The following is a 57671-nucleotide window of genomic DNA, read 5'->3' on the forward strand; positions in this document are numbered from 1 at the left end:
AGATTGTAATCGCGTTGTGTCCGCTTATTACCTGTAATCTTTGAATGTTTCATAAATAAGTCGATTTTGTGTCAACTTATTTTAGGACGGGACTGATATAATAAGCAAAAGGCCGTCTAAAAACAGACGGCCTTTTTAATTCAATAGCATTATCCACTAGTAGTGAAAATGCCTTTTTTTTCTAAGCTTTATAAAATAGCTACCAATTCCAACTCAAAAGTAAGGTCCTGTCCTGCCAAAACGTGATTGGCATCAATAACAATACTTTCTTCCTTCACATCTGTAATTCGCAATTGGTTTTCTGTACCGTCCGGATTTTTTGCAACCAACATCATTCCTATTTCAGGTTTAATGTCTTCAGGAAGCTCCGCCTTCTTAATTTCATGAAACAATTCTTCCATAATATCTCCGTAAGCTTCTTCCTTGGGCACGGTTATCGTTTTCTTTTCATTGACCTCCATATTCACCAATTCCTTTTCAAAACCTGGAATAAGCTGGCCTTGTCCCAAAGTAACTTCGATGGGCTCTCTTTCCAAAGAACTGTCGAATATTTGTCCGGTTTTTAATTTTCCAGTGTAATGTACTTTTACCTTGTCATTTTCCTTAACTCTACTCATAAAATTCAGTATCTCTAATTTTTAATCTGACTATTAAGGTGCAAACCTATGGGATATAGATTTTTTAGAAGAATAGATTGTCCTAAAACCGTCAAAATTTACAATATCTTAACACTTTTTCTTAAAAATCATGAGTTTTCAACAAAATACAATTGGTGTTTTACTCCAAAATAGCCTGATATACCAAACTTCTAAGCTTAGCATGATCGTCAATTCCGTTGGTAGGTATTAGTTGTTTAAAATATACTACAACCAGTTCCTCTACGGGGTCTGCCCAATAAGTGGATCCATAAGCTCCTCCCCACTCAAAAGTACCAACAGAACCAGGTTCTCCCCTTTCTCCCACGTTTTTGGTAATGGAGAAGCCAAGTCCAAAACCTGAACCCTTTCTGCTGCCATAGGGAATGCCCCGAACATCAACATGATCTGCAATCATTAATTCTACTGTTTTTGGGGATAATATCCTGTGCCCGTTAAACTCACCTCCATTCAACATCATTTGTAAGAATTTAGCATAGTCCATGGATGAAGAAAGTAGACCGGCGCCACCGGAAAAGCTCTTCCTGGGTCCATTTACGTAATGGCCCTGGCCAATTCCCAAACCAGGATCGGGAGATCTTTCCAAAGGCTTGCCCTCATAGGCCATATAGGAAGTAGCCAGTCTTTCAGTTTTATTTTTAGGCAAATAAAAATACGTATCCACCATTCCTACAGGATCTAAGATTCTTTCCTTAATAAACGCATCCAAAGTTTTACCTGAGGCTTTTTCAACAATTACCCCTAAGATATCCGTATTATAACCATATACAAACTTTTCTCCAGGCTGGGCATCCATTGGCAATTTAGCCATACGCGCAACGGTTTCGGCAATCGGTTCGTTTCGGTCTGCAAAATACCAGTTCTGTATCCCGGCTTCTTCCCATTCTTTTTTTGCCGGACCATGACCATACCCAATACCAGCAGTATGGGTCAATAAATCCCGAATAGTAATGGAACGGTTTGCCTTAACCACATCGTATCCCCCATCATCACGTACTCTGGCTACCGTTGTTTCTTTCCATTCCGGCAAATATTTTCCAATAGGATCTGCAATCAGTAGTTTTCCTTCTTCCTGCAAGATCATGGCCGCAACACTAACAATGGCCTTCGTTTGTGATGCAATTCTAAATATGGCGTCTGTGGTCATCTTTTTCCCTGCCTCCATATCGCTTTCCCCAAAAGCCTTATGATAGATTACCTTACCCTTTCTGGCAACCAGCGCAACATTTCCAGCCATTTTTCCGTCTTTAACAAATTGGTCCAACGTAGTCGATAGTCTTTCCAACCTCTCAGAAGACATCCCCACCTCCTCGGGCAAGGCTGTTGCTAAATTTTGAGCCTGGGAATAGGATATTAATAATAGACATCCCAACAATAGTATGTGACCTTTGAATAATTTTACCATGGTTTTTGAATATTTGATTAGTTACTGATTTAAAGAAGTCCAAAAGTTATTCTTTTTTTTGATTTTAAAAAACGGTAAACAGTTTTCGCTTATTTTTTATCTAGAAAAGTAAGATCTAAGTGCATAAAAGGAAATATAAGTATGAACTTATATTTATGCAATGACATAAACTTTAAAAAAAGAGTTGTTGTATTGACCACTATAGAATTTAATGGAATTTGTATCCATCAACAATAGAAGCGTTAAGAACTAAATAGGAAGTTTGAATCGGGGAACATATAAACGGGGCCTCATTTACCCAAATTATGGCAAAAAACAAGGGTAGTACATAAATCCATACAAAGTTGAATTTATCTGCACTACCCTAAATATTATATATGTGCGCAATTCCATTATTGGAATTGACTTAGAAACTAGATTTTCTTTACTCGTACTGCATTCATACCTTTCAGCCCCTTTTCAAGTTCAAAGGAAACCTTGTCATTTTCAGCAATCTCATCTATGAGCCCACTAACATGGGTAAAATACTTCTCTTGGTTTTCACTATCGATTATGAACCCAAATCCCTTGGAAGTATCAAAGAAGGAAACTTTTCCATTTCTAACAGGGTCGAATTCCTCAACATCACTATCATCCCTTTTAGGCACCCCTATTTCTATGGTAGAGGCATCTATTTTTACTTTTTTAGAGGGATCTGGCGGCGTATCCGTTAAATTTCCGTCGTGATCAACATAGGCAAATTGGATACCAGGTCCATTTTCCTTCGACTCCAATTTACGGGCCTCCTTTTTCTTTTGTTTCTCCTCGCGCTTTTTTAGACGCTTCTTTTCTTTTTCACTTTTACTATAAGTTTGTTGCGATTTTGCCATTGTTTTTTTTAAAGTTATAAATTGTAAATCTCGTCTGAGCAGCGGTTGAAATACTAAACGAGTGTTTGAAAAAGAAAAATGAATCTAATTTTATCTACCCAAGAATTTAGTAGCAGCAATGGTGATTACAGGTCAATGCGCAACTCTTTAAACTTCAACAAATATAAGGCTAGTATTTCAAATAATTTAATTTAGTCCCCCAATTTTTTATCCCTATTAAAAAAAACAGGACATGATTTTCAGGATTTTGGGATAAAAAACAAGAAATTACAACTTCTGTATTAATTGATCCTTATAAACACCTCGCCCATTACCAATATTAATGGTGCCCTAGTACTTCCAATCCCTAAGCAATACCCGTGCTTCTAATAATAATCCCATTCATATAGTCCTCTTTATTAGATGATTGCCTTATTATTTTAGAAGTTTTTCTTACAATTCACCCCAAAAATGCTTAACTTCTAGGCATATTAACTCAAAAAACTCATATATGAAAAAGTATTACTTTATTGCTATGATTTTCATTTTTGGGATGGTTGGTTTTTCCAACGCTCAAATAACGGGATCAGTTTTGGATGAAGAGGGAACACCATTGCCCGGTGCATCCATAGTTATTAAGGGAACCACCACAGGTACAACCACAGATTTCGATGGCAACTTTACCATTGAGGCTTCCATGGGCGATATTTTAGTGGTTTCCTATATTGGATTCGAGACCTTACAGGTCACGGTCAATAATACCATGATGGATATACGTCTTACTTCTGGTGTGGCATTGTCGGAAGTAATTATCGTTGGTTCGCGTAATCCAAACAGAACAGCCACCGAAAGTACCGTTCCCGTAGATGTCATAGACATGACGGAACTAAACAATGTGGCACCACAGGTAAATCTAAACCAGATATTGAATTATGTGGCTCCTTCCTTTACCTCCAATACCCAGACCATTTCGGATGGTACAGATCATATTGACCCAGCCTCGCTAAGAGGATTGGGACCCGATCAGGTTTTAGTATTGATTAATGGCAAAAGAAGGCACACCTCTTCCTTGATCAATGTAAACGGAACCTTTGGTAGAGGAAGTGTGGGAACGGATTTAAATGCCATCCCTGCCGCTGCCATACAGCGTATAGAAGTCTTACGGGACGGTGCGGCTGCTCAATATGGTTCAGATGCCATTGCCGGGGTTATCAATATTATCTTGAACAAAAATGTAAATGAACTTACCACAACGGTCACCACAGGGGCCAATTTCACCAAAAATGCCAATGATCAAACAGGTGGCGTAGACGGAGCAACCACTAACATATCCGCTAGTTATGGCATTCCATTGGGTGATAATGGTGGATTTATAAACCTCTCCGGAGATTTTGACGTTCGGGAAGAGTATAGTCGAATGAAGGAATGGGAAGGTTCCATATTTAATGCCTATAATTCTGTGGAAAGATTGGCCGTGGGCCAAGGCCTGGATTTGGCCAATCTAGGGGATTCCGATGTTGTTTCGTTGGCTCAGAATCTTCAATTTTTAACTCAGGATGATAAAGATTTGATAAGTGGCTTTACCCCAGAGGAATTACATAGTCCAACTAAAGTTTATAGTGATGGCACAGTCGTTTTTTACAACCCATTATCCAATAATACAACGACCGAGGAATTGGCGGCCCGAGGGCAACAAAGAAGTGACTACAATATGCGGGTAGGACAGTCTGCCTTGCGTGGGGGTAGATTATTTGCCAATTTCTCCTTGCCCTTGGATGATATCGGCACTACTCTATACTCTTTTGCAGGGATCAGCTCGAGAACTGGTAATTCAGCAGGATTTTATAGGTTACCAAACCAAAACAGGACCTATACCCCAGCTTATTTCAATGGTTTTCTACCCGAAATCAACTCTAGTATTAAAGACCAATCCATATCTCTTGGAATAAAGGGGATGGTTGGAGATTGGAGCATTGACTTAAGCAATACCTATGGAAAGAATTCTTTTTTATATACCATTGGAAACACGCATAATGCCTCTATGCAAAATGCCTCTCCTACCTTTTTCGATGCAGGGGGATTTTCTTTTCTTCAAAACACCTCCAATTTGGACATCACTCAATTCTTTGACGACGTAATGTCTGGGTTAAACATTGCCTTTGGTGCAGAATATAGAGTGGAGAACTATGATATTGTGGCTGGAGAGCCAGCTTCTTATGGTCAATATACCAGTGCGGGACAATTAATTACTGTGGCTAGCCAGTCACCCTCAAGGGATTTTTTCGGAAGTGCTAGACCTGGGGGTTCTCAAGTGTTTCCAGGTTTTGCGCCAGGTAATGAACTTTCTAGGGGAAGAAGTAGTGTAGCTGGATATTTTGATGTAGAAGCTGATTTCTCAGAAGCGTTTTTGGCAAGTTTCGCCACCCGTTATGAAAATTACAGCGATTTCGGAGGTACCATCAATTTTAAATTGGCAGGAAGATTCAAGGCTACGGATAATCTGAATATTCGTGGAGCTTTGAATACAGGCTTTAGGGCACCTTCTTTACATCAAATCAACTTTAATTCCACCTCGACCATATTTGACAATCAGGGCAATCCACAGGAGGTAGGGACTTTTGCTAATAATAGTAGGGCGGCCAACCTTTTGGGCATTCCACAGTTGAAGGAGGAAACTTCCCAAAGTGTTAGTTTGGGGCTTACCGCCAAAATACCGGATGCCAATTTAACTATAACTGTAGATGGTTATTTCGTTAAAATAAATGACCGAGTTGTCTATACAGGGCAGTTTAGCCCTTCAGCTGATGCAGGTACAGGAGTGGACGACATACCAGCTGTATATTCTGGATCACAATTGGAATTATTGAATATATTACGACAAGCAAATGCTACGGCAGCTTCCTTCTTTGCCAATGCGATTGATACCGAATCCAAAGGCTTGGATTTAGTGGTAACCCATAAAACCGACTTAGGTGCTAATTGGAGACTCAAGTCAGACCTAGCTGGTACCTTCTCCAAAACAAAAAAGGTCGGAGACATAAATGCATCGGATGTTCTTAGAAACGCTGGTAAGGTCGACACCTACTTTCCTGAGGATAGTAGGGTTTATTTGGAAGAGGCCGTACCCAGAACTAAAATAAACCTTTCCAACAGCCTTACCTCGGATAAATTTATCATTTTCTTAAGAAATGTATACTTTGGTGAGGTAACCGAAGCAACAACAACAGTGGCCAATCAGCAGGTATTCGGCACAAAATTGGTTACGGACCTATCCGTGGGCTATAAAGCAACGGATGCCCTAACGTTTACCCTTGGAGCAAATAATTTGTTCGATATTTATCCGGACAGGGCCAAGGATGAATTTGGCAATCGTAGTGACGGACGCTTTGATTGGTCCCGTAGAGCACAACAATTTGGCATAGGAGGTAGATTCCTTTTTGCCAGAGTAAATTTTACACTTAAATAGGAATTGCAAATAGCATTCAAATAAATGGGAAAAGCCACTTAACAGTGGCTTTTTTTTATTGCTATCAATATGGAAGTAAACAGCATTGGTTTCTATGCCTTTAAGCTTACCTCCAACACTATATCTGTCTTTAATAATTTGGAAATAGGGCAAATTTCCTTGGCTTTTTTGGCAATTTCCTTAAACTGCTCCAACTTGATTCCCGGCACCTGACCGTTAAGAATTAAGCTTATTTGTGTTATACTCCCATCCTCAAAGTTTACCTTAGCGCTAGTATCCAAGTTGGTTGGTGTAAACCCGGCCTCTCCCAACAAAAAACTGAGCTGCATGGTAAAACATCCTGCATGGGCCGCTCCAATCAATTCCTCAGGGTTGGTACCCTTACCATCTTCGAATCGTGACTTAAAGGAATATTGGGTATCCTTCAAAATGGTACTTTCCGTACTCAAGGTACCCTTGCCATCCTTTCCGCTACCTTTCCAGTTTGCACTTGCTTTTCTTGTGAATTTCATACCTATTAATTTTAAGTTATTACATTCTATTTTTTACCCACTTTGATCCATGTTGCGCTTCCTTGGCCAACATAATTCCTTTTCATCAGGGAATTGGGAAACCTTACTTAACATATGAATGGTGAATAATTAAGAACACTAACCTCTAAGATATTAAATAGGTAATAATAATCCTTTAAATTTTACACAATTCCTTCAACTCGTCTTTTATTGCACCCATCCTAAAGTATTTTTTTAAGATCGATAAAAATTTTTATCAATATAATCATTTGATTATCAGATAAATAATTCTTCACCCCCCCCCCCGTAAGTCCGGGCATTAATGTTAAATATTGCTTAAAACGGTACTATTTTATACATAGTACTGTAACAATTATATCCATCTATCGTCTTCTAGTAGTAAATCAATTAATCACAATAAAAATAAATATCATGGAAACTCTAAACAAACATTTGGTAAAGCAAACATTGGAATCTTCAAAAAGTAGAATTTGGAACAGTAAAAGAAGGTACAATTAACAGACTACAATCAAAAATTTAAAAAAAAACAATTTAAACATCAATTAAAAATCAAGATAATGGAAACAGTCAACAAACACTTCGTAAAGCAAACAATGGAAAACTCTAAAAGCAACATCTGGAACATTAAAAGGCGTTTCAGGTAATTAAAAAAATTAAAACAACTATCATGAAACTATTCATTCATAAATCACAATCAGAATCAACAAATTTTCAGTTGACCGGGGAAAGTATTCTAATGGTAAATTTTAGAAGTATAAAGAAGAACCGTTGGGCCGAGCGCAGAATCTATTTAAATTAATTCCCATTATTCAATGGTAATAAGGTTCTATATTTAAAGCAGTTGATGTGGTAGTCACCTGCTTTTTTTATATCAGTATGCACTAACCTTTCACCTATTCCTTCATGAAGGATTGTAATATTAAAACACCCCCTTAATCCTCTTTTGGCGAATACCGGCTTGAAAACCTAGAAAACAAAACCAATTTTTTTCGGGTATTGATGAAATAGACCCCCGTTAAAAGCACTATAGCCGCAATTGTGGACTGAGTGGTGATCTGTTCATCCAAGAAAAACCAGCCCAGTAAAAGTGCTATAATTGGATTTACATAGGTGGAAGTAGCTACCTTTTCTGGAGAAACCACTTTTAATAAATAATTAAATGCCGTAAAGGCAACAATACTACCCAGAAGAATCAGGAACAACATAGAATATTGTACCGGACTGCTCCAAGTGGTAGGAAGGGTCCAGGTCTCCCCGATAAGCAAACTTCCTACCATTAGTATGATTCCCGCGCTAAACATTTGGAATCCAGTATTAACAAAATAATTCTTGGGCAGATCCGCCTTGGCTACAAACAAACTACCATAGGCCCAACTAACCATACAGAAAAAGATCATGACCATCCCTAAGACCGAGTTCTCCTGACTTATAACCTGATTTTGACTTACCAATAAATAGATGCCCAATATGCCGATTATAACGCCTACAACGGACATGGTCTGAATCTTTTTCCCTTCAAGAATCCGCATTAACAATAGAATTACCAAAGGCTGTGCCGCTATTTCCAAAGCTGCAAAACCACTGTCTACGTACTTAAGTGCCCATACTACAAATCCGTTTCCAAAAGCAAGGAATAGAAATCCTGCAACAATAGAATTCAGTAGTTGTTTTTTTGTGATGGTCAGTGGAATTCCCATGATTTTACAGAGCACAAAAATTAAAATTCCAGCGACCGAAAAGCGTACAGAAGCCAACATAAATGGAGGTAGTTCATGCACAGCAATCTTGTTCATAAGATAAGTGGATCCCCAAATCACATATATGGCAAAAAAAGCAAGTACTATAAGAAGTGTATTCTGGGATTTGGACATAAAAATAACTTTTCCAGTGAACCACAAAAGTAAGTATAACTTTTATTAATTGTGCCCATCTAGGAAGCCATGTCATTTTTAACAATCAACTAATCACTACAAGTTAGGAACTCAAAATTTAATCCCCTATGTGGTTAGCTATAAATATAGGCAACGGCAAGGCCTTCCACTATAAATTCCATACAATCTCCAGAACAACCATCAGCTTACCAGCTACCGCCACCGCCACCGCCAAAACCACCGCCGGAGGAACCTCCGCCAGAACTTCCGCTACTGGATGGGGAACTCACCATATTCGATTTAGTGCTTGCCATGGCATTGGAAAAAGATTTGGAAAACTGATTCATTGTAAGGCTGCTACTTGAAGTGGACGTATACCAGTCCGGGGGCGGTATATTCAGATCTCGAAACTTTTTGGCCCATTGATCAAACAAACCAAAGGCCAGTGCATACCCTAGGGTATTTTCAAAATAATGCGGGTCATCCTTCAAAAGCATTTTTAATCTGTTTTCCTCAGCTACCTTAATAAATCTTTTAAATCCCTTTAATTCCGAAAGCAATTCATTGCCTTTGGCATTCTTTTTTACCATAAATCGATTAACAAAAATCAGAATCACACAAAAGACTACTATTGCCACTGCTGCCAAAGGTCCCCAAAAGAATAAACCCACCAAGGTAAGTCCAATCGCCAAAGCAATTAAGGCCACATACATAATACCCTGCATTTTTTTTGACTCTGCCTCGTAATAGGGTTGCGCACTTTCCTTTAATTGGCTGCGCGCCTTTATCATCTTGGTATAAAAGGTATCCTTTAAACTACTCACCAGCACTTCCGTACCAACCACATTGTTATTATCACCAAACAACCCCTTGAATATTTCCAATTCATAGGAGGGTGAATCCAATGGTAAAGATTGCAGCCGTATAATTTTAGTATCCTTTGACCCAAAAAGGCCTTTTTTGGGAATTTCTTCCAATCTTATCAATCCTTTTGAGCCCCAATAAGGTATTAAAGCTATTAGGTCGGAATTGTCATCCTTATCGTTGATCAAAAAACCTACCATGGCCGGATCCAAACTATCCGGTGGATAATAACTGGTAGCAGCAATGACACGTTGGTCCTTACCAAATTTCCACCATACCCTAAAGAAAGTAAAAAGCATTATCCCGATTAAGAATACCCAACCATAATTATCCCAAAATGGCCAGAAAGGCTTTTCTTCCTTAACCGATCCTAGGGGAAGATTGATCAATACGGTAACACTTTGTCCGGGATGGGATACAAATCCCGCCTTGCTCGTTCCCGAGAATTCATTATTTGTATAATATAATTGCATGTCCGTAGTGGTGGTGGAAGTACCCCTATCCCCTGCGTACACAAAGCTATTTTCTTTGCTGGGAAACACATTGTCCGGAAGCCTAATGGTAAAACTGACCTGATGAAATTCGGCCAGCCAATCTTCTGGTTTTATGTTCCAATAAAAACGGATTTGCGAATCCTCGAAAAGAAAGGCATTGTGGACCCTATATTTTATCTCGTAATGTTGGGGACCAACCAGGGTAATATCCTTATCCCCAATTTTGATCTCCATGTTTTCCTGCATCTTTTGCACAAAATCGAACGGAGCATCAAATTTGTAATTGGGAACCTTTATCTTACTGATCCTTATCTTTCGGGTAGTTTCGTTGCCTTTGGAATCTACAAGGTCATATTTTGTTTGGATGGTCCTATAAATACCGTGTTTGGGGATTTCGAAGTTAAGATTGTAGTTTTCAACTACATCAAAATAACCTTCTTTATGGACCGTAATGTCTACAGTGTAATTTTTAACCGTAAAATCCTGGGCCAATCCCGTATTTATGGCTAGAAGAAATAAAAGTAAGTAATAGCTATTTTTCATTAAGAGAAATCTACTTTTACATTCGCCCTACTAGCCTCCTCTGCTTCAAAATAATCGAAATGTTGATATTTAAATAAACTGGCTACAAGCACCCCTGGTACGCTTTCCCCATAAGTATTGTTTTCCCTTACAGAACCATTGTAGTACCTTCTGGCACGCTCCAGATTTTCTTCAATTTCATTTAACTTTTGCTGAAGATCCAAATAATTAGCGTTGGCCTTAAGATCTGGATAGGCTTCTCCCAAAGCAAAGATACTTCTCAAACTTTGTTGAAGTTGGTTTTCTGCCTTTATCTGGGCATTGATATCTCCAGATGGGACCGCCATAGCCGCATTACGGGCATTTATTACAGCCTCTAAGGTAGATTTTTCATGTTTGGCATATCCTTTTACGGTCTCCACCAAATTTGGTATAAGATCGTACCTTCTTTTTAAAGCTACATCTATATTGCTCCAAGCATCCTTTACAAGGTTTCTAAGTGTGGCAAAGCGATTGAAAACATTTACAAGGAACAAAGCCACCAAAGCAAGGATTCCCAAAAAAATAATTAACGTAATCATGGTTTTGTTTTTTAGTTGTTATAATTATGGCTTCACTAAGTTACTTTATTTTTTTGTTCATACAGCAGGCCATTTATCAAATTAAAGTACAGAATAAAAAACTTAATTAGAAACCTTATCCGTCTTTATAAAGCATTTTACGCCAAATAACATAAAGGCGCTTATGAATTACTTAACATAGGTCAATGTACATATGCCATATGAATCCTAATTTTGAAGAAACAAAAAAAGATATCATGAAAACTATACTACATACAGCAGAGAGCAGAGGACATGCCGATCACGGTTGGCTAAATTCATATCACAGCTTTAGTTTTGCCAACTATCACAACCCGGAGCGAATGAACTTTGGGGTTCTTAGGGTGCTAAACGACGATACCGTCTCTGGCGGGCAGGGCTTTGGGCAACATCCCCACAAGAACATGGAAATCATTTCCATTCCCTTAAAAGGAGATTTGGAACATAAGGACAGTATGGGCAATACCACTGTTATTAAAGAAGGTGATGTTCAGGTAATGAGCGCAGGAACCGGTGTTTTTCATAGTGAATATAACAAAAACAAAAATGAAGAGGTTAAATTTCTGCAGATTTGGGTATTTCCAAAAACCCAAAATGTAACTCCCAGATACGATCAAATTTCTACACGTGATCTAGCCACTAAAAATTCCTTTTACCAAATCCTATCTCCTCAAAAAACGGAGCAAGGAGTTTGGATACATCAGGATGCCTGGTTTTCCTTAGGTGATTTTGAAACCGAAAACACTTCAACTTATACTTTAAATAATTCTAATAATGGATTGTATGTGTTTGTACTGGAAGGCGAAGTTGTGATTGGGGAACAAACTCTAAAAAGACGTGACGGATTAGGCATATGGGATACGGAACAAATTACACTTACCGCAACAGCACCCAGCAAGGTACTATTAATGGAAGTTCCAATGGCATAACCCCAAAACCCCATTAACCCACCCATTGCATTCTGCCTTTAAGCGAAGTGGTGGGTGGTTTATCGAATTTAGTATGACCACAGGACTTTATATTCTAAATTATCCCTAAATTAAGGGTACTAGTTTTATCCATAAGACCTGAGTTTTGAAAAAAATTAAACTCCTTCTTTCAGCTATCATTCTATTTCTCCTTGCTTTATCATGCTCCAAAGAAGGCAAAGAGGAACTTATAGAAATCGTGGTCAATGAAAAACCTACCGATCAACCAGACGAAGAGCCCGAAACGGAAGAACCATTGGTAGAAAGCAGTCCCCTCCCTGACAACCCCCAACGAACGGGGGATGCATTAGCTGGGTATGAATATTTAATTTCAGGGAATTATATGAGCTCAGGAGTTCCCTATGATGCGTTTTTGTTGGGAACCAGCGTAAATCCTGACAACCGCCTAAACAGAACCGGGGACAACGCAAACCTGCCGTATGACTACACCTCCATAACTGCCGCCAATGGAGCAAGAGTGGTTGCCCCCAATTGCATGGCGTGCCATGCCGCCACTATAAACAATGAATTCATAATAGGCCTTGGGAGCCATGACGCCAATTTTACGGTTAACCGGGCAAGCAATATAGCTTTATTGAATTCTGGCATCAGAGCCCTGTACGGAGGCGAAGAGAGTGCGGAATGGCAGGCATACGACCAATTTAGAAAAAGTATAGTTGCCATTGGCCCCCGGACAATTACACAAACCAGAGGCTCCAATCCCGCAGATAAAATCACCCAAGTGTTAATAGCGCACCGGGATAAAAGTACTTTGGTATGGCAGGACACACCATTGGTAGACATACCGGAAGAGGTGATTCCGTCCGATGTGCCAGCATGGTGGCTATTAAAGAAAAAGAATGCCATGTTTTACCACGCTATTGGTCGACTTGATTTTTGCAAATCCTTTATCGGTTCCAGCCTTTTGACTCTAGGTGATGCAACAAAGGCTGCTGAAATAGATACTAAAATGGTAGATGTACTGGCCTACATACAGAGTTTGGAAGCCCCTGAATATCCTTTTCTGATAGATTCCGACTTATCGGAACAAGGCAAACAATTATTTGAAAATAACTGCGCAACCTGTCACGGCACCTATGGGGACAGCCCAACCTACCCAAATTTACTAGTGACATTAAAGTCCGTTGGCACGGACCCGGAATTATCCAACCATTACACAGAATCTTCCCCTATGAACGATTATTTTATGGATTGGTTCAATTCAGGATGGTTCGGCACATACCGGAATAATTTACAGATAAAAGCAGAAGGCGGCTATATTGCCCCGCCCTTGGATGGCATATGGGCCACGGCACCCTACTTCCACAATGGATCGGTTCCTACCTTGGAGGACGTTTTGAACAGCACAGAGAGACCTACAAGATGGAGCAGGTCTTTTGATAATACCGATTACGATCAATTAAAAGTGGGCTGGATCTATTCTGTTGAACAGACCAAAGCTGACATAAACACCTATGACACTACTTTAAAAGGATATGGAAATTCAGGCCACACCTTTGGCGACCAGTTGACAAATTTAGAAAGATCCGCTTTAATAGAATATTTAAAAACACTATAGATCAATAGGTTACATATGCTCACTTAACCTAAATAAATAACCTGTTGTATCTTTCGTCAGGAAAATTTACCGAGCACAAGTTGATGCTTTCAGGAATCAAATAAACTTAAGAAACTTTTATTCTTCTGGTGGCCTACCATGAATATCTTCGTAAATAGTATCGAAATTTTGACGTAAATGCGTGCTTAATTTTTTATGATAGTCATCGGTTAACCACTTCAGAAAGTTATAGGTGCTTTTACTAATGCACTTGGCATAACGCTGGATTCTATCGTCAATATCCGGACCCAACATTTTGGAGAGCGCAAGGGCATCATATACATCCTCACTGTTTTCCACACAGATTCTAGCATGTTGGGCTATGGAGCGCTCCAATACCACCTTTGATGTTTCCCCATTTTTAATGGAATCCACATAGGTTTCCTTGATATCGAAATACACTTCCTCTGATTTGGCAAATTCTGCCCGCAATTCTTCAGGCATCTCCCATTTAAAATTGCTTTCCAGCTCTTCATCACTCAAAAGTCTATCTGCATAAAAATTTGGTGATTTAAAAATGGTCTGCCAATCCAAATCTGCCCCCCATGGACCAAAGCGATGGAAATTGTTCCCCAGGTCAATTACCGAAAAAGTGGATTTATTGTTCAAAATCCTGGAACCACGACCTATCATCTGGTAATACAAGGTCAAGGATTTGGTGGCCCGGTTCAAAATAATGGTATCTATTGTAGGTTCGTCAAATCCTGTGGTCAAAATACTTACGGATGTTAAAATAGCGTTAGGCGTCATGTTAAACCACTTTAGAATGGTTTTACGCTGCTTTTTAGTGGCCGTATTATCCAAATGGGCTATAGGATAGCCTGCTGCCCTAAAAGTCTCGTAAACATGAAGGGAGGTATTAATACCGTTATTGAAAATCAAAGTCTTCTTACCCTTGGAATGTTTTTCATAAGCCTCCAAAAGCTTACTGAGCATCTGGCTGTTATTATAAAGATCCTCTGAAGATTTTACGGTGTAATCCCCGTTGGAACCTACCTCCAAAGAAGTTAAACCCATATTGTAGGAGTAAAAATCAGCTCTAGCCAAAAACTCGTTTTCAATTAGCGCTTCAATAGTTTCCCCAACGATCAATTCATCGTAATTGTCTTTCATGGGCAAATCCTTGTTGGAGCTCAAAGGTGTTGCTGTAACCCCCAATACAAAGGAATTCTCAAAAAACTTGAACAATTTTGTAAAGGAATTATAATGAGCCTCATCAATAATTACCAATCCAACGTCGGAAATATCCAGTTTATCGTCCTGAAGCCTGTTGTTCAATGTCTCCACCATGGCCACAAAACAGCTATACTCTTCCTGGTCATCCAGATTGGCCTTACTATCTACCACTTTATTGGTTACCCCAAAACTGGTCAGCATAGTAGAAGTTTGTTTACAAAGCTCTATACGGTGGGTCATAATGAGCACCTTCTTATTGTGGTGCTTGAGATATTGCCTTACGATTTCAGAAAAAATAACGGTTTTACCGCCACCAGTAGGCAATTGATACAAAAGATGATAATCATCTGGAGCAGTTTCAAATTTATCAAAAATCTGGTCTATAGCTCCTTTTTGATAGCTGTACAGCTCCTTATCCGTTTTTCTTTCTACAATAGCATTGGCAATCAAAGTCTCCGACATAATCTCATTTTTGGACTGCAAAACTAAGCCCTTTGTTGAGTGTTTAACGAATATTTTTAGAAAATTTAAGGATTATTTTTTTTTGAATATCATTGTCAGGACCAATTAGGACCTCTATTGAGATACATTATAGGATAATTTAAATCTAAAATCGGGCCATTCCATAACTTGAGGACCCGGGCATTTCTAGTTCTTGGCCAGGTTTCTTAGCGCCACCCATTGTTTGAGCATTTCCCTTGAATCCGTAGCCGGATAGCCCAATACGGTTTTCCCAGGAAGTACGTCGCTCATAACCCCGGAACCTGCCCCCACTACAGCACCCGAATTAATGGTGGTATGATCTTTAATGGAAGCACTCCCGCCTATTATTACACCATCGCCCAAGGTTACGGAACCAGCCAAACCACTGTGCCCGGCCATAATACAAGACCTTCCCAACACACAATTATGGGCTATTTGGACCAAATTGTCGATTTTACACCCATCACCCACTATTGTGGAACTAAATTTTCCACGGTCAACACAGGAATTGGCCCCAATTTCAACATAATTGCCGATCACTACATTTCCTATTTGTGGTATTTTCACCAAACCCCTACCATCCTCTGATGGCCGATAGCCAAATCCATCCGCACCAATACTCACATTGGTATGAAAAATACAATTATTCCCTATTATGCTACGCTCCCTGATTACGGTACCCGACCAAACTACGGTATGATGGCCAATAGTACTCTCATCAAAAATAGTAACGTTGGGATAAAGGATGACCCCATCTCCCAAAACTACATTTTTACCTACATAACTACCTGCTCCAATTTTACAACCCTTACCCAAAACTGCAGTTTCGTGCACTACGGCCCTAGGGTGTATTTCCTCCAATAATTCAGGTGGTTCCGGTTGAAAAGCCTCCAGCAATTTGGCCATGGCCAAGTCCGCATTTGCCACCTTGATAAAAGCCCTGTCCGCACCGGGCTGTATTTTTACTGCATTGGAAACTATTGCGGCACTGGCACCGCAAGAATCCCATTGTCGCGCATACTTATTATTGGAGATAAATGTAATTTGCTGGTCTTTGGCCCTGTCTATTTGTTCGGCACCAATGATTGGCTTGTTATACCCCCCTATAAGCTCCCCATCCAAGAGCTCACTTATTTCTGCTACGGTGAATGATTTCATTTAATATTTTCGTTTTTGTCCTATTGCTAAAACGTTGATTAATTTCCTGCTAGATATTTAAATATAGCGTTAAATATCAAACTATATTATTAATTTCCAAATGTAGCGGGCTTAAAAATTAAATTTAAAGATAAATATTTTTGGGTGGCATTGATTTCCCATCACCTTTCGAGATTACAATTTAGATCCCTTCCCAACTATTTTCTTTGAGACCTTATGTACAGTTGTTCCACCTTTTCCCGTGCCCAAGGAGTCCTCCTTAAAAATTTTAAACTGGACTTGATGGAGGGATCATGATTAAAGCAGCGAATATTGATTCTTGCACCCATTTCCTCCCAACCATATTGGGCCACCAAGGAGTCCAAAATGTCGGCCAAGGTTATACCATGTAAAGGATCCTTATCGTTATTCATTTATAGTAACACGTTAAATAAAAGTAATTATATATTTAATATTCAATTAAATACTATTTTCTTTTTTTATTTTTTTGAGAAAATCTTTTATCTCCCCTTGTAATCGGTTTTTTATATTTCTTTGCAATTGTCCTTTTATAGGATCCTCCCTGGTTTACCTTTTTATTTTTTTCCGCTTTCTCATGGAAAGCAGCCCCACGGGCCTCCAGTTCGGCGGCACTCACAGGATTGTTGTGTTCCAGATTTTTGGGGCGCTCCTCCGGTGCCAATTCCTCTGATATTTCTACCTCCTGCGGAAACTCCAACAACGGAATTTCATAATCCATTAATTTCTCTATCGCGTCTTTAAACTCCTCCTCTTTCTCGGTGTACAACAATATGGAGTTTCCTTTTTTCTCCGCTCTTCCCGTCCTACCTATGCGGTGCATATAGTTCTCCGGATAATTGGGGGTGTCGAAATTGATTACATGGGTAATTTGTTCCAAGTCCAAACCTCTGGACATAACATCAGTAGAAACCAGAATCCTATTTTTACCTTCATCGAATTGCTTGATGGACCTAATTCTATAATTCTGTGTTTTATTGGAATGAATTATCGCAGCCTCATCTCCAAAATCTCCCTTAAGCGCCTCAAACAACCTATCGGCGCTTCTTTTATTGGAAACAAAAATCAAAACCTTTTTATAAATGGTTTTATCTTTCAACAAGAAGGCCAAAAGATTTACTTTGGTGTAATAGTTTTGAACGGCATAGGCTACCTGTTCTATATTCTCCAGTGGAGTTCCGCTAACAGCAATGGATATTTTTACCGGTGCAACAAAAAAGTCCTCTATCAATTTGGAAACCTCCTCTGTCATGGTAGCCGAAAACATGATGTTCTGTCTCCTCTGTGGCATTAACTCAAAAATATTGGTAATCTGAAAACGAAAACCAAGATCCAACATAACATCCACCTCATCGATTACCAACTTCTTAATATCCCTGAGCTTAACGGTCCTATCCAGTGTTAGGTCGTACAATCTGCCAGGAGTAGCCACCAAAATATCACATCCCTGGGCTACTGCCTGCCGCTGGGTATTTATATTTGCTCCACCGTAAATGCCACAAACCCTAACGCTCATATATTTGGAATAAGCTTCAATATTGGCAACCACCTGCAACACCAGTTCCCGCGTAGGCACCAATATCAATATTCTGGGATTGATTTGTTTCGAAAATTTCAACTCCTGTAAAAGAGGCAACATATAGGCGAAAGTTTTCCCCGTTCCTGTTTGTGCAATACCTACTATATCCGTGCCGGACATGATTACCGAAAAGGCCTCTTGCTGAATGGGAGTCGGGACCAAAAAACCCAAATCCTCTATGGCATAGTGTAATTGTTTAGATATATTAAAATCCGAAAAAGTGCTCATCACCAATATTTTTGGACAAAGGTAGAGTTTATAATCCTGATAATTACCCTTTTCACAAATGTTGACAGGCATCAAAGACATAAGGAGATTCTTAATTAAAACTTAATTCCAGAGTTTAACTATTCGATTATTATTATTTTGATGCCGCTTACTAATTTAAAATCCAAAAAATGAAAAAAACCTTCCTTCTATTTACTTTATCCCTCTTTTGCTTTATCCGGACCGGATTTGCCCAGACTACAGATAAAATTGTGTCCCAAATAGTGTCCGAGGTCCATGGAAATTCACAACTGGAAACCCTGGCGCACGAATTACTGGATGTTATTGGCCCTAGACTGGTTGGCACACCACAGATGCAACATGCCCATGACTGGGCTTTGGCCCAATACACCAATTGGGGAATTGCCGCCAAAAACGAACAATGGGGCCAATGGAAGGGTTGGGAACGGGGAATTACACATATAGACATGGTATCACCAAGAATACAAACCTTAAAGGGAACCCAATTGGCATGGAGCCCGAGCACTGGACGTAAAGGTATTACAGCAGAATTAATGGTCTTGCCTACCGTTACCGATTCTGCTGAATTTAACAAATGGCTGCCAAGCGTTAAAGGTAAGCTGGTAATGATCTCGATGAAGGAAGCTACAGGAAGACCGGATTACAACTGGGAAGAATTTGCTACTCCGGAGTCCTTCTACAAAATGAAAAAAGATAGAGAGACCCAAGAAAATCAATGGACCCAAAATATGCAACGCATAGGGCATAACCGACAAACCCTTCCATTGGCCTTGGAAAAAGCCGGAGCATTGGGCATAGTAAGTTCCTATTGGTCCAAGGGTTTTGGCGCCAATAAAATTTTTGGTGCCAATACGGACAAAATTCCCATTATTGATTTGGAATTGGAGGACTATACCATGCTTTACAGATTGGTTGAGCATGGGAACCGCCCCAAAATTAAAATTTTGGCAGAGTCCAAGGAGCTCGGTGCAGTACCCACATTTAATACTATAGCAGAGATAAAAGGTTCAGAAAAACCCGATGAATATGTTATACTGTCAGCACATTTCGATTCCTGGGATGGAGGGACTGGGGCCACGGACAACGGAACTGGAACTTTGGTTATGATGGAAACCATGCGCGTACTTAAAAAATTATATCCCAATCCCAAAAGAACCATCTTAGTTGGCCATTGGGGAAGCGAAGAACAGGGATTGAACGGCTCCCGGGCCTATGTGGAGGACCACCCGGAAATAGTTGGCAAGGTGCAAGCTGTTTTTAATCAGGACAATGGCACAGGGAGAGTTGTTCAAATATCCGGAGGCGGCTTTCTAAATTCCTATGATTACATTCCAAGATGGCTATCCGCCGTACCGGATGACATAACCCAACATATAGAGACCACATTTCCCGGGATGCCTGCCGGTGGAGGATCGGACAACGCCTCCTTCATAGCTGCCGGAGCCCCGGCTTTTGGGCTTAGCTCCTTAAACTGGTCCTATTGGAACTACACTTGGCACACCAATAGGGACACCTATGACAAGATTGTTTTTGATGATTTAAAGAACAATGTAATTCTTACTGCAATATTGACCTATATGGCGAGTGAAGATCCGGAAATGGCCTCTAGGGAAAAAAGGATATTGCCGATTAATCCGAAAACCGGGGAACAATCCATTTGGCCAACACAACGTTCCCCGGAACGGAAAGGTGGATTGTAAGAATTTACCATAAATTTCCCTTGGGTTTATTAAAAATAAAGACTAACTTAAATTCCAGAATTTATACCAGATCTTGCATAGGTCTGTTAACTTAAAAACAATTAAATATGAATATCAATTTTGTATATGATGATGTAAAAGCCAGTGCCCGCCTAGAGGAGTTGGCTACCAAGAAGTTAGAAAAACTAGAAGATAAATATGATTTTATAGTGCGTGCCGATGTTTTCTTTAAAAAGGAGAACACTTCCACGCCCGATACCGGTTTAATTTGCAATATAAGGCTGAGTGCACCGGGCCCTAGATTGTTTGCAGAGTCCAACAACGCTAAATTTGAAGTGGCCATTGCGGCTTCCGTAGACGAACTGGAACGACAATTGGAAAAAAGAAAAGGCAAAATGAAAACCCATTAGCCTAATTTTCAGCAATGATAAATACTAAGAATGCCCCGAAAAAGAATTCAATCTTCACGGGGCATTTTTATTTGCCATCAATAAAACATAATTTACTATTGTTCAATTGTCTTCATCCTCAAATTTAGTATCTGCCAATGTTTTCATCAATCGGTCCGAAAACGGGTTTTTATATAAATCCTTAAGCAGTTTCTTTCTTTTGCGATCCGAAATATCCATAGTATCCAAAATACCACGTCTTCTCTTGGCCTCAACGATGCGTTTTTTCTTCAAAGCTATCCGGTCCTCGGCAGATAATATCATGTCCGGTTCATATTCCTCCAGTACCGTCCATTTTTCCACTTTCAGCTTTTTCGACAAAGTGTCACTCTCTTTGGATTGAGCATGGCCATCCACCGAGAAAAAAACCATAACAAGCACAATTACAGCGCTGTAAATATATTTAATCATATTTCATAAAAAGTGTCTGCTTAAAGTTATAACATTATCTTCACCTTATTGCACCTATAATCCGGTTTAGACCTACCATACATCGTGTTTTAAAGTGATTCTGTCGATTTTCACATAATCATTCTTTTTAAACCCCCTCAAAAAGCGGTAAAACACCCTTCTATATTCCACAAAAAAGAATGTCACCTGTTCCCTCTCCTGATTTAAAAATGATACTTACATTTGTGCCTTTAAATACGATAGTATATGTTAGTTTGGGGCTCATTTATTGGTCTTATCATTATTTTTTTGGCACTGGATCTAGGTGTTTTTCATAAACATGAACATGTTATAAAATCTAAGGAAGCAGGTATATGGACCGCCATTTGGGTTACCGTGGCCCTGAGCTTTAGTGGGGTTATTTATTGGCTGTTCTCCAATGATATTATTGACAACCCTACGGCGTTGACCCCAAACGATGCTGTTCTTAAATACATAACAGGCTATCTTATTGAACTTTCGCTCAGCGTAGATAATGTCTTTGTAATTGCCGTAATATTTAGCGCCTTTAAGATTCCTGCCATTTACCAACACAGGGTATTGTTCTGGGGCATATTGGGTGCTATCGTTTTCAGGGCCCTAATGATCGTATTTGGGGTTGCCCTTATTACAAAATTCGATTGGATAATCTATGTCTTTGGGGTTTTCCTACTGTACACTGCCTTTAAAATGTTAAGATCGGACGATAATAAATTTGACCCTAAAAATTCTTTCGTTTTCAAGAGGTTGAAAAAGTTTTACCCTATAACCTCAACCATTAAAGACCATGATTTCTTTGTAAAGCGTATGGGAGTCACCGCAGCTACCCCTCTTTTTGTGGCCTTGGTAGTCATTGAACTTACGGATATACTTTTCGCACTGGACAGCATCCCTGCAATCTTAGCCATTACAGCAGACCCTTTTATTGTTTTTAGCTCCAATATTTTGGCTATTTTGGGCTTGCGATCCATGTATTTTTTAATTTCCAGGATGCTGGAGAAATTCAGGTATATTAACTATAGCTTGGTGGTGATTCTAGCTTTTGTAGGTTTAAAAATGTTGTTTTCCCATCATATTGAAATCCCAGAGTGGGTATCCCTTACGGTGATATCCGTATCCTTGGTAGGAGGAATAATTTCCTCACTGCTCATTACTGAAGAAAAAGACAGGGAAAAGAGCTAGTTTTTATCCTGTAATTTTTGTGCTATAATATTCAGGGCATCCCTTACGGTTTGCATTTTGTCCATATCCTCATTTTCCAAACGTATCCCAAATGCATCCTCAACATCCAGGACAATATCAACTAAATTGGCCGAATTGATATTCAGTTCCTTGACAAAATTACTATCTTCTACAATAGCTCCAACCGAAACATCTTCGGGAAGATACAACTTAACGATATCCTTCAGTTGTGCAAAATGCTGATCATCCACCATTGTTATATTTCTTTATAATCATTAAAGATAACACAGGCATTTACATCTCCAAAACCAAAACTTGCTTTTGCCAATATTCCAGGTTTATGGGAAATCGTTTTTAAGGGTATTCTGGAAGCATCTACCAATTCCAGTATCTCCGGATGAAGGTCATGACAATTTCGATTGCCAAAAAACAATCCCTCGCGGTATTGCAGCAGGGAAGCCACGCATTCCACGCTGCCCGAAGCAGCCAAACAATGACCTACCAGCCCCTTTGTTGCGTTTATAAACGGAAAATCCTTACCGCTGCGCTCCAAGGCCTCGCTCCAATTTCTAATTTCTTCGGCATCTTTCGATGTCGCCGTTAAATGTCCATTAATCATATTCACTTCAGATTTTTCTACCCTTGCATCCTTCAATGCCTCCAGAATACATCTTTGAACCGCCTCGCTGTTAGGAGCCGTCATACTGCCTATTCCACGCTGTCCGCCACTATTGATTGCACCTCCCAAGACCTCCGCATAGATTTTAGCCCCTCTTCCCAATGCACTGGCCAACGACTCCAACACCATGGCTCCTGCCCCACTTCCCGGAACAAACCCTGACGCGCTGGTACTCATAGGCCTGCTGGCCTCTTGGGGATTATCATTGTATTTGGAAGGCAGTATGCGCATTGCATCAAAACCGCCCCAAATATACGGTCCGCTGTCATTACAACTCCCTACCAACATCCTTTCTGCCTTTCCTGCCCTTATCCTCTCCATCCCCATAATTACTCCTTCAGTGCCAGTAGCACATGCCGAGGAATTGGTGGTCACTTGATTACCACATCCCAAAATGCCACCGAGATAAGCACTAATGCCACTGGCCATGGTCTGCATTACAGAATTACTGCCCAAACGGCGAGCGTTATTATCATCTATTAAATAAATGGATTCCCTTAGCTTGTCTATTCCTAAAATTCCAGTTCCAAAAATAATTCCGCTATCCCAGTCGGGTTGATCCTTATTAGCCTTATCGAGACCTGCATCCATCCACGCATCCGTTCCGGCCATTACACCATAAATTATACCACTAGAGTTTAAGCCCCTTAGCTGTAATGTTGTAAAATAAGATTCCTTTAAACTTTCCTGTATTTCCGGTTTCCCAGCTATTTGACATCCAAACCCCAAATCGGCCAACTCCTGATGAAACATAATTCCACTTTTACCATTGAGCATTGAATCATAAAAATTGGCTAGGCCCACCCCGTTAGGTGCGCATATACCAAGTCCGGTTACGACTACCCTCCTATTCATATGTTGTTATTTTTTATCATCCCGGACAAAACACCCTTACAAACCAACTGAGCCCGCTGATTGTACATTTTAACCTCACACTTCAACTTATTGAAGCGAAAGAATAGTTTGCTCGATTTTACGGTTACCGTCTCCTGAGGAAAGACAGGCAACAAAAATTGCATCTCGGAACTGCTTAAAGCCACCTGTAAATCCCCTGTATTTAGCTCTTCCAAATTTAGTAAGTGAATCCCCAAGCACACCAACCCGATCTGGGCACAACATTCTGTAAGAATTACCCCTGGTGTAACGGGTTGCTCCTTAAAATGCCCTTTATAAAAAAATTCATCCTGTTTAAAAGTGTAACAACCTTCAAGGGCATTGGCACTCACCATATTAATCCTATCAACAAATAAAAATGGATTGGTATAAGGTAATTTTTTAATTATATCATTTATAATAAGCATATAACAATCATTTAATTAAACTATTACATTAAGCATATAGATTGAAGCAATATCCCAAACTATAAAAATTCCGGTTCTATTACCATTCCAGCAAAATCCGTTGGGCGGAGAATCCGGGCCCAAAACTCAATAATAAACCTTGGTCCCCTTTTGGAATATCCTTTTCCATAAATCGCTCCAGCACATAAAGCACTGTGGCGCTGCTCATATTACCATATAAACGCAGCGTTTCACGGGTATCCTCCAAATTTTTGCCCAATGCTCCAAACAAATCCTCCACCGTCTCCACAATTTTCTTTCCTCCTGGGTGAAAAACTAAATGGTCCACTTTTTCAATACTACTTCCATACCGCTTTAAAAATGGATGAACGATTTCTGGGAAATGTTCGGAAATCGTCTGCGGCACCAAGGGATCTAAAATCATTTTTAAGCCCGAATTGGTTAAATCGAAACCCATCATTTGTGTAGCATCAGGAAAATGATACATTTCCTCCCCAACGATTCTTGGTCCCTTGGCGTCTTCTTCCGATGACACCAACACACAGGCAGCGCCATCACCAAAAATAGCAGCACTGACCATATTGGCCATGGAGTAATCATTGAGCTGAAAAGTTGCAGTTGGACTTTCAACTGCCACTATGGCCGCCCTCTTCCCTGGGTTGGATCTTAAAAAATTACTGGCATATATTAAACCGGAAATACCTGCTGCGCAACCCATCTCCGTAACGGGCAATCTCACTATATCTTTCCTAAGATCTAGATCGTTAATTAAATAAGCATCCAAGGATGGAATCATAATTCCCGTACAACTAACGGTGATTATATAATCCAGACTGTCTGCCGTCCACCCACTTTTATCAAGGGCCCGCCTTAGGACAGTTCTCCCCAATTTCTTGACTTCACGCACATACACATTGTTCTTATCCTCAAAAGAGGTAGCTTCAAAAACCTCTTCGGGACTCATTATACTATAGCGTTTGTCTACGGCTGCCCCTTCAAAAATTTTAAGCACCTTACGCTGCAACCGCTCATCCTGACCGTACAGCCATTTCTCCACAAAAGGCAAAATATCCTTGGTATTCCTACAGTATTGTGGTAATGATTTGGTTACTGCAACTATCCTAGTCCCTTCCATACGGCTACTGTTTTCCCTTTATTCTTATTATCCATAGGTATCTAAATGCCCACCTCCAACAAATATCATGCTCTACATTAGGCAGATTAATGGAAAAAGCTACCAAATCCAATTTGGTAAATGCACTTTTTATAGAAACCAAACCATCATGTTTCGCAATCTTTGTTTTTATAAAAATAAGGCTAAAGAGTTGAAAAAGGTAATAGGACACTTTACTTCTTTGCAGATCATTTATAACAATACCCAAACTGCTCAGTTTTACAAATTGTTCCAGAAAAATGGGTATTTCTTTAGAATCAAAATGGTGCATTGTTAGGGTGCAGAGTAGAATATCGCATTGTAGCTCCTTTGCTTCCGGCGCTAGAATATCCAGCTCCAAGAATATTATATTGGAATATTCCTTATAATTTTCTTTGGCCAGTGCAATAGATTTGGAATTTAAATCTACCCCTATTAGATTTAGGTTTACAGGTTTATTCTTGTAAAACTCAGCAACTTTACCCAACATGGCCCCATCCCCACAACCCATATCCACAATAGTGTAGGAATTCTGAGGGTTTTCTTCAATTATTTTGTCAATAGCTTGCAGGGAAAGTGAAAAACCTTGTAAAACTGTATTGACCCTATTTATGTCCGCATAAACCTTCTGCAACAAAAGTGTATCCAAATAAGGGTCATCCATGAGCTCCCTATTACTACTACGTCTCTTAAAATTCATTAACACCGGATAATTTGTCCATGGGTATTCTTGATCAGCCCATTTACAATATAGGGAGAATTCGCTAATATCCCCATGGCTAAATTGGATAGCCTTGGGCTTAGCAAAACAGCTTGCAGCTGTCTGCCCATCCACAACCTCTTGGCAAACATATGCTTCCATTGGGTTTCATAATCCATCTCTAACTGGGACCGATTCTGAAATCCGTTTTTAAAATAAGCATGGATAGATTCCGAGGCAATTTTAGCGCTATGGATTGCCATGGCCATACCATTGCCGCACATAGGATGAATAAGACCCGCGGTATCCCCGCACATAATAATATGATTCTCTACTGGTTTTTTTTTATGAAAGGAAATCTGTCCTATAGTCAGTGGGTGCTCGAATAACATTTCGGCATCATTAAGAAATTTGCTGAGATATGGATTCCTAGCAATAATATTTTGATTAAAGCCGGCAATATCCTTCTCTTTTTTAAAGCTATCGTAAGAAACCAGATAACAAAAATTTACTGCCCCACTCTCCGTTTTGGAAAGCCCGCCGTAACCACCCCTGAAATTATGGATAGCCACTAAATTATCCGGGAATGAATCCAGTTTATAATGGGCCTTTACAGCTAACCATGGGGATTTTTTCTGAATAAAGTGACGCTCTAGATCTTTATCCAACACTCCTCTTTTTCCATAGGCCCCAATGACAAATTTACTAGTGTATTCCTTGCCCGATTCTACGCCGACCCTAAAATTGTCATTTTCATAGCTAATGGAGGTTACACTATTAGTAAAGACAATTGCCCCCAATTCTTTTGCCCTTTTATACAAAAGATGGTCAAAAGTATATCTACTAAGACCAAACCCTCCCATAGGCAATTTAGCCTTCAGGGCGTCCCCCTTTTCAATGCTCAGTAGCATTTCATTAAATTGAAATGTTTGTGGTAATGAAATTCCCAAAAACCCCAAATAGGGCTTCACTTCATTGGAAATATACTCTCCACAAACTTTATGATGGGGGTATTGTTTACTTTCAAAAACGGCCACATTATAGTTTTCCTTTCGCAAGTGAATGGCGGCCGTTAAACCGGCAAGGCCTCCCCCTACAATAATGACATCAAAATTATCCATCAACAAAAGGTACAGAAAATAAACAAAAAAACCCGACGATATACGTCGGGTTTTATATAAGGAGGTTTTATTTATTGTTTCGCCTTTTGAAGAGCTTCCTGTTGTAAAGCCTCATTGGCCACAATAACCAATTCTACCCTACGGTTTTTAGCCTTACCTGCAGCCGTACTGTTGTCGGCCTTGGGTTGCGTCTCACCATACCAGGTTGTTGTTAACCTACCCCCTGAAATACCATTGGTAATTAGGTAATTGGTTACAGACTGCGCCCGTTGCTTGGATAGATTTAGATTATAATCATCAGGTCCGGCACTATCGGTATGGCCTTCCACCAATATATTGGTGTCCGGATATTCTTTTAAAATCCCTACCAATCTATCTAATGTTGTTGCCGAAGTACCCTTAACCTCGGATTTATTGGTATCAAAATAAACGCCGGCCTCCTCATTGAAGGTTACGTTTATTCCTTCACCTACCCTAGTGACCTCGGCACCTGGAATCTCTTCTTCTATTCGTTCTGCCTGGCGGTCCATTCTATCTCCGATATAACCACCGGCAACACCACCTACCACTGCTCCAATGATAGCCCCTAAAGCTGTATTACCACCTTTTCCAACATTGTTGCCCAGAACACCTCCAATTACCGCTCCACCGGCAGCACCAGTTGCTGCTCCCCTTTGCTTATGACTAGTATTCTTTACTGCTTGACAGCTACTGAACGTAGCTAAAATCATCATTACGGATAAACTACTTACTATTATTTTTTTCATTTGATTTCATTGTTTAATATTAATCCCAAAAGTTCTTAGGACTGTACATCCTTTAGAACAGAAATCATGCCAATCCCGGCTTGCCCGTATATCGGCATGAATATATCTTACAGCTTTTATCCAGTTATGGTAGATCGTTTTTTGTAAATTCATAAACCACGGTCAACGGCTGCCCCTCCACAGTTACTTTTGAGGTCATTCTTAACTGTTGATCGGTTAGTTGTTCAATGTCCAATCTATATCCCAATCCTCCGGAAATATCCTTATACTTTTCGTCTATAAACTTAAATTGCAACTGACTGGCCATCCCGGGTCTATCCACAACAGACCAACGGATGAAGCGCTCCGCTCCATCACAATTACTACCACCTCCCAGCATATAACTACCGGTACTGTTATTGTTTCTAAAAAACCAGGTACTGCCTTCAAAACAGGTAGCATCGGAATCATTAAAAAGAACCGATTTAAATTTCCCCTGTCCCCCTTGATAGGAAACATTGTTCAAAATCCAGTTACCGCTCAAAACACTTCTATCCTGTCTTGCCGCCTTGGATACCGAACAGGAGGTAACAAGACCAGCCGCAAATACCACTAAAAATATAAGCTTTCTTAAATGCATAATTTTCATATTTATTATTTGAACATATATACGTTGAAAGTGGAAAAAAAGTATGATGCTCCGTTATTAATTTTGAAGATTTAAACTAATAGCTTCAGGCACAGAATACTCCAAACAACTTATTTTTTTCAAAGCTATTGCAAACGGCAACAATCGCTTTGCTCTTATAAAAAAATAATTGACTTTACCCCAATTGGGGCCAGGTGGCAATCAGTGGATGCCAGCCCAACTATTTCAGATAATGTTCCCCAAAAAAACAAGGGAAAGCATTGCTTTCCCTTGTGCATTAACAGCCAAAACTCTAATATTAAAACCAACAAACAGACTGCTAACAAAACAACATCATAATTTTATCAATATTTGGGTATATAGTTCTTCCTTTAATTTGTGGGACGCCTGCAAAATGGCCGCATACAGATTACGATACTCTTCATGCTTGTTTACATAGTATATATCGCATTCCATATCTTCACACTCGTGTAAATTGACCATAGAACTCTTATACCTGTAGAAAACGCCGAGATGCAATTTGTTCTCCAAGGTCAATTCTTTCAGGTTAGCTATCATATCATCATCATTCGACAATTTCTTGGCAATGTTGATCAAGGTTTCCAACTCCCTGCCATTGTTCACCAGATGACCTATCCAATTGTTCAACTCCAGAGCATCTTTTTTGGCAATTAACCTATCGTCCGAGTCATGCTCATAAAACACCTCCATCATTACAATAAAATATCAGAATTAATAGTGTTATGCTCTTGTTTTACATCTGCAACCTTAAGAGTCTGTTCTCCATTCCTAAACTCCCAAACAATATCGTCCCCTTTGGCATAGCCTATAACTGCGGCCCCCATAGGTGTTAAAATGGATATTTTACTATTCTTGAAATCACCTTGCGATGGAATCACCAATTGGAATTGCTTGGACCACCCATTAACTGCTTGGATTGTAACGATGGAATTGAACCTAATGACATCTTTGGGCATTTCCTCTTCATTATAAACCACTGCAGACTTCAACTCTTCGGTCAACTTTTCAATAGAACTCTTATAAGTATTATCCGTATAAAACCCGGATACATTTACCAGACGCTTTAATAGGACGAACTCCTTCTCCTCCAACACTAAATTTCCGTACTTCATAATTCTGTATTTTTTAATTTTATTTATGGAAATATCCCTCTTTGAACATAGGCCTTTTCTATTCTCTCAATAGCTATAATATAGGCTGCAGTTCTCATATCCCCATCCCTATTTTCTGCCTTCTCATATACCTTTTCAAAGACTTCCTTCATCTTCTTTTCCAGCTTGGCCAATACTTCCTCCAATTGCCATAACTCTCCGTTTCTATTCTGTAGCCACTCAAAATAGCTGCCAATTACACCCCCTGAATTACATAGGATGTCCGGTATAATTCCCACTCCATTTTTCAACAATATCTCCTCGCCTTCCACATCGGTCGGTCCATTTGCACCTTCCGCTATTAAAAATGCCTTGATCTTAGCTGCGTTCTCAGCTGTGATTTGATTTCCTAAGGCAGCAGGTATACATATATCACAATCCAATTCAAAAAAATGTTCCTTATCTACAGCTTGCGCCAAGGTATAGCCTACAATACTGCCCTTGTTGTCCTGCATATACTGGTACAACTTGGAGACGTCAATACCATCGCTGTTGGTAATACTGCCATAAGCATCCTGCACTCCCACCAGCTTAGCACCTTCATTTTCCAAAAAATGGGCAGTCCAATAACCTACATTCCCAAAACCCTGAACAATAAATCTCTTGTTCTTCAGGTCCACCTTTTTCTTTTCGGCCCAATATTTTATGTTCAGAAAAACACCATAGCCGGTAGCCCTATCCCTACCTTCGGATCCTCCGGAACCCAAGGGTTTTCCAGTTACCACATGCTGATTTTTAGATCTTTCGGCAGGCGATTTTGTAGACATATATGTATCCACGATCCAAGCCATGGTTTGTGCATTTGTATTTACATCCGGGGCAGGTATATCGTGTTCCGGACCTATGTTATCTCCCAATGCATATGTAAATCTTCTGGTAATCCTTTCCAATTCCGCAGTGGAATATTTGGAGGGGTCAATTTGAATCCCTCCCTTTGCGCCACCATAGGGCAGACCTGCCAAAGAGGTTTTCCAGGTCATCCACATGGCAAGGGCTTTTGCCGCATCAATATCAACGGTCGGGTGATAACGAAGTCCACCCTTATACGGTCCTAAAGCGTTATTGTGCTGTACCCGGTATCCCGTAAAAACTTCAACATCCCCATTGTCCATTTTAACAGGGAAATGTATCAGTAATTCATTATTGGTAATACTTAGTATTTTTCTAATATTAGTATTTAGGTTAATAATATCGGCAGCATTATTGAATTGACGCATCACGTTCTCCAACATGCCCTGTTTCGATTCTGTTTTCGACTTTGTAATCATAAATTTTTGTTTAGAATAATCTCACTTCACTTTTAAAAACCAAATGATTTCCACCAGGAACTACCCTTGAATCGGCTGATTCAAATTCATTGCAGTTCCAAATATGCTTTTTATTTTTTGTAAGTACACATGTTTTGAAATACTCACAACTTGGACATAAACTAGTGCTGTTTCCCATAACCGTGTATTTTAGTAACACATCAAGGGCAACTAGGGTGCCATAAAACCAGAGAGATACTTATATTGTATTCAAATAACTGAAAATCAATAGTTTAATTCGAATCAAATAATACTTTCCCGAATATTAAAATGGGGGATTTTCCTCATATGGGTAATTTTTACCCATCTAAAACAAGGGGTTTATTGGATTTTTTGACGCAGCGTTTTGCGATCGATCTGTAGAATTTCTGCCGCCTTGGATTTGTTATTGTCCGTAGCCTCCAAAACTTTTAAAATGTATTTTTTTTCAACTTCCCTTAATGGCAATAGGTGGTCTTCGGGAAAATCTATCTTGTATTTCAAATTGTCAGGCAAATTGTCGATTTCAATTCTTTTATCGCACATTATTACAGCCCTCTGAATTACGTTTTCCAATTCCCTAATATTACCTGGCCATGGATACCGCATCAAAAGCTCCAAGGCCTCCGGTGTAATAGTGACCAACCTATCTTTATATTCTACACCGTATTTTAAAAGAAATTTGTCCACCAACAAAGGAATATCTTCTTTGCGCTCCCGGAGGGAAGGAACATTGATTTCCACAACGGTCAACCTATAATAAAGGTCTTCCCGGAACAATTTTTTTTGAACTAAGGAGTACAAATTGCTATTGGTGGCCGCAATGACCCGGATGTCTATTTTTTCTATCTTTTGGGAACCCACCTTTACCACTTCCTTTTCCTGCAATGCCCTTAACAATTTGGATTGTACGGACAGTGATGCGTTGCCTATTTCATCTAAAAATAGGGTACCCTTGTCCGCAGCCTGAAAAAAACCGTTGCGGTTTTCATTGGCACCCGTAAAAGCACCCTTGGCATAACCAAAAAGCTCGGCCTCCAAAAGACTTTCCGGAATAGCCCCACAGTTCACCGCAACAAACGGTGCTCTGGAAAATTTTCCCATATAATGTACGGAACGGGCAACCAATTCCTTTCCGGTCCCACTTTCCCCATTTATCAGTACCGTTGCTTTGTTGTCTTTCACCCTATCAATAATATCGGTCACTTTTTTTATGGCCTCGGATCTACCAATAAGCTCGCCATAAGCATCAACATTATTGTTTTTGGAAACTGAATGTACATTGGACCCTGCCTTGCCTGCGGAATTGCCCGTGAATGATTTTAATACCGCCTGTTTTAATTCCTCTTTGGTAAAAGGTTTGACCAAATAATCCAAGGCCCCCGATTTTATAACGCTCATTGCGTCATCTACCGAGGGATAGCCGGTAACCACTAATTTTGGCAACTTGGGATAATGTTCGGAAACATATTTGACCAACTGCAGTCCGTCCACATCCGGCATTTTAAGGTCCGTAATCAAAAGGTCTATTTTGGAATCCTTTAGGATCACCAAAGCCTCCTTAACAGAAACAGCCTTATAGGTGTGGTAATTAAAGGATTGAAGGTGTCTATGGATCAATTCCAATATATTTACATCATCATCTACGATCAATACATTCTCTTTATTAAAACCCATAATCTTAAATTTTCGGAAAATCAACGGTAAATATAGCCCCTTTAGGTTTGTTGGATCTATACTTTATTGTTCCTTTATGACTTTTTACAATGCCATGAACTACACTTAACCCCAATCCGGAACCCTCACCAACCGGTTTGGTACTATAAAATGGCTCAAAGATCCTATCACTAATTTTGGGATCTATACCCGGACCTTCATCCGTGATGCTTATTTCTATATTTCTGTCGGTTTCCTTTACGGCTATTTTAATCTTGCCCTTAACTGGGGAAAAATAAATGGCATTGAGCACCAAATTAAAAATTACCTGTGTCAACTGAATCGTATCTACCCGTAGAAAAATGGGTTGGTCACTTAAATTGAGTTCGTGAACAATTTTCTTTTTCTTTAAGCTGGGTTCCATTAAATTAACAGCGTTGGCAATTATAGGGCCTATGTTGACCAATGACATTTGCTGGGGCATTTCACAGGCAAAGAACATAAGCTTTTTAACCACTTCCCTAGAAAATATAGCACTATTTATAATTTTATCAACATCCTTGGAGGCTTGGGTATCCTGAGTTATCCTAGTTTTCAATAATTCGGCAAATCCTAGGATATTCGCCAAGGGAGTATTTAGTTCATGGGCGATTCCGGCAGTAATCTCACCTAAAATACCAAGGCGGTCGGCCCTCTCCATTTTCCGTTTTATAATTATCTCGTTGTCCTTGATCTGTTTTCTTTCCAAAAGATTACCGACCTCCAAACACACATTTCGAAGCAATTTTTCTTCTTCCTTCAAAAAATCATCTTCGCTATATTTTGGCCGCGGATAGGCCACTTGTATCTCACCTACCTTTTTATTAAAAACCTTTACACTGGACTCCAGGGACACAGGATTATCCGGAAAGTCTGTCGTAACTATATTGTACTGGTCCGATGTGAGTTTCACTTGGGCAGCGTCACTAAAAAGCCAAGCTTTTTGTAAACAATGCATAATTCCCTTTAGGGCGTCTTCAACCTGGTCATAATCGCAATTAACGATTATTGAGGTTACTTCATACAAACAAGTAAGCTCTTTTATACGCTCCTTAAGTTTTTCTTCCGCTGTAATCATATGCATATTAATCCATTTTAATTTTCGCGAGATATTTAATAGGATATCAAATTTAAAAGCTCCTGTGCGAATCTTGCTTTGGGCAAATAATTGTTTTCCAAATTTTTCGCAAAGGGAATGGGGGTTTCCAAACTGGCAACCCGTTTTACGGGTGCATCCAAGTACTCAAAACAGTTCTCCACCACCAAGGCGGAAATGTCACTGCCCACTCCCCCAAACAAACTATCCTCCTGTAAGATAATAAGTTTCCCTGTTTTTTTTACAGAGGCATAAATTGCATCCATGTCCATGGGTTGCAACGTCCTTAAATCAATCATATCGGCCTTTATATCCGGATTATCATTTAGTGCCTCCAAGGCCCAATGTACACCCAAACCATAGGAAACTACAGTAATATCCGTGCCCTCCCTCATTAGGGACGCCTTGCCGAATGGCAAAGTATAATAATCCTCGGGCACGTCTTGGTAAATATTCCTGTAAAGCCCTTTGTGTTCAAAAAACAATACCGGATTGGGATCATTTATGGCAGTGGCCAAAAGACCTTTCGCATCATATGGGAAGGCCGGATAGACCACTTTTAACCCCGGAGTTTTTGTAAACCAGGCCTCGTTGGTCTGTGAATGAAAAGGTCCTGCCCCCATCCCTGCCCCACAGGGCATCCTTATTACAACATCTGCATGCTCTCCCCAACGGTAATGCACCTTGGCCAAATAGTTTACAACGGGGTTAAATCCAGTACTTACAAAATCCGCAAACTGCATTTCCACTACCGATTTTATTCCGTTTATAGAAAGACCCATTGCAGCAGAAACTACTGCCGACTCACATATAGGGGTATTTCTGACCCGGTCTTTCCCAAAGGCTTCCACAAAACCCTCGGTAATCTTGAATACTCCGCCATAACCTGCAATATCCTGCCCCATTACCACCAAGTTTTTATGCCTTTCCATAGACTGTTTTAAACCCTGGGAAACCGCATCGACCAACCTAATATTTTTGGTTATGGAATTATGGTTAATTTGCTGATAATCAAAATCTTTATAAACATCCTTTAATTCCTTTGTTTCATCTACTTCTACCTCATTCTCCACAAAGGCCTTTTTAAGATCGTAGTCAATTTCAGCATATATTTCATTTTTAAAGGTCTCTATCAAATGGGGTGAAAGAATCTTTTCCTCCAAAAGAAAATTTTCAAAATTTACAATGGGATCCTTTTCCTCCCAGGTGTCCAATAATTGTTGTGGGACATATTTGGTACCACTGGCCTCCTCATGGCCACGCATCCTGAAAGTTTTAAATTCCAACAATACAGGCCTAGGATTTTTCCGCATACTCTGACAAATAAAATCGACCTGGGAATACACTTCCAAAATATTGTTGCCCTCCAAAATATGCGATTCCATTCCATAACCTATTCCCTTATCCGCCAAATTTTCACATCTGTATTGCTCATTGGTTGGGGTAGACAAGCCATAACCGTTGTTCTCGATACAAAACAGAACAGGCAAATTCCATACCGCAGCGAGATTTAAGGCCTCATGGAAATCGCCCTCACTGGTACCCCCCTCTCCCGTAAAGACAGCAGTTACCTTATTATTCTGTTTCAGAAGGTCTGCAAGTGCTATTCCATCGGCCACCCCCAATTGGGGGCCTAAGTGGGAAATCATCCCTACAATTTTATATTCTTGGGTTCCAAAGTGAAAACTTCTGTCCCTACCATTGGTAAAGCCGCTGCCTTTACCCTGCCATTGGGAGAAAAGCCGGTGCAATGGTATATTTCTAGAGGTAAAAACACCTAGATTGCGGTGCATGGGCAAAATGTATTCATCTGGCCTTAAGGCACTGGTAACCCCTACCGCTATTGCCTCCTGTCCTATGCCGCTAAACCATTTGGTTATTTTTCCCTGACGTAGGAGAATCAACATTTTCTCCTCTATCAAACGTGGTTTTAGCATCCGTTGATAAAGTTTCAATTGCATGGCCTTATCAACACTATCTCCTTTATATTGCATGTTATGTTTTTATTCTTTTTGGCTTAAATAATTTATAAATGTAACAAAACGGAAAAACAAAGTCGAATAATATTTCAAGAAGATTGGCCATATTTATTAACTTTGATTTTATTAATAATTATGATGATGACTGCAATACCAAGTGTAAATCTTGAAGATTTTATATCCGACGATAACAAAAGAAAAGAAAAATTCATTAAAGAGATAGGAAGTGCCTTCGAGAATATTGGATTCGTAGCATTAAGTGGTCATTTTTTGTCCGAAAAATTAGTGGATGATCTCTATTCTGAAATCAAAAATTTTTTTAACCTACCACAAGAAGTCAAGGATAAATATGAAATTCCTGGGATAGGGGGACAAAGGGGATATACTTCTTTTGGAAAAGAACATGCCAAGGGCAAAAAGGAAGGCGATCTAAAGGAATTTTGGCATTTTGGACAGTATGTGGAAAATAATCCGAAATTGGAAAAGGAATATCCTGCCAATGTAGAGGTCCAAGAATTGGGCAATTTTAATGCTACCGGTAAGGAAACCTATAAAATGTTGGAAAAAACGGCAAAATTTGTTTTGCGAGCACTTGCCCTTCATTTGGACCTTGAGGAAACCTATTTTGACGATTATATTAAAAATGGAAATTCCATTTTAAGGCCAATACATTATCCCCCTATTCAACAAGAACCTAAAAATGCCGTTAGGGCTGCGGCCCATGGGGATATTAATTTAATTACCCTATTAATGGGAGCACATGGAAAGGGACTTCAGGTAATGAACCACGACGGGGAGTGGGTAGATGCAATTGCTCAGCCGGATCAATTGATGATCAACGTAGGGGATATGTTATCACGTTTAACCAACAATAAATTAAAATCCACCATACACCAGGTGGTTAATCCCCCCAAGGAACTATGGGGTACCTCCAGGTATTCCGTACCGTTTTTTATGCATCCCATTAGCGAAATGCCTTTAAATTGTTTAGAGAATTGTGTTGATAAGGACCATCCAAAACAATTTGAAGATATTACCGCTGGAGAGTTTTTGCATGAAAGACTGATCGACTTAGGCTTAATTACGAAGTAGATCAGAATTGGTTCAAGCTTAATTATTGCCTATGGAATTGAACAATCTTTAGTATTAACAATTTAACCCTGGACACTATGAAAAAAGTAATTTCACCAATTGTATTATTGGCGGTTTTAGCATTTGGAGTAGTTAAATCTACACTTACAGATGCCGAAAGGGAATTTGCCGTAAAGGAAATGACAAAATCCCATGATCATTTTTTAAACACATTGGAGGGCTTAAATGAAGCGCAACTCAATTACAAGGTAACGGATGATTCTTGGTCCATTGCGGAATGTGCAGAGCATATAGCAATTTCTGAAAACATGATCTTTGGTATGCTTCAAGGTACTTTGGCCAAGGAGCCAGACCCTTCCAAGCGCTCAGAAGTAAAAGTTTCTGATGAAGGACTAATAGCCATGATAGAAGACCGCAGCAACAGAGTAAAAACTAGTGAGGCTTTTGAACCATCTGGGAAATATGGCAGTTTTGAGGAAACGGTAGAGGAATTTAAATCCAAGAGGAAAGAACATATAGAATATGTTAAAAGCACACAGGATGACCTACGAAACCATTACCAACAACTTCCTTTTGGAACCGTTGATGCCTATCAAATACTTTTGTTTATGTCCGGCCATACGGAAAGGCATATAAAACAAATGGAGGAAGTAATGGACGACGAGGACTTTCCAATGGATTAATTAACACCCAAATCAAAATGACCCATTCCAACCAAAATCCCAATTTATGAAGGATGGGTTTTGATTTTGGCGCTGATATACTATTTTAGCATAATTTTTAAAATTTACAATGGACTTAAAGGATCAATTGAAGAATCTATTTCCGGATCATAAACCAACGGAGGAAGAGCCGAAAAAAGATGTTGAAAATGAAATTTGGTTGCAGGAAGAACCTATTATATGCAAGTATGAAAAAAGAAAGGGAAAACCAACAACCATTTTAGAAGGGTATACCGGAGCCGACGAAGATTTTAAAAAATTGGCCAAGGAGCTTAAGACCAAACTTAGCGTAGGCGGAAGTTTTAAGGACGATTCTATAATCATTCAAGGAGATTATAGAGATAAAATAATGAAAATATTACAGGAAAAAGGATTTAAAGTAAAACGCGTTGGAGGTTAGATTTTTGTTAATTATTTTTTGATATTAAGATAAAACACTACATTTATTAGCCACAACCTAAACCACCATTACAATGAGTTCCCAATTACACATAACAAACGGTGATATACTCACCAACAAATTAAGCACCCTTAAATTGGAAGGGGATATTATTACCTGGCGCGAAATGTTATGTGAAGGTAAGACCGAAACCAATGTTGGCAGCGAATCATTTTGGAAAACCAGGTTCGAATTTTTGAATAAAAACTACAAGGTTTCCAAATCGTGGTTTATTGATAAAACTTTAAAAGAATACCGCACCCTTTGTAATCACAAACAGGAAGATCGTATCGTACTTTGGTTCGATTTCGACCTTTTTGATCAGGTTAATATGTTAGCGGTGATAAGTTGGTTAAAGACCCATAGGCCTTATGCCGAAATTTCCTTGGTATCCAGTGAAGAAGAAGAGAATTCCATTAATATATTAGGGCTAGGAGAATTAACAGATGAACAACTACGCAAATTATACACTAATCGCACTCTTTTAACGCAGGACGATATAGAATACGCCGATTATGTTTGGCAGTTGTACTGTAGTGACAACCCTATTAGATTAGAGAACCTTAAGGATTTTGACAGTTTTCAATTCTCACACCTTTCCGGTGCTATTGAAGCCCATTTAATGCGTTTCCCAACCATTAGAAATGGTCTCAATGAAGTGGAAAATAATATTTTACGCTTGGCACGCAGCGCCAAACCAAAGACTAAGATAGAATTACTGAACACGGTTTTAAGAAATCAGGGGCGTTATGGTTTTGGTGATACCCAATACGAGCGGGTAATAACCAAGCTAAAACCTCTTTTTACCAATTTCAGCCCTGTTAAACTTTCAAAAAAAGGTATGGAAATCCTGGAAGGAAAAACCAGTTATTATTCCTGTATCCAAGAAAATGATGCCTATTTGGGCGGAGCATTAAAATATAATTTCCTTTATAACTCTGAAACGAACCGCATACTAAAATTGTAAAATGAAAATTGGTTCTTCAGAGCTAATCCTAAACGCAGACCATAGCGTATACCATCTTAATTTATTTCCTCAAGACCTAGCAGATACCGTAATCACCGTTGGAGACCCCGATAGGGTAAAGCGCGTTTCCCAGTATTTTGATAAGATCGACTTAAAAAAAGGAAAGCGGGAATTCCTAACCCATACCGGATGGCTGAACAATAAGCGCATTTCGGTAATTTCTACAGGTATCGGCACAGACAATATAGACATCGTCCTCAATGAGCTGGATGCCTTGGTCAATATTGATTTTGAAACTAGGACTATAAAAAAAGATAAAACCCGCTTGGATATTATTCGGATAGGCACTTCCGGAGCCATTCAGCCCGATATTCCCTTAGATTCTTTTTTGTTGAGCGAATACGCCATTGGCCTGGATAGTCTTTTGCACTTTTACAACAGTGCCCATATTCAACACCCGGAGATTCAGCAAGCATTTTTAAAACACACCAATTGGCTAAAAGATAAGTCCAACCCCTATGTTGTAGAATACGACAAAACTTTGGGAGCCCAGTTCATCTCGGACAAAATGCAACTTGGATTTACCGCTACCAATGTTGGGTTCTATGGTCCCCAGGGTAGAATTTTACGTTTAAAATTGGAAGATGAAAATATGAATGCCAAACTGGCCAGTTTTAATTATAATGATAAGCGTATCACCAATCTGGAAATGGAAACCTCCGGAATTTATGGCTTGGCAAAGTTATTGGGACACAGGGCTGTTTCCTTAAACTGTATTGTGGCAAACAGGCCCAATGGACAGTTTTCATCAAGACCGGATTTGGCGATAGACGAACTTATTAAATATGCCTTGGACAAGATAGCTTAAAGTTTTAACAGCCAAAAAGATAAACAACTGACTATAAGTGCTTTGATATGTGTTATTTAGAAGAAAAGTTAAAAACAATAATCCTACCCGCACTCTTAATTAGTTGGCAAACCAGATAAAAACAATTGATTTGAAAAATGTAAATATCATAGGTGTTCCCGAACACTTTAATTTTCCCTGGCAATTAGCTATAGAAGAAGGGGCTTTTGAAGCTAGGGGCATAAACTTGCAATGGAAAGATATTCCCGAAGGAACCGGTAAAATGGCACAATTATTAAAGGAAAATGAAACCGATCTGGCCATTATCCTTACCGAAGGAATTGCAAAAAGTATTAGCGAAGGGAATCCTTCAAAAATTGTTCAGGAATACATAGCTACTCCCCTCTTATGGGGTATTCACGTAGCTGCCAAAAGCAATTACAAGACCTTGGCCGATATAAAAAACAAAACCGCGGCCATAAGCCGATATGGCAGTGGCAGCCATTTGATGGCCTACGTAAATGCCCAAAAAGAGGGTTGGGACACTAAGGATCTAAAATTTGAGGTAATCAATAATCTAGATGGTGCGGTGGCCTCTTTAACAGAAGGTAGGTCGGATTATTTTATGTGGGAAAGATTCACCACAAAACCGTTGGTGGACCAAGGCATATTTAGAAGAATTACAGATTGCCCCACCCCATGGCCTTGCTTTGTTATTGCCGCCACGGATAAATTTATAACTGAAAATCCCGGAACCTTGGGCCATATACTGGAAATCATCAACATATATACCTCCGATTTTAAACGGATTCCCAGCATAGATCGTACTTTGGCCAATACTTACAACCAGCAGTTGGAAGATATCAAGCATTGGCTATCCCTAACGGAATGGGGGCAAAATAATATCAGCAAAAAGAATTTGGAATTGGTACAAAATACCTTAAAGGACTTAAAGCTTATTGAGAGGATAATGCCTAGTACAGAGATAATTTACTAGAATAGTTTACGTAAACTCAGTATTTTTCGATTTACATCCTAGCTAACCTCTAGTCGTAAAAATAAGACTGAATTATGCTTCTAAAGTTTATATCGGACAAAGGTTTGTGTAGGCACTCTTTGACTTGGGGATTGGACAAGGCCTTATAGGTCACTTCTTCGCATCCATTTGCAGTTAATACGGCTATAACTATCTTTTCTTTTTCTTCTTGTCTAAAAAGGATATTAAAGGCCTCCAAAAATTGCCATCCATCCATTACTGGCATTTCAATATCCAGAATCAACAAAAAACTTCCCTTATCTATATCATTAATATTTTTCTCTATAAAATCCAGGGCTCTATGTCCGTCCGTAACTGTATCAATTTCCAGGTCAGGAATAAGTTTTTTTAAAAATAGTTTATTCAGCATATTGGTTGTTCCGTCGTCATCAACCAACAATACCCATTTCAATCTAGTAGAATTCATTAACCTATTAATATTTAATATCACAAATGCAAGTGTAAGTTTTATAATACAGATTCAAAAAAAGTACAAATATAGATTTAGTTAATAGTACATTTTCGCTTTTGGACAAAAAAGTAACATAAATGTTCTTTCATTAGCAGGAATTAAGCAAAAAAATGAATAGCATAAATACTTTATAGCCGAAGAACAGTTCTGTATTAAAACTGCTTCAACAAAATTCCTATTACCATTTAATTGCCTGCTTTCCATTTTCCAATAATATTTTATTCGTTTTACTAAAATGCTTGTTACCAAACCAATACCCCCTATTGGCACTTAAAGGGGACGGATGTCCGGAAGTTAAAATACAATGCTTTTTGGCATTGATCAACTTAGCCTTCTTCTTTGCAAAACCGCCCCATAACAAAAATATCAAGCCCTCTTTTTCTTCTGATAGTTTTTGAATAACAGTATCCGTAAAGGTCTCCCATCCATTATTCTGGTGACTGCCAGCTTCACTTGCCCGTACCGTTAAGGTAGCGTTCAGCAAAAGAACCCCTTGGTCTGCCCAATGTTCCAAATTTCCATCTTCCGGATAGGCCGTCCCCAAATCTGATGCTATTTCCTTAAATATATTCACCAATGAGGGTGGGTGTGCTACGCCCGCGTTTACGGAAAAACAAAGGCCATTGGCCTGATTTGGTCCGTGATATGGATCCTGACCTATAATAACCACCTTCGTTTCCTCCCAGTGACAATGGTTGAAAGCGGCAAAAATATTACGCTCCTCAGGATAGCACGTCTGCTTGGCATATTCCTGTTGAACAAATGCCGTAAGAGCTTCAAAATAAGGTTTTTTAAACTCTTCAAGCAGAAGCCTGTGCCAACTATCATGCACATTAAAGGTCACTTATAATTTCATTTTATAATTGTTAAACAACGAATTGATACCTTTTTGCAAGGAATAACTTCAAAAATAGCTAAAAAATAAAAATAATTTTCATTAAATAGCTCCAAGCTAAAAAAATATAGCAGTAGTTAAACTTGCTTACCTTTGCAATTAGGCACAAAAAAATTATAACCCTGTAAATAAACCTTTTTCAGTTTTTACAGTCCTATAATAGAACTTAAGTCCAAAATGTTGATTGCGGAAGAAACTTTAGTAATACAATTAAAGCAAAAAGACCATCAGGCCAAGGCTTTTGAAATACTTGTAAACACTTACAAGGAGCGCCTGTATTGGCATATAAGAAGAATTGTATTAAACCACGATGATACGGATGATGTGTTGCAAAATACCTTTATAAAAGTTTTTAGAAATATCGATGGCTTTAAGGGTGATAGTAAATTATACTCCTGGATGTACAGGATAGCCACCAACGAGGCCTTGTCATTTTTAAAATCCAAATCGCAAAAACTTAAGATCAATAACGAGAATTTAATGACTAAGGCAGTAGAAGATTTGAGGGCCGATGTATATTTTGAAGGGGATGAAATTCAACTAAAATTACAAATGGCCATTGCAACGCTTCCTGAAAAACAAAAATTAATTTTTAATATGAAATATTTTCAGGAGATGAAGTATGAAGAGATTTCAGAAATTTTAGAGACCTCCGTAGGTGGATTAAAAGCCTCCTATCATTTGGCATCAAAAAAGATCGAAGCTTTTTTGAAAGAAAATTAAACCTTTTATATTGTTCAAGGTCAAACTATTGAAATGGATAAATTAAATAAAAATAACAGCTTCAAGGTTCCGGATGGGTATTTCGATACCCTTTCCAGCGATATCTTTAAAAAGATAGCAAAGGAAGATATTTCTATGCCTCCAAATGAAGGGTTCAAAATTCCGGAAGGTTATTTTGATACTTTAAACGCTAAGCTTCTGGGGCAACTGGAAAACACCCCGGTAGAGCCTAAGGTAATCCCTTTAAAATCCTATAAAAAACACTATTATACTGCCGCTTCCGTAGCTGCCGTAGTATTGCTGTTCATTTTGGTTCAATTTAATAGGGATAAAACACCATCCTATTCGGATTTGGCCAATTCGGACATAGAACATTATTTTGAATTTAACGATTTGGAACTTTCTTCCTATGATTTGGCGGAAATACTTCCAATCCATGATTTGGACCTAAACGATATACTGGAAAGTAGACTGGATAATGATAATATCATAGATTATCTGGATTCCCATATTGAAGATTTTGAAGAATTAAATATGCACAATGATGATTAAAAAAATAAATATACTTGCTTCCCTGTTATTCCTTGCAGCTACCCTATCATTAAGCTCACAGGAAAAGCAGGATTGGGATAAAATAAAGTCCCTAAAAATAGCTTTCATTACAGAAAGATTGGACCTCACCCCAAAAGAGGCCCAAAGTTTCTGGCCTATTTACAACGAGCATCAATCCAAAAGAGAAGGTTTGTTCAGGGAGGAGCGCTTTGAAATAGGTTCCGAGATAAAAAATCTGGATGCCCTATCGGATGCACGGGCCGGCGAACTTCTGGCCCGTATGCAAAAATTGGAGGAAGAAAAATATAATGTGGAAAAATCCTATATCGAAAAAATATCCAAGACAATTTCGGCCAAGAAGACCATTCTGTTGATGCGTTCGGAAGAGGATTTTAAACGTCAGCTAATCAAACAATATAGACAGAGAAAGGGTGGCCAGTAATTTTCAAGAATTAAAGCCATAGAGCATTAATTAAAGTACTCTAATTCTGCAGCTCCCTGGACATCTCAGCGAAAAATAAGTTTCGCAATCCTGCCCTTTCCTGCGGCATATGCAGTAGTGTCGTTCATAAACCTAAGGGTATAAAAAGATTCATCGGAAAGTTGTTTCCAATTTTCACCAGTGTCATGGGAATAAGCAATACCCTCAAAGCCGATGGCAATTAAGGACTTACCCATGGAATTTGGCACAAACTGCACACAACTTCTAAAATTCGGAAGTTTACCATTGGCGATCAATTTCCATGTTTTGCCACCGTCCGTAGTTATTGCCTTGTTGCCTTTATTTATTGCCGGGTCGGTATAATCACCTCCAAAGACAACGCCCAGGTTTTCGTCATAAAAATCAATGGAAAAGATACCTTGGGTAGTTTCTTCACTAATTATTGGCGTTTTCACAACTTCCCAAGTAAACCCCTTATCGCCGGTATAATATACATTTCCATGTGTAGTTGCTATCCAAGCCATATTATCCAACACTTTTATGTTGGTATTACTGGCCGCAAAGGCACCTTCGCCGGCTTCAGACTTTGGCAAAGAAGAACATGGTAGCTTATTCCAGGTATTACCGCCATCCCTAGTAATGATTATGGACAGACAGCCATCCATACTGTCCCCCACCGCTATTCCCTCTTGATCGTTCCAAAAGGTCATGGCATCATAGAATACCTTCTCATCCTCTTCCTTGTATACCAATTCCATATTGCCCTTGTCGCCAGTCTTGTACAACAAGGCCGGATTAGCTATCGAAAGCATAAAGAAATCGGTGGAATTTTGTGCTACGGCCCTAAATTCCGGAAGTATACTGTCATATTTTTGAGTATTTACCCTCACTTTGTTGGTCCTAAGGTCTACCAAACCAAATGCGCCTTTGTTGGCAGCAAATGCCATATTGCCACCGTCCATAATTTCGATTGCCCTAAAGCTCAACGAATCGGTATAAATGGTTTCTATTTTTACAGAGTTAAACGTTCTCTTTTCGTCCATTTCGGAACACGAGGCCAAAATAAAAAGAATGAGAAACACCAAATAATTGCGCATGCTTATAATTTTCCCCAAAAATAAGAGGAATAGGTTCTAATACAATACCTTTGCAATCTTAATTTTTAAAAATGCGATTACATAGAAATCTAGTGTTTGCGGTTGTTGATGCGTTGAATTATATATTTAATGAAGGTGAATATGCAGATAAGGTAGTAGAAAAAGTATTAAAATATGACAAGCGATGGGGTGCCCGGGACAGAGGTTTTATTGCAGAAACCACCTATGAAATGGTACGCTGGAAGCGATTGTACGCGGAAATAGCCGAAGTAAAGGCCCCATATAGCAGACAAAACCTATTTAGAATGTTCGCTGTTTGGGCCGTTCTTAAAGGCATAAAACTACCGGACTGGAAACAAATAGAACCTACTCCGGAAAGAAGGATCAAGGGAAAATTCGACGAACTCTCGAAAATAAGAAAATACAGGGAGTCTGTACCGGATTGGATGGACGAGTTATGTGCAAAAGCTTTGGGCGAGGCCCTGTGGACCAAAGAAATTAAGGCCCTAAATGAGCAGGCTGAAGTAATTTTAAGGGTGAACACCTTAAAAACAACCAAGGATAATTTAAGCAGTGTTCTCCACGAAGCCGGAGTTGAAACGGAATCCATAAAAGGGTATCCCGATGCTTTAAGGCTAAAGGAACGTTCCAATGTGTTTATTACCGAAGCCTTTAAGAATGGTTGGTTCGAGGTTCAGGATGCCTCTTCCCAATTGGTAGCTCCATTTTTGGACGTTAAACCTGGTCAACGCGTAGTTGATACCTGCGCAGGAGCTGGGGGAAAAACACTTCATTTGGCAGCACTAATGGAAAATAAAGGTCAACTGATCGCATTGGATATTTATGGCAACAAACTAAAAGAATTAAAAAGAAGGGCAAAGCGCGATGGAGCCCACAATGTGGAGACCAGACCAATAGATACCACCAAGGTAATTAAAAAGCTATACGATACAGCAGATAGGGTACTAATAGATGCTCCCTGTACCGGATTGGGAGTCTTAAAAAGAAACCCCGATGCCAAGTGGAAATTACAACCCGATTTCTTGGAAAAAATAATGGTAACCCAACAACAAATCCTTCAGGATTACAGTAGAATAGTTAAACCCGGAGGGAAATTGGTCTATGCCACCTGTTCCATATTGCCACAAGAAAATATTCAGCAAGTAAAAAAATTCCTCGGCTCGGAGGCTGGTAAGGACTTTAGTCTTATCAAGGATAGTAATATTTACGCATGCAAAACTGGATTTGACGGATTCTACATGGCCCTTTTGGAAAAAAAACCTGCTTCGAAAATAAAAAATGATTAAAAAAAAAGAGGCTGTCCATGTTTATGGACAGCCTCTTTTTAAGTTCTGGTTCCTAAAGTCCTATTCTAACACTGGGTGCGCTTAGCCCAACTCCCGTGCGGATAGTTGTTCCACTGGAATAGCTTCTATAGCGATAGGGTTCGTTATGGTAATAGTAGAAACTGGCATGGGTATGGTAATGATCACTATGGTGGCAATGATTATCACAATGACTGCGGTGTTCCGCATAGGCATCCCGCTTACCTTTCATATACGCTTTGTAAGCCTTTTTATCCCTCTTTTTCAATTGTCTTTCATAATCCTCCTGTGATTCCCAGAATTCCTCCTCCTCTTCTTCTGCCAATTCCTGTGATTGCTCAAATTGCGCATCCTCCCTGGCTCTTTGCTCATAATAAGTAAGCTTTTCCTGTTCGGTGAATTCCTTTTCCTGGGCCATAGATCCTACAAAAGAAAAAAGTAAGATCGATAAACTTAAAAATTGTAATCTTTTCATAATTTGATTGTTTTATTTAAACCGTGATTTTTAACCCTGTTTGTATATAAAACAATCAAACTTAAATTTACCCTACTTCACTTCGCAAAAAATTAGTTTTTAAAAGACCTCTTTCTTGGATTTTATGGTCAGCACATCCGGATGCATCAACGATTCTGCCAAACTGCTAGTCTTTGTCAACTCATACTTGAAATAGAATTTCATGGTATGGATTTTACTGTCGTAGAATGCCTTGGAACGAGTTTGCTCCCCATCCTGTATATTTCGTTGTGCATGTAACGCAATATCGAGCCATAACCAGCCTATCACGACATGACTTAAAAATTCCATAAACAAATTGGCATCGGACAAATAGCGTTCGTAGTTCCCCTTTTTGGCAAAAGGCATTAAAAAATCCAAAACTTTCCTTGTCAACTTAATCTTATCGCCCAATATCTTGGCCGAAGAACGCAAGTCATCAAACTCCATTGCTGCGGTTATGGTATGCAATACTTCAGTTAACAATAATTCCAAAGCTTTGCCATGCTCCATAGGGACCTTACGCCCCAATAAATCTTGGGATTGTATACCCGTGGTACCCTCGTATATACTAAATATCCTAATATCTCGGTAGTATTGCTGAAGAATAAAATCGGAACAGAATCCATATCCGCCCAACACCTGCATACCATTGCTCACAGATATAGTACCCGCCTCTGTGGGATAGGTCTTTACAATAGGAATGATCATTTCCAATAATAGACCATACTTTTCCTTGGTTTCAGGATTTTTGGTGGATTGTATAATATCATAATACTTGGCAGCCAATAGCACCAAACTTAATGAACCCTCTGCAATCGCTTTTTGTAACAAAAGCATGCGCCTTACATCTGGATGCTCAATTATTAGGCAGGGTTTTTCATCGGGATCTTTTTTTCCGTCACTTGAAAGCTTTCGTCCCTGGGGTCGCTCATTGGCATACTCCAATGAGGCTTGGTAGGCCGCCATACTTATGGCGGCACCCCCACGCCCTACACTTATCCTAGCGCTGTTCATCATTAAGAACATATATTTAAGTCCCTTATGTGCCTCACCTACCAGCCAGCCTCGGCAATCGTCCTTGTCACCAAATCCTAGATGGGTCGTAGCATATCCCCGTTGACCCATTTTCTGAAAATCGGCCACGGTCATCACATCGTTATTTGTTAAACTTCCACCCTTATCCATCCTAAGCTTAGGCACCACAAATAAGGATATGCCCTTGGTTCCAGACGGGGCACCTTCTATTCTGGCCAACAATAGATGGACTACATTTTCAGCATATTGATGATCGCCACCCGATATAAATATTTTTTGTCCGGATATCTTATAATGTCCTTCCTGTGTAGGGGTTGCCTTGGTAGTTATATCCGATAAGGAACTACCTGCCTGGGGTTCTGTAAGGCACATGGTACCTCCCCATGCACCGGATAACATTTTTGGAACATAGGTTTTTTTGAGATCTTCATTGGCAAAATGAACAATCAGCTCCGCAGCCCCTTGGGTCAATCCAGCATACCCCGGCAAATGATTGTTGGCGGCCTCCTGAATATAGGCCGAAGCAGTATGGATTATAAATGGCAACTGCATTCCTCCGTCCCCATAATCAAAAGGACCGGAAATGATTCCCATTTCCCCACCCTTCTTCATCATTACATCAACCTGCTTATGCACCATAATGGTTCCATTTTTATACATGGCCGGCGTTTCATCCATCTCTTTGAAATAGGGAAATAATTCACGGTCGGAAAATTCCTTGATAGCATTTAAAAACATATCCAAGGAATCCTTGTCATAATCTTGAAACCGTTCTGCAGATAGCAAATTCTCTACCTCGTGTACCTGATATAACAAAAATTTTAATGTTGCGATATCTACATATTCCTTAGCCATGGTATTTATATATTTAGTGTTTATTGGTATTACCTTCCTAAGATACAATTTACTCTTCTAATAGAGGCCCCTAGTAAAAAAATGAAGTTATTCGAGAAATATGGGCGCTAAAAAAACTGGAATCTACTATTCTCCTTTCCCATCCCTAAAAGCAATCATAAGTTTCATACCTTTAATTTTTTATCGATTTTAAGAAAAGAATGAACAACGAGCAGTCGGCCATAAGGACCACTTATTTCAGTATAGCTGGAAATATTGTTTTGGCAGTAATTAAAGGTCTGGCAGGTTTTTTTGGCAATTCCTACGCTTTAATAGCCGATGCCATTGAATCCACAACCGATGTTTTTTCCTCCCTCTTGGTACTATTTGGACTTAAATATGCAAAAAGACCGGCAGACGAAAATCACCCCTACGGTCATGGCAAGATTGAACCCTTAATTACTTTTTTGGTAGTAGGGTTTTTAATTACCTCGGCTACGATTATAGCCTATGAAAGCATTATGAACATTATAACCCCTCACAAATCGCCCAAATCCTGGACACTATTGGTCCTTGGGGTCATTATTTTGTGGAAGGAAATTTCATATAGGGTGGTCTTAAAAAAAAGCATCCAAACCAACAGTTCTTCCCTTAAGGCAGATGCATGGCATCATAGAAGCGATGCCATCACCTCCATTATGGCATTCATAGGAATATCCATTGCCTTGATCCTTGGCAAAGGTTATGAAACGGCCGATGATTGGGCTGCCTTGGCGGCCTCATTTTTTATTTTCTATAATGGATATCTGATCTTTAGACCTGCCCTTGGGGAAATAATGGATGAACATTTATATGATGACCTCATAGATGAAATTCGTGAAGTTTCCTCAACCGTCGATGGTATATTGGGAACTGAAAAATGTTTTATCCGAAAGGCAGGTACAAAATATCATATCGACCTTCATGCCCAAGTAAACGGCAGTATTAGTGTAAAAGAAGGGCATGACCTGTCCCATAAGCTCAAGGACAGGCTCCGCAGGGATATTCCCAATATTGGGCATGTATTGATTCATATAGAACCAAAATAAATACCAGAGGAGGCTACGTTCTAAAATAGACCTCATACAGAAATTAACAATTGTTGTCCAAAACTGTTAACTATTCTAATGAAAAATTACACATTAAAACCGTAAATTTGCACCTTTCTCAACCTTACAATTTACATATTAGATGATTCATTTCTTCGGAGACCTTAGCACTAAGATATTTGCGGTACAAACCAAAAACGACCTGACCCAGGAAGATAGCGTAAAACTTACGTGGTTGTTTGGCAACCAACCTAAGTTAACCGCGGCGTCATTGGACGCCTTTTTTGTTGGCCCCAGGGCAGCCATGATTACCCCATGGAGCACTAATGCTACAGAGATAACCCAAAATATGGGGATCTCGGGTATTATTAGAATTGAGGAGTTTACTGCAGTAGACCAAGATGAAAAAGGGTTCGACCCTATGCTTTCCCAAAAATATAGTGGCCTTTCGCAAGATATTTTTAAGGTTGATGTAATGCCCGCCCCTATTCTGGAAATAGTAGATATTGCCCAATATAATGAACAGGAAGGATTGGCTCTTAGTGAGGAAGAAGTTGCCTATCTAGAGCAAGTCTCCGAAAAAATTGGCCGTAAACTCACAGATTCCGAGGTGTTTGGCTTTAGTCAAGTGAATTCTGAACATTGTAGGCATAAAATTTTTAATGGGACCTTTGTTATAGACGGAGTAGAAAAGCCGTCATCACTTTTTAAGCTTATCAAAAAAACATCGCAGGAACATCCTGGGGATATAGTCTCCGCTTATAAAGATAACGTGGCCTTTCTAAAAGGCCCCAAGGTGGTGCAATTTGCCCCCATAAGTGCTGACAAGCCAGATTTCTACCAAGAAAAACCTTTTGAATCGGTTATTTCCCTAAAGGCTGAAACCCATAACTTCCCAACCACTGTAGAACCTTTTAATGGGGCTGCCACAGGGGCTGGAGGTGAAATTAGGGACCGTTTGGCAGGAGGCAAAGGTTCTTTGCCTTTGGCAGGAACTGCGGTTTATATGACCGCCTATTCCCGCTTGGAAGAAAACAGACCTTGGGAAAAAGGAATGCCAGAAAGGAATTGGTTGTACCAGACCCCAATGGATATTTTAATAAAAGCATCCAATGGTGCTTCCGATTTTGGAAATAAATTTGGTCAACCTTTAATTGCTGGATCCGTACTTACTTTTGAACATGATGAGGCCACTGAACCATCAGCAACAGGACTGGACAGAAAATTAGGGTATGACAAAGTAATTATGCAGGCCGGGGGTATTGGTTATGGCAAGGCGGAACAGGCTTTAAAAGACATCCCTAAAACAGGTGATAAAATTGTAATCCTAGGAGGCGACAACTATCGCATTGGGATGGGTGGTGCGGCAGTATCCAGTGCAGATACGGGAGAATTTGGGGCTACTATAGAACTCAACGCCATCCAGCGTTCCAATCCCGAGATGCAAAAAAGGGCTGCGAATGCCATAAGAGGAATGGTAGAGAGCGACCATAACCCTATTGTTTCCATACACGATCACGGTGCAGGCGGACACTTAAATTGTCTCTCTGAACTGGTCGAGGAGACGGGAGGAAAAATAGATATGGACAAACTCCCCATCGGAGATCCTACCCTATCGGCAAAAGAAACTATCGGGAACGAATCCCAAGAGAGAATGGGACTGGTAATCGGGAAAAAGGATGTTGATATGTTGCACCGAATCGCGGATCGGGAACGTTCGCCCATGTATGAGGTTGGTGATGTTACAGGAGACAAGCGTTTTACCTTCAAATCGGCCACAACGGGAGAAAGTCCAATGGACTTGGAACTATCGGATATGTTTGGGAGCTCTCCCAAAACTGTAATGAACGATTCCACAATAACAAGAAAATATACGGCCCCGTCCTATTCCTTGGAACACTTCCACGATTATTTGGATCAAGTACTGCAATTGGAAGCTGTTGCCTCCAAAGACTGGCTTACTAACAAGGTAGACCGTTGTGTAGGTGGCAAGGTGGCCAAACAACAATGTGCAGGTCCTTTGCAGTTACCCTTGAACAATTGTGGTGTAATGGCGTTGGATTACAAAGGAAAGGAGGGAATAGCTACTTCTATAGGCCACTCCCCTATTTCTGGTTTAATAGACCCCTCAGCTGGAAGTAAAAACAGTATAGCAGAAGCATTGACCAATATTGTTTGGGCGCCTTTAAAAGACGGTTTGGACTCAGTTTCACTTTCCGCCAACTGGATGTGGCCCTGCAAAAATCCAGGGGAAGACGCAAGACTTTATGAGGCTGTGCAGGCCATTTCGGATTTTGCCATTGCATTGGGAATAAACGTCCCTACCGGTAAAGACTCCCTGTCCATGAAACAGCGCTACAAGGACGCAGAAGTTATAGCCCCGGGAACTGTTATCATTTCCGCTGCTGGAAACTGTACCGATATTACCAAGGTAATAGAACCCGTGTTACAAAAAAATGGTGGGGATATATATTACATCAATTTATCCCAGGACTCTTATAAATTAGGCGGATCCTCCTTTGCCCAAATTTTGAATACCATTGGTGACGAAGCGCCTACTATAAATAATACCGATAATTTTAAGAACGTATTCAATACGCTACAAGGTTTAATACTAAACGGACAAATTCTTGCCGGACACGATGTAGCTTCGGGCGGATTGATTACCACACTTTTGGAACTTTGCTTTGCCGACCTGGATTTGGGCGCCACATTGGATTTGACTGCCATAGGTGAATCCGATACCATTAAATTATTGTTTTCAGAAAATGCGGGAATCGTTTTTCAAGCTAAGGACAACACGGTAGAAAAGGTATTGGCCAATGCAGGAATTGAGTATTTCAAAATTGGATCGGTAAACACAACAGCTACCCTGACCATAAAAAATCAGGGTATGGAAATGGGACTAAATATTAATTCGTTGCGTGATACCTGGTTCAAAACGTCCTATTTATTGGACCGTAGGCAAACCGCCAACAACTTGGCCAAAGACCGCTATACCAATTACAAAAATCAGCCACTAACCTACTCCTTTCCAGCCCATTTTAATGGTAAGTTGCCAGCTAAGGCCAATGCACGTCCAAAAGCAGCCATCCTGCGTGAAAAAGGCAGTAACTCGGAACGCGAAATGGCCAATGCCATGTACTTGGCCGGTTTTGATGTTAAGGACGTTCATATGACCGACCTAATATCCGGAAGGGAAACCTTGGAAGATATCCAATTTATAGGTGCAGTAGGCGGGTTCTCAAACTCAGATGTACTGGGAAGTGCCAAAGGTTGGGCAGGAGCCTTTAAATACAACGAAAAGGCCAATACAGCATTAAAGAATTTCTTTGCCAGACCCGATACCCTTTCCATTGGTATTTGTAACGGTTGTCAACTATTTATGGAATTGGAATTGATTAATCCAGAGCACTCCGAACACGGTAAAATGACCTTTAATGATTCCCATAAACACGAAAGCGGATTTACTTCCGTGACAGTTCAAAAGAACAATTCCATTATGCTTTCAAGTTTGGAAGGAGCCAATTTGGGGGTTTGGATATCCCATGGTGAAGGAAAATTTAAATTACCGCTTACCAAGGATAATTACAATATAGTAGCCAATTATGGTTACGAAGGTTATCCGGCAAACCCTAATGGCAGTGATTTCAATACCGCAATGTTATGTGACACCTCTGGCCGACATCTAGTGACAATGCCCCATATAGAGCGTTCCATTTTCCAGTGGAACTGGGCACATTATCCTGCAGGCAGAAAAGATGAGGTTTCACCATGGTTGGAGGCATTTGTAAATGCCAGAAAATGGTTGGAAGTGCATAATGGACAGTCATGACCTTTAGAAGAGCTACCAAGGAAGACCTGCCGGCAATAATAGAAATGATCGCCAATGATGCCTTAGGCCAATTGCGGGAGAGGTATGAGGACCCGCTTCCCAAAGAGTATTATAGCGCGTTTGAAAGAATTGATAGGGACAATAACCAAGAACTGATTGTTATGGAGAATTCCGAAGGCGAAGTTGTGGCTTCTTTTCAATTGAGTTTTCTCCAATACCTAACCTATGTAGGCGGCATCCGTTGCCTTGTAGAAAATGTCCATGTAAGGGAAGATCAAACGGGTAAGGGAATTGGCAAACGAATGTTTCAATGGATTATAGTGAGGGCAAAAGAGAAAGGAGTTCATTTGATACAGCTAACCTCCAACAAATTACGGCCCAATGCTATTCGATTTTATGAAGGCATCGGGTTCAAAGCTACCCATGAAGGATTTAAACTACATCTGTAATTCCACAAACAAAAATCCCTTGGAAAGAAGTTGGATAAAATTGCCTTTTTTGCAATTTTGACCTTAACTACCTTGCAAGGGATCTACTATTAATAAGACATCCGTTACACCGCTAAGCGATGATCTTACATCTCTTTATTTTTTGGAATAATCCGCATGAATTGCCTTATCGAAAGCTTCCCAATGTTCGGGTTTCATTCTTTCTGGTGTAAAAAGACAGATTCCAGCAGCACCGTTTTCCATTGAAGTTCTAATTGCCGTCTCAATTTCAGATGGCAATAACCCGTGATTTTCAGGGTCATTTTCCTTTGTTTTGTTCTCCGGGTTTGGACATATAAAAAGTCCACTGAAAATAGGCTTTTCACCATTAACGGATGCCACTTCCTCCTTGGTTATTTCCCCAACCCATTCCGGACTCTTCAAATAAAAATCGTTATAATTCATAGGATAAAAGGCATCCAAGTCCCATTTGTTCCATTCCTGTCTAACCATTTTCATTGCGTTGCTAGGACCCGGAAAAACCGCAGCATTTATCTTTTTACCCTTTTCATGGACTACCTTGGCCAAACGATTTACGATACTGGTTATTAAATCATACCTAAATTGCTTCCATTCCTGCACTTGTGATGGATCTTCAACCTCCTTTATATCTATTCCGGATTTCTCTTTAAAATCGCCTACACATTTGTCACAATAGCAGTAATCGGCCACAGGATACTCCTCGTTCATCACAAGTCCATATTTATCCCAAAGGCCTTCCGCCAATATTACATCCGGAAAACGGATATAGTCCAAATGTATCCCATCTACTTCTTCTACCGCGGCAATATTTCCATATAATTCCGACAAAAAGTTAAACGAACCCTCTTTATTGGGGCACAGAAATTTATAATATGAAACGTAGGCTGGTTTATCAAAAGCTGAATCTCCATTTCTATTTATTGCATATAGTTCCTTGGGTAATTTAGGATTATCACCTTGTACCATGGTAGGTACCCACGTATGGAATTCCATTCCTGCATCCTTTACCAATTTACCTACCCGCTTATAGGTTTCCGGATCATGTCCACCGTTGTACATTAGCCCATCTATCCCCTTTTCCTTATAATTCTTAAAGGTTGCCATTAATTCTTGATCTGTGGCCTCCCCTGGACCACCGGTCCACGCATATACAGGAATTTTGGATTTTTCGGCGCAGGAAATCATGGTAAAAATAACTACTGCCGTTACAAAAAGCTTTTTCATTGGTTTAGTTTATTTATTAATAATAATTACATAAAAGTCACATATACGCTTCAGATATCATCAAAAAAAATGTTGAACCGTTTATTTAGCAATATGATGCATTAAAGATTGAACTTAATCATTTTGTAGCTTCCCAGCTATAAATCTTAGCTAAGTAACCTCGGAATTAATACAAACAACATTATTATGCCTCAGAATTAATTCTACTTGGGGATACACTAATAAGGGCAAATCTTTACCAATATTCTTGAAATCTTATTCCAAAATGATCAAAAATCAGGTCTAATTCAAGACTCTTAAGGATGAAAAACACTAATTTAAAATATCCCGATTACAACTCCCCAGTCCATATAAACAAAGCCAAAGAGATACAAATTATAGGAGATAAAATGAAGACTCCATAATTTTTTTACATTTTTTATACGAATGTGATTTTAAAATACCGTTCCCTTTTCTTAATTTGCGATTACGAACAGCAAATTAAATATGCAAGAAATCACCCGCCTTTTTGATTTTCCTTACTATCAATTAGAGAAATTCAATTTAAAAAAATCACTGGTTACAAAGTATAATGGAGAATGGGTATCAACATCTACCCAAGAATATATAGACAAGGCAAATGCTATCAGCAGGGCTTTGTTGCGATTAGGGGTAAAACCCAATGATAAAATTGCCCTTATTTCCATGACCAACAGAACGGAATGGAATATAATGGATATTGGAATACTACAGTTAGGCGCCCAAAATGTGCCTATCTACCCTACTATATCGGAAGAAGATTACGAATATGTGCTAAACCATTCAGAAGCCAAATATGTTTTTGTTTCCTGTACGGAAGTTTATAACAAGGTTAATGCCGTAAAAGCGAATACACCACATTTAAAGGATGTATACTCTTTTGATGTACTTGATAACTGCAAAAATTGGAGCGAAATCTTGGAATTGGGTGCGGATACCTCCAACCAAAATGAGGTTGAAAAACTCAAAGATAAGGTTAAGCCAGATGATTTGGCCACCTTGATTTATACCTCAGGGACCACTGGCCGACCAAAAGGAGTGATGCTCACCCACAACAATGTGGTGTGCAATGCCATAGAAAGTTCTAAGCGCTTGCCGATAGATTATGGCAATACCACATGTTTAAGCTTTTTGCCCGTCTGCCATATCTACGAAAGAATGATGGTTTATCTGTATCAATACGCTGGGGTCACCATTTATTTTGCCGAGTCTATGGACAAAATAAGCGAAAATCTAAAGGAGTGCGCTCCCCATGTAATGACTGCGGTTCCACGATTATTGGAAAAAGTATACGATAAAATCATCGCCAAGGGAACGGCACTTACCGGTATTAAAAGAAAATTATTCTTCTGGGCCGTTGAGGTCGGATTAAAATATGAACCATACGGCCAAAACGGTTGGTGGTACGAACAAAAATTGGCACTTGCCAGAAAATTAATTTTCAGCAAGTGGAAGGAGGGCCTTGGAGGTAATCTTTCCTTAATATCTTCAGGTAGCGCTGCATTACAACCTAGGTTGGCACGTATTTTCAATGCTGCTGAATTTGGGGTCATGGAGGGTTATGGCCTTACGGAAACCTCCCCTGTAGTTTCCGTGAACGATATGAGGGATGGCGGATTTAAAATAGGGACCGTTGGAAAATTATTGGCTAATACAGAGGTGAAAATTGCAGAAGACGGTGAAATATGCGTTAAAGGGCCACAAGTAATGTTAGGTTATTACAAGGATGCTGAAAAAACAGCTGAGGTCATAAAGGATGGATATTTTCATACCGGGGATATAGGTGAAATTGATGCCGATGGATTTCTCAAGATCACAGATAGAAAGAAAGAGATGTTCAAAACATCCGGAGGTAAATATGTTGCTCCCCAATTATTGGAGAACAGGTTTAAGCAATCCAGATTTATAGAGCAAATAATGGTTATAGGTGAAGGTGAAAAAATGCCAGCGGCCTTGATACAACCAGATTTTGAATTTCTACGCGATTGGGCAAAAATGCACGATATGGAGGTTAGCGACAATAAAAAAATGGTCCTGAATGAAAAAGTAATTGCAAGGTTCCAAGAAGAAGTGGATGCTGCCAATGAAAGTTTTGCCAAATGGGAAAAAGTAAAACAATTTAGACTAACGCCAGATGTTTGGAGTATAGAGGAAGGGCACCTTACGCCTACCATGAAATTAAAACGAAAAATTGTCAAGGAAAAATATTTGGACCTAT

53 protein-coding genes (1 of these 53 running past the window's edge) are annotated in these 57671 nt (G+C 39.6%); 21 read left to right on the plus strand and 32 right to left on the minus strand.

Features of this window, described 5'->3' with window-relative positions; genetic code table 11:
* Positions 1-188: 188 nt before the first annotated feature.
* The 3 genes from MWU82_RS12550 to MWU82_RS12560 all read right to left on the minus strand — a co-directional run bounded on the left by MWU82_RS12550 (position 189) and on the right by MWU82_RS12560 (position 2930).
* Positions 189-617 (minus strand): peptidylprolyl isomerase, encoded by a 429-nt coding sequence (locus MWU82_RS12550; protein WP_072861489.1) that lies wholly within the window; start codon positions 615-617, stop codon positions 189-191.
* Positions 618-777: 160 nt separating this feature from the next.
* A complete protein-coding gene (locus tag MWU82_RS12555) occupies positions 778-2061 on the minus strand; it encodes a serine hydrolase domain-containing protein (RefSeq protein WP_247096626.1) in 1284 nt (427 codons plus the stop codon).
* Positions 2062-2474: 413 nt separating this feature from the next.
* Complete coding sequence (locus MWU82_RS12560) at positions 2475-2930, minus strand: cold shock domain-containing protein (RefSeq protein ID WP_215948092.1); 456 nt, start codon at positions 2928-2930, stop codon at positions 2475-2477.
* Positions 2931-3420: 490 nt separating this feature from the next.
* Between MWU82_RS12560 and MWU82_RS12565 the strand changes: the two genes are divergently transcribed.
* A complete protein-coding gene (locus tag MWU82_RS12565) occupies positions 3421-6375 on the plus strand; it encodes a TonB-dependent receptor (protein WP_247096628.1) in 2955 nt (984 codons plus the stop codon).
* Positions 6376-6467: 92 nt separating this feature from the next.
* On the opposite strand, the gene MWU82_RS12570 is transcribed toward MWU82_RS12565, so the two are convergent.
* Positions 6468-6887: an OsmC family protein gene (locus tag MWU82_RS12570; protein WP_215948090.1), complete on the minus strand. Its 420-nt coding sequence runs from the start codon at positions 6885-6887 to the stop codon at positions 6468-6470.
* Positions 6888-7575: 688 nt separating this feature from the next.
* Here MWU82_RS12570 and MWU82_RS24285 point away from each other — a divergent pair.
* Positions 7576-7707 carry a hypothetical protein gene (locus MWU82_RS24285; RefSeq protein WP_281502429.1) on the plus strand — a complete coding sequence of 44 codons (132 nt, stop codon included), beginning with the start codon at positions 7576-7578 and terminating at the stop codon, positions 7705-7707.
* Between the two features lie 133 nt (positions 7708-7840).
* Here MWU82_RS24285 and MWU82_RS12575 read toward each other — a convergent pair whose 3' ends face one another.
* The 3 genes from MWU82_RS12575 to MWU82_RS12585 form a co-directional block, all read right to left on the minus strand.
* The gene (locus tag MWU82_RS12575) at positions 7841-8779 is read right to left on the minus strand and encodes an EamA family transporter (RefSeq protein ID WP_215948089.1); all 939 of its coding nucleotides are present in this window, start codon (positions 8777-8779) and stop codon (positions 7841-7843) included.
* Between the two features lie 206 nt (positions 8780-8985).
* The gene (locus MWU82_RS12580) at positions 8986-10680 is read right to left on the minus strand and encodes a DUF2207 domain-containing protein (RefSeq protein ID WP_247096629.1); all 1695 of its coding nucleotides are present in this window, start codon (positions 10678-10680) and stop codon (positions 8986-8988) included.
* Positions 10680-11240: a LemA family protein gene (locus MWU82_RS12585; protein WP_247096630.1), complete on the minus strand. Its 561-nt coding sequence runs from the start codon at positions 11238-11240 to the stop codon at positions 10680-10682. Before MWU82_RS12585 ends, MWU82_RS12580 begins: the two co-directional genes overlap by 1 nt.
* Positions 11241-11476: 236 nt before the next feature.
* Between MWU82_RS12585 and MWU82_RS12590 the strand changes: the two genes are divergently transcribed.
* Both MWU82_RS12590 and MWU82_RS12595 read left to right on the plus strand, forming a co-directional pair.
* Entirely contained in the window at positions 11477-12187 is a 711-nt protein-coding gene (locus MWU82_RS12590) for a pirin family protein (RefSeq protein WP_247096631.1), read from the plus strand.
* 145 nt (positions 12188-12332) lie between these two features.
* A complete protein-coding gene (locus tag MWU82_RS12595; protein ID WP_247096632.1) occupies positions 12333-13805 on the plus strand; it encodes a c-type cytochrome in 1473 nt (490 codons plus the stop codon).
* Between the two features lie 117 nt (positions 13806-13922).
* On the opposite strand, the gene MWU82_RS12600 is transcribed toward MWU82_RS12595, so the two are convergent.
* The 4 genes from MWU82_RS12600 to MWU82_RS12615 all read right to left on the minus strand — a co-directional run bounded on the left by MWU82_RS12600 (position 13923) and on the right by MWU82_RS12615 (position 18486).
* Positions 13923-15482 (minus strand): DEAD/DEAH box helicase family protein, encoded by a 1560-nt coding sequence (locus tag MWU82_RS12600; protein WP_215948084.1) that lies wholly within the window; start codon positions 15480-15482, stop codon positions 13923-13925.
* A 186-nt stretch (positions 15483-15668) separates the two neighbouring features.
* Entirely contained in the window at positions 15669-16661 is a 993-nt protein-coding gene (gene lpxD / locus MWU82_RS12605) for a UDP-3-O-(3-hydroxymyristoyl)glucosamine N-acyltransferase (protein ID WP_247096633.1), read from the minus strand.
* A 197-nt stretch (positions 16662-16858) separates the two neighbouring features.
* A complete protein-coding gene (locus tag MWU82_RS12610) occupies positions 16859-17074 on the minus strand; it encodes a VF530 family protein (RefSeq protein ID WP_215948082.1) in 216 nt (71 codons plus the stop codon).
* Between the two features lie 53 nt (positions 17075-17127).
* Positions 17128-18486, minus strand: a complete 1359-nt coding sequence (locus MWU82_RS12615; RefSeq protein WP_247096634.1) for a DEAD/DEAH box helicase — start codon at positions 18484-18486, stop codon at positions 17128-17130.
* A 170-nt stretch (positions 18487-18656) separates the two neighbouring features.
* Between MWU82_RS12615 and MWU82_RS12620 the strand changes: the two genes are divergently transcribed.
* Both MWU82_RS12620 and MWU82_RS12625 read left to right on the plus strand, forming a co-directional pair.
* A complete protein-coding gene (locus MWU82_RS12620) occupies positions 18657-20207 on the plus strand; it encodes a M20/M25/M40 family metallo-hydrolase (RefSeq protein WP_247096636.1) in 1551 nt (516 codons plus the stop codon).
* A 107-nt stretch (positions 20208-20314) separates the two neighbouring features.
* The gene (locus MWU82_RS12625) at positions 20315-20617 is read left to right on the plus strand and encodes an HPF/RaiA family ribosome-associated protein (RefSeq protein WP_215948079.1); all 303 of its coding nucleotides are present in this window, start codon (positions 20315-20317) and stop codon (positions 20615-20617) included.
* 102 nt (positions 20618-20719) lie between these two features.
* On the opposite strand, the gene MWU82_RS12630 is transcribed toward MWU82_RS12625, so the two are convergent.
* Positions 20720-21067, minus strand: coding sequence for a hypothetical protein (locus MWU82_RS12630; protein WP_215948078.1), 348 nt, complete (start codon positions 21065-21067; stop codon positions 20720-20722).
* A gap of 246 nt (positions 21068-21313) precedes the next feature.
* On the opposite strand from MWU82_RS12630, the gene MWU82_RS12635 reads away from it, so the two are divergent.
* Positions 21314-22267 (plus strand): TerC family protein, encoded by a 954-nt coding sequence (locus MWU82_RS12635; RefSeq protein WP_215948077.1) that lies wholly within the window; start codon positions 21314-21316, stop codon positions 22265-22267.
* Here MWU82_RS12635 and MWU82_RS12640 read toward each other — a convergent pair.
* From MWU82_RS12640 to MWU82_RS12705, 14 genes are all read right to left on the minus strand, one after another.
* The gene (locus tag MWU82_RS12640; RefSeq protein ID WP_215948076.1) at positions 22264-22521 is read right to left on the minus strand and encodes a phosphopantetheine-binding protein; all 258 of its coding nucleotides are present in this window, start codon (positions 22519-22521) and stop codon (positions 22264-22266) included. The genes MWU82_RS12635 and MWU82_RS12640 overlap by 4 nt on opposite strands.
* 2 nt (positions 22522-22523) lie before the next feature.
* Positions 22524-23801 carry a beta-ketoacyl-[acyl-carrier-protein] synthase family protein gene (locus MWU82_RS12645; RefSeq protein ID WP_247096637.1) on the minus strand — a complete coding sequence of 426 codons (1278 nt, stop codon included), beginning with the start codon at positions 23799-23801 and terminating at the stop codon, positions 22524-22526.
* Entirely contained in the window at positions 23798-24247 is a 450-nt protein-coding gene (locus MWU82_RS12650) for a FabA/FabZ family ACP-dehydratase (protein ID WP_215948074.1), read from the minus strand. The genes MWU82_RS12645 and MWU82_RS12650 overlap by 4 nt, the downstream gene beginning before the upstream one ends.
* Before the next feature lie 79 nt (positions 24248-24326).
* Positions 24327-25382, minus strand: a complete 1056-nt coding sequence (locus MWU82_RS12655; RefSeq protein WP_247096638.1) for a type III polyketide synthase — start codon at positions 25380-25382, stop codon at positions 24327-24329.
* 4 nt (positions 25383-25386) lie between these two features.
* Complete coding sequence (locus MWU82_RS12660) at positions 25387-26100, minus strand: methyltransferase domain-containing protein (RefSeq protein WP_215948072.1); 714 nt, start codon at positions 26098-26100, stop codon at positions 25387-25389.
* The gene (locus tag MWU82_RS12665) at positions 26100-27221 is read right to left on the minus strand and encodes an NAD(P)/FAD-dependent oxidoreductase (protein ID WP_247096639.1); all 1122 of its coding nucleotides are present in this window, start codon (positions 27219-27221) and stop codon (positions 26100-26102) included. The genes MWU82_RS12660 and MWU82_RS12665 overlap by 1 nt, the downstream gene beginning before the upstream one ends.
* Positions 27222-27292: 71 nt before the next feature.
* Complete coding sequence (locus MWU82_RS12670; RefSeq protein WP_215948070.1) at positions 27293-27988, minus strand: OmpA family protein; 696 nt, start codon at positions 27986-27988, stop codon at positions 27293-27295.
* Between the two features lie 124 nt (positions 27989-28112).
* A complete protein-coding gene (locus MWU82_RS12675; RefSeq protein WP_215948069.1) occupies positions 28113-28607 on the minus strand; it encodes a lipocalin family protein in 495 nt (164 codons plus the stop codon).
* 342 nt (positions 28608-28949) lie between these two features.
* Positions 28950-29330 carry a hypothetical protein gene (locus MWU82_RS12680; protein WP_215948068.1) on the minus strand — a complete coding sequence of 127 codons (381 nt, stop codon included), beginning with the start codon at positions 29328-29330 and terminating at the stop codon, positions 28950-28952.
* Positions 29330-29749, minus strand: coding sequence for a GreA/GreB family elongation factor (locus MWU82_RS12685; RefSeq protein ID WP_215948067.1), 420 nt, complete (start codon positions 29747-29749; stop codon positions 29330-29332). Before MWU82_RS12685 ends, MWU82_RS12680 begins: the two co-directional genes overlap by 1 nt.
* A gap of 23 nt (positions 29750-29772) precedes the next feature.
* Complete coding sequence (locus MWU82_RS12690) at positions 29773-31056, minus strand: Glu/Leu/Phe/Val dehydrogenase (protein WP_247096640.1); 1284 nt, start codon at positions 31054-31056, stop codon at positions 29773-29775.
* A 360-nt stretch (positions 31057-31416) separates the two neighbouring features.
* Positions 31417-32751, minus strand: coding sequence for a sigma-54 dependent transcriptional regulator (locus MWU82_RS12695; RefSeq protein ID WP_215948065.1), 1335 nt, complete (start codon positions 32749-32751; stop codon positions 31417-31419).
* 4 nt (positions 32752-32755) lie between these two features.
* Positions 32756-33853, minus strand: a complete 1098-nt coding sequence (locus MWU82_RS12700) for a HAMP domain-containing sensor histidine kinase (protein WP_348646989.1) — start codon at positions 33851-33853, stop codon at positions 32756-32758.
* A gap of 29 nt (positions 33854-33882) precedes the next feature.
* Positions 33883-35859 carry a dehydrogenase E1 component subunit alpha/beta gene (locus tag MWU82_RS12705; RefSeq protein WP_247096641.1) on the minus strand — a complete coding sequence of 659 codons (1977 nt, stop codon included), beginning with the start codon at positions 35857-35859 and terminating at the stop codon, positions 33883-33885.
* 126 nt (positions 35860-35985) lie between these two features.
* Here MWU82_RS12705 and MWU82_RS12710 point away from each other — a divergent pair, with 126 nt between their 5' ends.
* From MWU82_RS12710 to MWU82_RS12735, 6 genes are all read left to right on the plus strand, one after another.
* Positions 35986-36936, plus strand: coding sequence for a 2-oxoglutarate and iron-dependent oxygenase domain-containing protein (locus MWU82_RS12710; protein WP_247096695.1), 951 nt, complete (start codon positions 35986-35988; stop codon positions 36934-36936).
* Positions 36937-37013: 77 nt separating this feature from the next.
* On the plus strand, positions 37014-37619 hold the full coding sequence (locus tag MWU82_RS12715) for a DinB family protein (protein WP_247096643.1): 606 nt from the start codon (positions 37014-37016) through the stop codon (positions 37617-37619).
* 109 nt (positions 37620-37728) lie between these two features.
* Positions 37729-38058 carry a translation initiation factor gene (locus MWU82_RS12720; protein WP_215948062.1) on the plus strand — a complete coding sequence of 110 codons (330 nt, stop codon included), beginning with the start codon at positions 37729-37731 and terminating at the stop codon, positions 38056-38058.
* 73 nt (positions 38059-38131) lie between these two features.
* Positions 38132-39064, plus strand: coding sequence for a DUF1835 domain-containing protein (locus MWU82_RS12725; RefSeq protein ID WP_215948061.1), 933 nt, complete (start codon positions 38132-38134; stop codon positions 39062-39064).
* A 1-nt stretch (position 39065) separates the two neighbouring features.
* Positions 39066-39932: a nucleoside phosphorylase gene (locus tag MWU82_RS12730; protein ID WP_247096645.1), complete on the plus strand. Its 867-nt coding sequence runs from the start codon at positions 39066-39068 to the stop codon at positions 39930-39932.
* 130 nt (positions 39933-40062) lie between these two features.
* Positions 40063-40908 (plus strand): substrate-binding domain-containing protein, encoded by an 846-nt coding sequence (locus MWU82_RS12735; RefSeq protein WP_215948059.1) that lies wholly within the window; start codon positions 40063-40065, stop codon positions 40906-40908.
* Between the two features lie 49 nt (positions 40909-40957).
* On the opposite strand, the gene MWU82_RS12740 is transcribed toward MWU82_RS12735, so the two are convergent.
* Entirely contained in the window at positions 40958-41374 is a 417-nt protein-coding gene (locus tag MWU82_RS12740; RefSeq protein ID WP_247096646.1) for a response regulator, read from the minus strand.
* 223 nt (positions 41375-41597) lie between these two features.
* Complete coding sequence (locus tag MWU82_RS12745; RefSeq protein ID WP_247096648.1) at positions 41598-42263, minus strand: uracil-DNA glycosylase; 666 nt, start codon at positions 42261-42263, stop codon at positions 41598-41600.
* A gap of 228 nt (positions 42264-42491) precedes the next feature.
* On the opposite strand from MWU82_RS12745, the gene MWU82_RS12750 reads away from it, so the two are divergent.
* The 3 genes from MWU82_RS12750 to MWU82_RS12760 are packed head-to-tail and all read left to right on the plus strand — an operon-like array spanning position 42492 to position 44031.
* Positions 42492-43037 (plus strand): RNA polymerase sigma factor, encoded by a 546-nt coding sequence (locus MWU82_RS12750; RefSeq protein ID WP_215948056.1) that lies wholly within the window; start codon positions 42492-42494, stop codon positions 43035-43037.
* Between the two features lie 33 nt (positions 43038-43070).
* The gene (locus MWU82_RS12755) at positions 43071-43589 is read left to right on the plus strand and encodes a hypothetical protein (RefSeq protein WP_247096649.1); all 519 of its coding nucleotides are present in this window, start codon (positions 43071-43073) and stop codon (positions 43587-43589) included.
* Positions 43579-44031, plus strand: a complete 453-nt coding sequence (locus tag MWU82_RS12760) for a hypothetical protein (protein ID WP_247096650.1) — start codon at positions 43579-43581, stop codon at positions 44029-44031. The genes MWU82_RS12755 and MWU82_RS12760 overlap by 11 nt, the downstream gene beginning before the upstream one ends.
* A gap of 65 nt (positions 44032-44096) precedes the next feature.
* Here MWU82_RS12760 and MWU82_RS12765 read toward each other — a convergent pair whose 3' ends face one another.
* Complete coding sequence (locus MWU82_RS12765) at positions 44097-45128, minus strand: oxidoreductase (protein ID WP_247096651.1); 1032 nt, start codon at positions 45126-45128, stop codon at positions 44097-44099.
* Positions 45129-45199: 71 nt separating this feature from the next.
* Between MWU82_RS12765 and MWU82_RS12770 the strand changes: the two genes are divergently transcribed.
* Positions 45200-46435, plus strand: a complete 1236-nt coding sequence (locus MWU82_RS12770) for a methyltransferase domain-containing protein (protein ID WP_247096652.1) — start codon at positions 45200-45202, stop codon at positions 46433-46435.
* 52 nt (positions 46436-46487) lie between these two features.
* Here the strand turns inward: MWU82_RS12770 and MWU82_RS12775 are convergent, their stop codons facing one another.
* Both MWU82_RS12775 and MWU82_RS12780 read right to left on the minus strand, forming a co-directional pair.
* On the minus strand, positions 46488-46928 hold the full coding sequence (locus tag MWU82_RS12775; protein ID WP_247096654.1) for a hypothetical protein: 441 nt from the start codon (positions 46926-46928) through the stop codon (positions 46488-46490).
* A gap of 99 nt (positions 46929-47027) precedes the next feature.
* A complete protein-coding gene (locus tag MWU82_RS12780; RefSeq protein ID WP_247096655.1) occupies positions 47028-48839 on the minus strand; it encodes an acyl-CoA dehydrogenase in 1812 nt (603 codons plus the stop codon).
* 200 nt (positions 48840-49039) lie between these two features.
* On the opposite strand from MWU82_RS12780, the gene MWU82_RS12785 reads away from it, so the two are divergent.
* From MWU82_RS12785 to MWU82_RS12795, 3 genes are all read left to right on the plus strand, one after another.
* Complete coding sequence (locus tag MWU82_RS12785) at positions 49040-49906, plus strand: cation diffusion facilitator family transporter (protein WP_247096656.1); 867 nt, start codon at positions 49040-49042, stop codon at positions 49904-49906.
* 142 nt (positions 49907-50048) lie between these two features.
* Positions 50049-53741, plus strand: a complete 3693-nt coding sequence (gene purL / locus MWU82_RS12790; protein ID WP_247096657.1) for a phosphoribosylformylglycinamidine synthase — start codon at positions 50049-50051, stop codon at positions 53739-53741.
* Positions 53738-54190, plus strand: a complete 453-nt coding sequence (locus MWU82_RS12795; protein WP_247096659.1) for a GNAT family N-acetyltransferase — start codon at positions 53738-53740, stop codon at positions 54188-54190. Before purL ends, MWU82_RS12795 begins: the two co-directional genes overlap by 4 nt.
* 135 nt (positions 54191-54325) lie before the next feature.
* Here the strand turns inward: MWU82_RS12795 and MWU82_RS12800 are convergent, their stop codons facing one another.
* A complete protein-coding gene (locus MWU82_RS12800) occupies positions 54326-55435 on the minus strand; it encodes a hypothetical protein (protein WP_215948046.1) in 1110 nt (369 codons plus the stop codon).
* A 486-nt stretch (positions 55436-55921) separates the two neighbouring features.
* Between MWU82_RS12800 and MWU82_RS12805 the strand changes: the two genes are divergently transcribed.
* Positions 55922-57671, plus strand: partial view of an AMP-dependent synthetase/ligase gene (locus tag MWU82_RS12805; RefSeq protein ID WP_215948045.1) — the 5' portion only. It continues 23 nt past the right edge of the window; the window shows 1750 of its 1773 coding nt (coding positions 1-1750); its start codon is at positions 55922-55924; its stop codon lies off the right edge, out of view.

The sequence above is a fragment of the Arenibacter sp. S6351L genome (genome assembly GCF_023016025.1).
Taxonomy (GTDB): domain Bacteria; phylum Bacteroidota; class Bacteroidia; order Flavobacteriales; family Flavobacteriaceae; genus Arenibacter; species Arenibacter algicola_B.

Bases quoted from the DNA above. Each gene is read 5' to 3' on its own strand.
- MWU82_RS12710 (WP_247096695.1), top strand. From the start codon at position 35,986: ATGACTGCAATACCAAGTGTAAATCTTGAAGATTTTATATCCGACGAT.
- MWU82_RS12615 (WP_247096634.1), bottom strand. From the start codon at position 18,486: ATGAGCACTTTTTCGGATTTTAATATATCTAAACAATTACACTATGCC.
- MWU82_RS12725 (WP_215948061.1), top strand. From the start codon at position 38,132: ATGAGTTCCCAATTACACATAACAAACGGTGATATACTCACCAACAAA.
- MWU82_RS12620 (WP_247096636.1), top strand. From the start codon at position 18,657: ATGAAAAAAACCTTCCTTCTATTTACTTTATCCCTCTTTTGCTTTATC.
- MWU82_RS12770 (WP_247096652.1), top strand. From the start codon at position 45,200: ATGCGATTACATAGAAATCTAGTGTTTGCGGTTGTTGATGCGTTGAAT.
- MWU82_RS12640 (WP_215948076.1), bottom strand. From the start codon at position 22,521: ATGGTGGATGATCAGCATTTTGCACAACTGAAGGATATCGTTAAGTTG.
- MWU82_RS12800 (WP_215948046.1), bottom strand. From the start codon at position 55,435: ATGAAAAAGCTTTTTGTAACGGCAGTAGTTATTTTTACCATGATTTCC.
- MWU82_RS12630 (WP_215948078.1), bottom strand. From the start codon at position 21,067: ATGATTAAATATATTTACAGCGCTGTAATTGTGCTTGTTATGGTTTTT.
- MWU82_RS12560 (WP_215948092.1), bottom strand. From the start codon at position 2,930: ATGGCAAAATCGCAACAAACTTATAGTAAAAGTGAAAAAGAAAAGAAG.
- MWU82_RS12760 (WP_247096650.1), top strand. From the start codon at position 43,579: ATGATGATTAAAAAAATAAATATACTTGCTTCCCTGTTATTCCTTGCA.
- MWU82_RS12795 (WP_247096659.1), top strand. From the start codon at position 53,738: ATGACCTTTAGAAGAGCTACCAAGGAAGACCTGCCGGCAATAATAGAA.
- MWU82_RS12635 (WP_215948077.1), top strand. From the start codon at position 21,314: ATGTTAGTTTGGGGCTCATTTATTGGTCTTATCATTATTTTTTTGGCA.
- MWU82_RS12580 (WP_247096629.1), bottom strand. From the start codon at position 10,680: ATGAAAAATAGCTATTACTTACTTTTATTTCTTCTAGCCATAAATACG.
- MWU82_RS12660 (WP_215948072.1), bottom strand. From the start codon at position 26,100: ATGAATTTTAAGAGACGTAGTAGTAATAGGGAGCTCATGGATGACCCT.
- MWU82_RS12570 (WP_215948090.1), bottom strand. From the start codon at position 6,887: ATGAAATTCACAAGAAAAGCAAGTGCAAACTGGAAAGGTAGCGGAAAG.
- MWU82_RS12665 (WP_247096639.1), bottom strand. From the start codon at position 27,221: ATGGATAATTTTGATGTCATTATTGTAGGGGGAGGCCTTGCCGGTTTA.
- MWU82_RS12705 (WP_247096641.1), bottom strand. From the start codon at position 35,859: ATGCAATATAAAGGAGATAGTGTTGATAAGGCCATGCAATTGAAACTT.
- MWU82_RS12575 (WP_215948089.1), bottom strand. From the start codon at position 8,779: ATGTCCAAATCCCAGAATACACTTCTTATAGTACTTGCTTTTTTTGCC.
- MWU82_RS12730 (WP_247096645.1), top strand. From the start codon at position 39,066: ATGAAAATTGGTTCTTCAGAGCTAATCCTAAACGCAGACCATAGCGTA.
- MWU82_RS12695 (WP_215948065.1), bottom strand. From the start codon at position 32,751: ATGGGTTTTAATAAAGAGAATGTATTGATCGTAGATGATGATGTAAAT.
- MWU82_RS12765 (WP_247096651.1), bottom strand. From the start codon at position 45,128: ATGCGCAATTATTTGGTGTTTCTCATTCTTTTTATTTTGGCCTCGTGT.
- MWU82_RS12685 (WP_215948067.1), bottom strand. From the start codon at position 29,749: ATGAAGTACGGAAATTTAGTGTTGGAGGAGAAGGAGTTCGTCCTATTA.
- purL (WP_247096657.1), top strand. From the start codon at position 50,049: ATGATTCATTTCTTCGGAGACCTTAGCACTAAGATATTTGCGGTACAA.
- MWU82_RS12720 (WP_215948062.1), top strand. From the start codon at position 37,729: ATGGACTTAAAGGATCAATTGAAGAATCTATTTCCGGATCATAAACCA.
- MWU82_RS24285 (WP_281502429.1), top strand. From the start codon at position 7,576: ATGAAACTATTCATTCATAAATCACAATCAGAATCAACAAATTTTCAG.
- MWU82_RS12610 (WP_215948082.1), bottom strand. From the start codon at position 17,074: ATGAATAACGATAAGGATCCTTTACATGGTATAACCTTGGCCGACATT.
- MWU82_RS12600 (WP_215948084.1), bottom strand. From the start codon at position 15,482: ATGTCGGAGACTTTGATTGCCAATGCTATTGTAGAAAGAAAAACGGAT.
- MWU82_RS12755 (WP_247096649.1), top strand. From the start codon at position 43,071: ATGGATAAATTAAATAAAAATAACAGCTTCAAGGTTCCGGATGGGTAT.
- MWU82_RS12775 (WP_247096654.1), bottom strand. From the start codon at position 46,928: ATGAAAAGATTACAATTTTTAAGTTTATCGATCTTACTTTTTTCTTTT.
- MWU82_RS12555 (WP_247096626.1), bottom strand. From the start codon at position 2,061: ATGGTAAAATTATTCAAAGGTCACATACTATTGTTGGGATGTCTATTA.
- MWU82_RS12690 (WP_247096640.1), bottom strand. From the start codon at position 31,056: ATGATTACAAAGTCGAAAACAGAATCGAAACAGGGCATGTTGGAGAAC.
- MWU82_RS12590 (WP_247096631.1), top strand. From the start codon at position 11,477: ATGAAAACTATACTACATACAGCAGAGAGCAGAGGACATGCCGATCAC.
- MWU82_RS12740 (WP_247096646.1), bottom strand. From the start codon at position 41,374: ATGAATTCTACTAGATTGAAATGGGTATTGTTGGTTGATGACGACGGA.
- MWU82_RS12670 (WP_215948070.1), bottom strand. From the start codon at position 27,988: ATGAAAAAAATAATAGTAAGTAGTTTATCCGTAATGATGATTTTAGCT.
- MWU82_RS12625 (WP_215948079.1), top strand. From the start codon at position 20,315: ATGAATATCAATTTTGTATATGATGATGTAAAAGCCAGTGCCCGCCTA.
- lpxD (WP_247096633.1), bottom strand. From the start codon at position 16,661: ATGAAATCATTCACCGTAGCAGAAATAAGTGAGCTCTTGGATGGGGAG.
- MWU82_RS12680 (WP_215948068.1), bottom strand. From the start codon at position 29,330: ATGATGGAGGTGTTTTATGAGCATGACTCGGACGATAGGTTAATTGCC.
- MWU82_RS12780 (WP_247096655.1), bottom strand. From the start codon at position 48,839: ATGGCTAAGGAATATGTAGATATCGCAACATTAAAATTTTTGTTATAT.
- MWU82_RS12565 (WP_247096628.1), top strand. From the start codon at position 3,421: ATGAAAAAGTATTACTTTATTGCTATGATTTTCATTTTTGGGATGGTT.
- MWU82_RS12585 (WP_247096630.1), bottom strand. From the start codon at position 11,240: ATGATTACGTTAATTATTTTTTTGGGAATCCTTGCTTTGGTGGCTTTG.
- MWU82_RS12650 (WP_215948074.1), bottom strand. From the start codon at position 24,247: ATGCTTATTATAAATGATATAATTAAAAAATTACCTTATACCAATCCA.
- MWU82_RS12750 (WP_215948056.1), top strand. From the start codon at position 42,492: ATGTTGATTGCGGAAGAAACTTTAGTAATACAATTAAAGCAAAAAGAC.
- MWU82_RS12700 (WP_348646989.1), bottom strand. From the start codon at position 33,853: ATGCATATGATTACAGCGGAAGAAAAACTTAAGGAGCGTATAAAAGAG.
- MWU82_RS12675 (WP_215948069.1), bottom strand. From the start codon at position 28,607: ATGCATTTAAGAAAGCTTATATTTTTAGTGGTATTTGCGGCTGGTCTT.
- MWU82_RS12715 (WP_247096643.1), top strand. From the start codon at position 37,014: ATGAAAAAAGTAATTTCACCAATTGTATTATTGGCGGTTTTAGCATTT.
- MWU82_RS12785 (WP_247096656.1), top strand. From the start codon at position 49,040: ATGAACAACGAGCAGTCGGCCATAAGGACCACTTATTTCAGTATAGCT.
- MWU82_RS12645 (WP_247096637.1), bottom strand. From the start codon at position 23,801: ATGAATAGGAGGGTAGTCGTAACCGGACTTGGTATATGCGCACCTAAC.
- MWU82_RS12655 (WP_247096638.1), bottom strand. From the start codon at position 25,382: ATGGAAGGGACTAGGATAGTTGCAGTAACCAAATCATTACCACAATAC.
- MWU82_RS12550 (WP_072861489.1), bottom strand. From the start codon at position 617: ATGAGTAGAGTTAAGGAAAATGACAAGGTAAAAGTACATTACACTGGA.